The following is a 57076-nucleotide window of genomic DNA, read 5'->3' on the forward strand; positions in this document are numbered from 1 at the left end:
GACTTCTTCGAGTATGTAGAACGAGAGAATTTCGCACTCGCGCAACCGTCTCTCGACGAGAGAAGCTATTTCGGTCACCAAACGACGTTGCAAAACAGCGCGTTTGAATTTCGCGAAACAAATTTCGTGGAGGTGATGATGCCATGTTTCTCGTCGAATGCTTTGCATGCGATAAAACACAGCTTTGGGATGAACCAATCAGGCTGGGGCGTCGATTTCTTGTGGCCCAAGTGGGTCGCTTCTTTTGGAAAGGTTGGCATTATTGATCGTTTTTCCGTGTTCCATACACGCCCGGTCGGTTCGGCTGGGAGCGGCATGGGAGACGATTCAACTACGAGTCCATTGTTTGAATTGAATCAGACGCTCGCGCAATACGGGATGCTGGGCGCTCCGATAAAGGTCATTCGTGGCAAAACAAGCGATGTAGGCAAATCATATGCGAGCGGTCGACTGGGCAATCCAATGTTGTTCATTCATGCGGTAAAGGGCAGCAATCCGGTGCGACGGAAAGATATCGTCAGTTTTATGAGGCTACTGAAAGAGTATCTCCCGTGGCTTCATCATATCAAGCGCACAACGTGGCCAATACATCCGGCTCCGGAAAGGCGCTCAAGCCGTTGAGAATGATAGAGGTGGGCGCGCAAATTCGGACAGTCGGATAAGTGGAACGCTCGGGGCCTGAGCCGGCGATAATGCCGACAAAGGAACCAGGAAGATGACGAAGAGAACCCGACGGACGCACTCAGCCGCGTTCAAAGCGAAAGTGGCGATGGCGGCGGTCAAGGGCGAGCGGACGCTAGCCGAACTGGCGCAGCAGTTCGATGTGCACCCGAACCAGATCACCGAATGGAAGCGGCAGTTGCAGGAACGTGCCGCCGACGTGTTTGGCGCAGGCGGCACGGCGTCGAGCGAGCCGCAAGTCGATTTGAAGGAGCTACATGCGAAGATCGGCCAGCTCACGCTGGAGAACGATTTTTTAAGCGGCGCGCTCAACAAAGCGGGATTGCTGAGCGCAAAGCGATGATCGATCGTACGCACGCATTGCCGGTCTCGCAGCAGGCGCGACTCGTTGGTATCGCAAGATCGAGCGTGTATTACCGGGCGCAACCGGTGAGCGAGGCAGACCAGTTGCTGATGCGCCGGATCGATGAACTGCACATGGAGTTTCCGTTTGCCGGAGCGCGGATGCTGGCGCGACTGCTGCGTCGCGAGGCACACGAGATTGGCCGCAGGCGCGTGCGCACGCTGATGAAGCGCATGGGTATCGAGGCGCTGTACTGCAAGCCGAACACGAGCCGACGCAATGCTCAGCACAAGATCTGGCCGTATCTGCTGCGGGGCATGACGATCAATCGGGCAAACCAGGTCTGGGCACTGGATACGAGTTATATCCCGATGGCGCGCGGCTTCGTGTATCTGACCGCCGTGGTGGACTGGGCCAGCAGGAAGGTACTGGCCCACCGCGTAGCGATCACGATGGAGGCGATGCACGCTGTCGAGGCGTTGGAAGAAGCGTTCGCGAAGTACGGGCAACCTGAGATCGTCAATACCGACCAGGGCAGCCAGTTCACCGCGATAGCGTTCACCGAGGCCGTGCTCAGCCGGGGCATCCGCTTGTCGATGGACGGCAAAGGTGCCTGGCGAGACAACGTGTTCGTCGAGCGCGTGTGGCGAAGCGTGAAATATGAAGAGGTGTATCTGAAAGCCTATGAATCGGTCGGCCACGCCCGGCGCTCAATCGGCGATTACATCAATCTGTACAACCAGAGACGGCCTCATTCGAGTCTGGAAGACCGCACGCCGGATGAGGCATACTTCGCAACACTGCCTGCGATCAAATTGGCAGCATGACTGCCCCGGACGTTCCACTTAAAAATATCGAGAACCTGTCCGAACAAGCGAGGCCACCTCTCGCGGCGGTGGTGAGAGGTGTGGCGCGTCGTCTTCGGGTGTCGATACCGGGTCGCTGACGTCTTGCCCGTGGATGCCTTTGGCCAATGCTCGTCCTTAGTCGTTTTGATCGTGCCGCACTTGCCGCGCGCCCGGCACGATAGCCGCAGACGTCGCCGATGACGTCGCCGATGAAGCAGACGCAGCCGAAGGCGAGGAAGCCGAAGAAGGTGCCGAGGCAGCCGAAGAAGCCGCCGCCGGATGCCGCGGATCATGCAGCTCATCGGTCGACCACCCGCCGCCCAGATCGCCAAACAACGACGCCGCGTGCAGCAAGCGCGATTCCTGCACGTTCAGCGCGGTCTGCCGCGTCGTCAATTGCGTCGCTTGCGCAATCGCGACCGTCGTGTAATCGACGGTGCCCGCCTGGTATTCGTTGAACGCGATCTCCGCGCCACGGTCCGCGTCGCGCACCGCCGTTTCGAGCACGAGCGCCTGCTCGGCGAGAATGCGCAGGCCGGACAGATCGTCCTCGACGTTCTGGAACGCGCCCAGCACCGTGCCGCGATAGTTGGCAACGGCCGCGTCGTAGGCCGCCTTCGCCGCGTCGACATCCGCGCTGCGCAGGCCGCCGTCGAACAGCGTCTCGGTCGCGCTGCCGCCGAGCGACCACACGTAGTTCGCGGCCTTCAGCAGACCGGACAGCGGCGACTGCGTGAATCCGGCCACGGCCGACAGCGAGATGTCCGGGTAATACGCGGCCACCTCGACGCCGATCGCCGCATTCTGCGCGGCCATCTTGCGCTCGGCGGCGGCGATGTCGGGGCGACGTTCGAGCAGCGTCGACGGCACGCCGACCGGCGCCGACGGCAGCGCCGGCATCGCGGTGCTATGCGTGATCGACAGCTCTTCCGGGTTCTTGCCGACCAGCACCGCGATCGCATGCGCGTTCTGCGCGCGCGCGACGCCGAGCGCGATCAGATCGGACTTCGCGGTATTCAACTGGCTGCGCGCGGTGATCACGTCGCTCGGCGCAATCGTGCCCGCGCGATCCTGCTCGGTGACGACGTCGAGATAGTGCTGATACGCGACGACCGTTTGCTGCAGGAGGTCGATGTTCGCGTCGCTGGTGCGCAGCTCGATGATCGCGGTCGCGAGCGCGACCTGCTCGGAGAGCGTCGCATTCGCGAGCGTCGCTTCGCTCGACTGCGCGCTCGCGGCGTTTTCCTCGACGGTGCGGCGCACCTGGCCCCACAGATCCGGCGCCCAGCTCACGTTGCCTTCCAGCGAACCCGAATTGACGATGCGCGTCGCCGTACCGTTGACGAAGCTTCCCGAGGCACTGACCGAACCGCTGCTCGCGCGTTCGCGCGTCGCCGAACCGGTAGCGCCGATGGTCGGAAACAGGGCCGCGTGCGCGGCGCGCACTTCGGCGAGCGCTTGCTGGTAGTTCGCGTAGTCCACGCGCACGGTCTGGTTCGACACCGCGACGAGCGGTTCGAGTTCGTCGATCAACGGATCGTTGAACGCGCTCCACCATGTGCCCTTCGGGCCGGTCGCGTTCGGCTCGGCCTGGGTCCAGCCCGGCAGTTCCGAGTACGTGGCGGGCACGCTGACCTGCGGCCGGTGATAGTCCGGGCCGACCATGCAGCCGGCGTTGAACAGCGCCAGCAGCGCGACGGCGAGCGTCGCGATGCTCGGCAACCCGGCGCGAGATCCTGTCATTCGTTCAGTCGAAATCTTCATCGTCATGCCTTCGTATCCGCTTGTCCCGGCTTCGCGTCGCGGTTCCAGCGCAGCCCCGCGGACCATCTGACCAGCCGTGCACGCAGACGGTCGAGATACAGATAAATCACCGGCGTCGTATAGAGCGTAAACATCTGGCTCAGGATCAGCCCGCCCATCACCGTGATACCGAGCGGCTGACGCAGCGAGCCGCCCTGGCCCATGCCGACCGCGAGCGGCACCGCGCCGAGCACGGCCGCGAATGTCGTCATCATGATCGGCCGCAGCCGGATCAGCGCGGCCGCGTGGATTGCGTCGCGCGCGGGCATCTGTTGCTGGCGCTGCAACTGGATCGCGACGTCGACCATCATGATGCCGTTCTTCTTGACGATACCGATCAGCAGGATGATGCCGATCATCGCGATCACCGAAAACGGCGTGCCGAAGATCAGCAGCGCGAGCGTCGCGCCGATGCCCGCGGATGGCAGCGTCGACAGAATCGTCAGCGGGTGGATCGAGCTCTCGTACAGCACGCCGAGCACGATGTAGACGACGCCGAGCGCCGCGAGAATCAGCAGCGGCACCACGCCCATCGACTGCGAATAGGCCGCCGCCGCGCCCGCGAACGAGCCGTGGATGCTCGCGGGCATGCCGATCTCGCGGATCGTTTCGTTGATCGCCGCGCCCGCCTGGCTCAGCGACCCGCCGGCCGGCAGGTTGAACGAGATCGTCGCGGCGACGAGCCCGCTCTGGTGGTTCACCTGCGTCGACGTATGGCTGTTCCTATACGAGGTCAGCACCGACAGCGGCACCATCGTTTCGGCAGCCGTGCTGTCCGCGCTACCGGTCGAACTGCCGCCCTTGCTGTTGGCGATGCTGTTGTTGGTCGCGTTCGACTGCGCGTCCGAGTTGCGCGAGTTCGTGTTCGACGACGTGCCGGTCGTGGTCGCGGTAGTCGTTGCCGATACCGTGCCGTGCGGCATCTGTGTCGCGCCCGTGCCGGTCGGATTGCCGGCGGACGTGCTCAGATAGATCCGGTTCAGCGTCTCTGGATACTGCCAGTACTCAGGCGCGACCTCCATCACGACGAAGTACTGGTTCAGCGGGTTGTAGATCGTCGACACGGTGCGCTGGCCGAACGCGTCGTACAGCACGTTGTCGATCTGATTCGGCGCAAAACCGTAGCGCGCGGCGGTCGCGCGATTGATCGTCAGGTAGCTCTGCAGGCCGTTCTGCTGCAAGTCGGAGTTCACGTCGAGCAGCCGCCCGCGCTGCTTCGACAACGCGGCGACGAGCTTCGGCGTCCACGCAAACAGCGCGGCGGAATCGTCGCTCGTCAGCGTGTACTGGTACTCGGCCGCCGATTGCCGCCCGCCGATGCGCAAATCCTGCTGCGCCTGCAGAAAGAGCCGCGCGCCCGACACTTCGTCGAGCTTCGGCCGCAGCCGGTTGACGACCTGGGTGGCCGTTGCGTGCCGCTGCGACAGCGGCTTCAGCTCGATGAACACATTGGCGGTATTGAGCGCGCGCCCGCCGGTAAAGCCCGCGACGGACTGCACCGCCGGATCCCTTTGCACGATCGACTGCAACTGCGCGAGCTTCTTCTGCATCGCCGTGAACGAAATGCTCTGGTCGGCGATGATCTGCCCGATCACGATGCCGGTGTCCTGCTCGGGGAAGAAGGTGGCCGGCACCAGCTTCAGCATGAACACGTTGCCGACCAGCAGCGCGAACAGCAGCAGGATCACCAGCAGCGAATGATCGAGCACGGCCATCAGCGTGCGTGCGTAGACGTGCTTGAAGCGATCGAACTGCCGCTCGATCCACCGCGCCCAACGCGCTTTCGAATGACCTGCGTTGTCGCGGCTCAGCACGTACGCGCACATCGCGGGCGTGACCGTCAACGAGATCACCAGCGAAATCAGGATCGCGATCGACAGCGTGATCGCGAACTCATGGAACATCAGTCCGACGATGCCCGGAAACAGGATGATCGGCAGAAACACCGCGATCAGCGACAGGCTCATCGAGATCACCGTGAAGCCGACTTCGCCCGCACCCTTCAGCGCGGCCTCTTTCGGACTCAACCCCTGCTCGATGTATCGCACGACGTTTTCGAGCACGACGACCGCGTCGTCGACGACGAAGCCGGTGCCGATGGTCAGCGCCATCAGCGACAGATTGTCGATGCTATAGCCGAGCAGATACATCGGCCCAAAGGTACCGACGATCGACAGCGGCAACGCGACCGCCGGCACCAGCGTCGCGCGCGGCGACTGCAGGAAGATGAACACGACGCCGACCACCAGCAGCACCGCGATGAACAGCGTGCGCTCGGTATCGCTGACCGACGAGGTGACCGACTGCGAACGATCGATCGCGACATCGACGTGCACGTTGCTCGGCAACGTCGCTTCGATCGCGGGCAGCACGTTGCGTATCTGCTGCACGGTGCTGACCACGTTGCTGCCCGGCATCGGATAGACGATCACGAGAATCGCCGACTTGCCGTTGAAGAGCCCCGCGTTGCGGATGTTTTCGTTCGAGTCGCGCACCTGGGCGACGTCGCGCAACTGCACCGGCGCGCCGTCGCGATACGCGACCACCAGATCGCGATACGGCGCCGCGTGCGTGATCTGATCGTTCGAGGTGACCACGTAGCGCTGATCGCCGACGTCGATATGCCCCTTCGCGCTGTCGGCATTGGCCGCACTGATCGCCGCGCGCACGTCTTCCATGCCGATCCCGTAGCTATTGAGCTTGCCCGGCTGCAACTCGACGCGCACGCTCGGCAACGCGCCGCCGCCGAGCGTGATCTGGCCGACGCCCTGCACCTGCGACAACTGCTGCTGGATCACTGAATCGGCGGAGTCGTAGAGCTGCGCTTTGGTCAGCGTGTCCGAGGTCAGCGACAGCACCATGATCGGCGCCTCGGCCGGGTTGTACTGGCGGTAGCTCGGATTGCTGCGCAGCGTGGTGGGCAGATCGGCGCGCGCGGCCTGGATCGCCGCCTCGACGTCGCGAGCGGCGCCGTTGATGTCGCGCTTCAGGCCGAACTCGACGATGATCAACGACGAGCCGACATAGCTGATCGAGGTCAGCTCCGCGACGTCGGCGATGGTTGCGAGCCGCCGCTCGAGCGGCTCGGCCACCGTCGACGCCATGATATTCGGGCTCGCGCCGGCCATGTTGGCCTGCACGACGATCACCGGAAACGCGATGTTCGGCAGCGGCGCGACCGGCATGCGGAAATACGCGAGCGTGCCGGAGATCAGGATCGCGATCGCGAGCAGCGTCGTCGCGACCGGCCGCCGGATGAAGATCGCCGGGATGTTCACCGCGTGCCCTCCGCGCCGCCTTCCGGCGGACGCCCACCCGGCTCGTCGCCGCCGTTGCGCTTAGCGCGCTCGGCGCGCCAGCGGTTCACACGCGTGGCCATACGGTCGAAGAACAGATAGATCACCGGCGTCGTGAACAGCGTCAGCACCTGGCTCAGCGTCAGGCCGCCGATGATCGCGAGACCGAGCGGCCGGCGCAGTTCCGAACCGGTGCCGGTGCCGAGCAGCATCGGCAGTGCGCCGAGCATCGCGGCGAACGTCGTCATCAGGATCGGCCGGAAACGCAGCAGCGACGCCTCGAAGATCGCATCGCGCGGCGCCTTGCCATGATTGCGTTCGGCATCGAGCGCGAAGTCGACCATCATGATCGCGTTCTTCTTGACGATGCCGATCAAGAGCACGATGCCGATGATGCCGATCACGTCGAGATCCATACCCGCGAGCATCAGCGAGAGCAGCGCGCCGATACCGGCCGACGGCAGCGTCGACAGGATCGTGACCGGATGGATGAAGCTCTCGTACAGCACGCCGAGCACGATATACACGGCAACGAGCGCCGCGATCAGCAGATAGACCTCGCTGGAGAGCGAATCCTCGAACGCCGCGGTCGCGCCTTGCAGCGACGAGGTGATCGACGGCGGCAGGTCGATCGACTGCTCGGCCTGGTGAATCTCCTTGACCGCGGTGCTCAACGATGCGCCCTTCGCGAGATTGAACGACACCGTCACCGACGGAAACTGCGCGAGATGGCTGATCACGAGCGGCGCCTTCGCGATCTGGATCTTCGCGATGCCGGAAAGCGGCACCTGACCCGTGCTGCTGGTCTGGCTCGGCAGATACAGATTGCCGATCGACTGCACGGTCGGCATCGTTTCCGGCTTCGCGACCAGAATCACGCGGTACTGGGCCGACTGCTCGAAGATCGTCGACACGATGCGCTGGCCGAGCGCGTCGTACAACGCGTTGTCGATCGTCGCGGGCGTGATGCCGAAGCGCGCGGCCAGTTGCCGGTTCACTTCGACGTTCACGCTGAGGCCGTCGCTATTGAGATCGCTCTGCACGTCCGACAGCGACGGAATCTGCTTCAGGCGCGCGACGAGTTCCGGCACGTACTTCTGGAACGCCTGCTGGCTCGGTCCGCGCAACACGAAGCTGTACTGGTTCGGCGACACGGTCGTGTCGAGCGTCAGGTCCTGCGCGGGCTGCATGAACAGCTTCACGCCGGGCACGTGCGCGACTTCCTGCGCGAGCCGGCGCGCGATTTCCTGGGCGGTGTCCGAGCGCTGGTCGCGCTCGCGCAGATTGATCAGGAAGCGACCGTTGTTCAGCGTCGCATTGGTGCCGTCGATGCCCACGTACGACGTCAGGGAGACCACGTCCGGGTCTTTCAGGACCGCCTCGGCGAGCGCGCTCTGGCGCTGCACCATCGCCGCGTACGACACCGAGTTGTCGGCGACGCTGATGCCCTGGATCACGCCGACGTCCTGCACCGGAAACAGTCCCTTCGGAATCACCACATACAGGATGCCGGTCAGCACCACGGTGGCGATCGCGACCATCAGCGTCAGCGTCTGATGATCGAGCACCCAGCGCAGGCCGCGCTCGTAGGCGGCGAGCGTCTTGTCGAACAGGCCCTCGCTGATGCGCTCGAAGCGGCTCGGATGGCGCTCGGCCTGCGCGCGCAGCATCCGCGCGCACAGCATCGGCACCACCGTCAGCGACACGACCGCCGAAATCACGATCGTGACCGCGAGCGTCACCGCGAACTCGCTGAACAGCCGCCCGATCACGCCGCCCATGAACAACAGCGGAATCAGCACCGCGATCAGCGAAATAGTCAGCGACAGGATCGTGAAGCCGATCTGCCCCGCGCCTTCGAGGGCGGCTTCGAGCGGCGACATGCCCTCTTCCAGATAGCGCACGATGTTCTCGATCATCACGATCGAGTCGTCGACCACGAAGCCGGTCGCGATGATCAACGCCATCAGCGACAGGTTGTCGATCGAGTAGTTGAGCTGGTACATCACCGCGAGCGTGCCGATCAGCGAGACCGGCACCGAGATGCTCGGAATCAGCGTGGCGGGCACGTTGCGCAGGAACACGAAGATCACCGCGACGACCAGCACGATCGCGAGAATCAGTTCGAACGCGGCGTCCGCGACCGACGCGCGGATCACGCCGGTGCTGTCCGACACCACGGTCACTTTCATGCCGGCCGGCAGCGTCGATTCGAGCTGCGGCAGCTCCTTCATGATCTGGTTGACCGTCTGGATCACGTTCGCGCCCGGCTGGCGCTGCACGTTCAGCACGATCGCGGGCGAGCCGTTGTACCAGGCGCCGCGCTCGACGTCCTGGGCGGCCTGGCTTACGCGCGCGACGTCTCGCATGAATACGGGCGAGCCGTTCTGGTAGGCGATTACGGTGTCGAGGTAGTCCTTCGGATCGGTGATCTGATCATTGCCGTTGATCGTGTAGTCGAGATCGGGGCCGTCGAAATTGCCCTTCGGCTGGCTCACGTTCACATAGCTCAGCAGCGTGCGCAAATCGTCGATGTTCAGACCGTAGGCGGCGAGCTTGTGCGGGTCGGCTTCGACGCGGATCGCGGGCACGTTGCCGCCGCTCGTCGTCACGACGCCGACGCCCGCCACTTCCGAGATCTTCGTGCCGAGGCGGTTGTTCGCAACGTCCTCCAGTTGCGTCAGCGACATCGACTTCGAGGTGACCGCGAGCGTCAGAATGGGCTGGTCGGCGGGATTGACCTTTGCGTAGGTCGGCGGCGCCGGCAAGCCAGACGGCAGATAGCTGTTCGCCGCGTTGATCGCCTGCTGCACGTTCTGCTCGGCGATGTCGAGGTTCAGCGACAGATCGAACTGCAGCGTGATCACCGACGCCCCGTCCGAACTGTACGAGGTCATCTGCTGCAGGCCCGGAATCTCGCCGAGCTGCACCTCGAGCGGCGCGGTCACAGTGGTCGCCATCACCGTCGGGCTCGCGCCCGGATAAAAGGTCTGCACCTGAATCGTCGGATAGTCGACGTTCGGCAGCGACGACACCGGCAGCACGCGCATCGCGATCAGACCGACGAGCACGAGCGCGATCATCAGCAGCAGCGTCGCGACCGGGCGAAGAATGAACAGGCGGGAAATGTTCATCGGCGCGGGGGTCCGTTACGACGAGGCGGCTTCGGACGCGGCCGGCGCAGGCGATGCCGACGCGCTCGACGCCGGCGCGGCTTCGGACGCGGCGGCGGGCGCTTTCGGGCCGGCGGCGGACTTCGGATGCGCCGGCTGGATCTTCGCGCCGTCGTTCAGACGATCCATGCCGTCCGTCACGACCGGGTTGCCGGCCGCGAGTCCCGACACGATCACCGTGTTCTTGCCGTCGCTCGGTCCGAGCTTGACCTTGTGCACGGACACCGTGCTGTCCGGATTGACCAGATAGACGAAGTCGCCCGGCGCGCCGGACTGTACCGCGGCGGTCGGCACGAGCACCGCGTTCTGCATCGTGTTGACGAGCAGCTTCACGTTGACGAACTCGTTCGGGAACAGCGTTTCGTCGTCGTTCGCGAAGGTCGCGCGCAAGGTGACGGTGCCGGTCGCGGTCGCCATCTGGTTGCTGACCGCGTACAGCGTGCCGGTCGCGATCTCGCGCGAGTTATCGCTCGAATACGCGGTGACCGGCAGCTTCGCGCCGGTGGCGAGACGCTGCACGATCGACGCGAGCGAATCCTGCGGCACCGTGAACTGCACCGTGGTCGGCTTCACGGTCGTGATGACGACGATGCCGGTCGACGACGACGCGGTCACATAGTTGCCCGGATCGACGAGCCGCAAGCCGACCTTGCCCGCGATCGGCGCGGTGATGCGGCAATAGGCGAGGTCGAGATCGAATTGGGCGATGTTGGCGAGGTCGACCTTCACCGCCGCTTCGTCCTGCTGCACGAGGAATTGCTGATCCGCGAAGGTCTGCTGCGCGATCGACTTGCGTTCGTTCAACTGCGTATAGCGCTCGAGATCGGCGCGCGCCTGCGCGAGCGACGCGCGGTCTTTCGCGAGCGTCGCTTCCGCCTGCTGCTTGCTGATCTGATACTGGCGCGGATCGATCTGCGCGAGGAACTGGCCTTTTTGCACCTCCTGGCCTTCGTGATAGCCGACTTCGGTCAGATAGCCGCTCAGCTGCGGCAGCACGGTCACGGTTGCGATCGGCGTGACGGTGCCGAGCTCGCTCAGCGTGACCGGCATCGAACCGAGCGTCGCCTGCGCGACGGTGACGACGATCGCCGCGTTCTCGCGCACCGGCTTCTTGCGAGTCATCAGATGAACCACGACGAGCGCGACCAGCATGAGCACGACAACCGCGAAGATGATGAGCCCGCGTCGGGAGCGCTTTGGCGGCGGGGACACGGTTTCGCTCATGTTGATCTCCGGGAACGGATATTGGTGTCGATACTCGGTTGGAAACTCGTCCGCTGACGGGACTGCGCAAAAGTGCCATGGTTCACGCGCGTTGTCATCAGTCGAACGCCTCCGGACGTGTTGTTATGAAGACGTAAGGAAGTGGGGCGAGGGCTTGAATACGGGCATGCGTGAATGTAACCGGCTTGCGCCGGCCTTGAGTTACAGGGGCGCAACATGTTGGCCGCTGGAAGAGTCCGGGGCATCGATCGGGCGGCACGTGGGGGCGGACACCCGCATGGGCAGAGTTATGGGCCCGGCGGGACATCGCAATATGCGGTAACAGACGACAGCCAACTGACAACCGGGCCGTGCGTCCGGAATCGTCACAATCGTCCGCTATCATCGCGAGCCAGCGTCGCGCGCGCCGCGACTGTCACGACACCCCACAACCTCGCCCCGATGTCCATCACCGTCAATTTCCCAGCCGAAGTCCGCGACTGGATCGCCGCCAACCTTTCGCGCGGCGTCGCGCCCCAAGCGATCGTCAACGAACTGGTGAGCCGCGACAACGCGGCCGAGCTCGCGTCGGCGATGGTCGATGCGGTCGCATCGGCGTTCCTGTACGGTATGGCGCTGCCCGGCGACAAGCTCGAAGTCGGCAGCGCGCCGCTCAGCTACCAGCCCGAGCCGCTGCGCGTGCCCGACGCTCCGCTGATCCAACTCGGCGAGCGCAAGGTGCGCGTGCTGTCGCGGCTGCAACGACCGGCCGCCGTGCACATCGCCAACTTCCTGAGTGCCGATGAATGCGAGCAGCTGATCGCGCTCGCACAGCCGCGGCTCGACCGGTCGGCCGTCGTCGATCCAGTGACCGGCCGCGATGTGATCGCCGGTCATCGCAGCAGTCACGGGATGTTTTTCCGTTTGGGCGAGACGCCGTTGATCTCGCGCATCGAGGCGCGCATCGCGGAACTCACGGCAACCCCGGTCGAGAACGGCGAAGGCCTGCAAATGCTGCACTATCAGGAAGGCGCGGAGTCGACGCCGCACGTCGACTATCTGATGACGAGCAACGAAGCGAATCGCGAGTCGATCGCGCGCAGCGGCCAGCGCATGGGCACGCTGCTGATGTATCTGAAAGATGTCGAAGGCGGCGGTGAGACGGTGTTTCCGCAGCTTGGCTGGTCGGTCGCACCGCAGCGCGGGCACGCGCTCTACTTCGAATATGGGAACCGCTACGGGCTGTGCGATCCGAGCTCGCTGCACGCGAGCACGCCGCTGCGCACGGGCGACAAGTGGGTGGCGACCAAATGGATTCGTACGCGGCGCTTCGCGCCGCGCGTTCAGGCTTGAGAAGTCAGGCCTGACAGGCAACGCTTGCAGCGTCGCGCTGCTAGCCGCGGCGGGCTGCAGCGCGAAGCCGGTAGCAGGATGGGCGCGTCAGACGCCGCGCCCTCGAAGCAAGGTAATCAGAACTGCTCGATCCACGTGGCGAGGCGATCGGCGGCGAACTCGCTACCGCGCTGCGCCGGCCGGAACGCGATCGCATCGCCTTCACTGGCCGGCTGCAGTGCAACGTCATTGCCGTCGAGCCACAGAAGGCTCGCCAGCCATACCGCGTGCCCGCTCGACACCGCGTTGTTGCCCGGCTCCGCGAGAAACTCCGCGAGTGTGGCCGGCTGGTCGCACACGAGACCATCGCCTTCGCGGCGCACATTGATGCCTGCCTCGGAAAATACCCCGGCCAGCGTCGTCAGTGCGTCGCTCGCAGTCACGCTCGCGCTGCCGTGACGGTTACGCAGCGTGGCGAGGTGCGCGGCCACCGTATGACCGAACGCGCCGCTGCGGGCACTCTCGGCCGCGATCAGATCGGAGTAGTCCTGCAGCAGCCAGTCCGGCTCGGAGTTCGGCACGTCGGCGAGTACCGCTGCGGCGAGATACGTCTCGACCGGCTGAAAGCGCTCGGGCCCGATCAGCGTGGCCGACAGCGAACGCACCAGACCGATGCGAGTGGCGACCACCTGCTTTTGCAGCACGCCCAGCTTCTCGCGCACCAGCGTATCGCGCTCCTTGCGCAGCTCGGCAAGCTCGAGCGCCTGCTTCAGCTCCATGCGCAGCGCCGTGATGTCCCAAGGCTTCTTGATGTAGCGATGGATATGACCGAGGTTGACGGCCGCGACGGTCTGATCGATTTCCGAATACGCGGTGGTCAGGATCCGCACGACATGCGGAAAGCGCTCGCTCGCATAGCGCAGCAGCTCGTTGCCGAACTCGCCCGGCATACGCTGGTCGGAAACCAGCACCCCCACCCTGTCGCCGTGCTCGTCGAGCAGCGCCTTGCCCTCTTCCACCGAGCCGCCAGTCAGGACCGGCGCCAGGCTTCCGATGGCACGCTGGAAGTACTTTACGGCGGTAGCTTCGTCATCGACGAAAATGATCGCCGGCGCCAACTCCTCTGTGGCTTTTGCTTCGTTCATCAACAACTCCTGTGCGTTTGACCTTTGATATGGGGGAAATCCAGCACTACGGTGGTGCCTCCCCACGACGTGGACTCGATCCTGAGTCCGCCGCCACAGGACTGCATGACACGGTTGCATAGAATCAGGCCCAAGCCGTTCCCCCCGGATTTCGCGTGCGTTGTAATTGGGTCCGTCAACAGGCGGTCTTTGATCTCGGGCGGAATTCCCGGCCCGTTGTCGCAGATGCCGATGCTCGGGTGGGGTTCCGTTGTCACGGTAAAGCGCACCGACGGCGACGGCACATCCGCGAGCGCGCGCAACGCGTTGGACAACAGCGACGACAGCACGAGCGCCACGCAATTCGGTTGCGTGAGCACGGCAAAGTCGCTGTCGACGTCGACCTGTACCCACGAGCGCTGCGCGGTCGTAAACGGATACGTATCGAGCAACGCCGAGATCAGCCCATGCGCGGTACTCTCGATGCGCGCCTCGTCGCCCTCCAGTTGCCGGCGCCGCCCGTTGTGCACCGAGCGCCAGAAGGACGACACCACCGCCATGCAGTACTGCGCGCTCTCGCGCATCGATTTCGCGGCGCCGAGAATTTCGCCTTCCGCATCGCGCTCCGCGTCGATGCGATCTTCGATGCTGTGCGCGTTCAACGCGATCGCCGCGAGCGGCGTGTTCAGTTCGTGCGCGATGAACGCCAGGGTTTCGTCGATGGCGATCAGGCGCTGATTCTGCATCGCGCGTTCGTGGTAACGATCAAACGCCAGTTGCAGCGTATCGCGCACTGCCGCCGGCTTCAGCGGCTTTTCGAGGATGCGGAACACCTCGCCGGTGTTGACCGTCTGCAATAACATCTCGACGTCTGCATAAGCAGTGACCAGAATCCGCACGATGTGCGGATATTCCAGCGCCACCTGGCGCAGCAGGTCGCCACCGTCACGCCCCGGCATGCGGAAGTCCGTGACCAGCACCGCGATGCGGGCGTTGTCCTGCTCGAGGATAGCGATCGCCTCGTCGCTGCTCGTCGCGAGCAGGACCTCGTAATCGGCACCTACGGTGCGCGCGAAATATTTGCAGGCCAACTCTTCGTCATCGACGTAGAGAAGAGTGGGCTGTGTCTGTCGGATGTCATTCATGGTGTTTCTCAGGGTGCGGGCGACAGATCGAAACTGAATGACGCCCAACTTCCCTGCTCGCTCTCAGCAAACAGCAGGCCGCCATGACGCTCGATCACCGCATAGCTGATCGACAGCCCGAGGCCCAGGCCTTGTCCCACTTCGCGGGTGGTAAAAAATGGCTCGAACACGCGCGCGAGATGCTCCGGCGCGATGCCCGGCCCGTTGTCTTTTACCGTCACATGCAGGCGGTCTTCGGTCCATCTGACGTTGACATGAATCGCCGGCGCGGGCGTGCCCGCCTTGCGCATCGCCAGCACCGCATTCGACAGCAGGTTGATCAGCACGCCGATGATGGCCGCCTCGTCGCCCTGCACCAGCGTATCCGCGGGCAGCTCGCGCGTGACGGTGACGCCCCGCAATTCATGCCCGACGAGCCGGATCGCCGAATCGAGCGCCTTTTCGAACAGGAACGGCGTGCCCAGCTCCGCCTCGGCGCCGGGCTTGCGATACGCGAACGTCTTCAGGTCCGACACGATGTGCTGGATCCGCTGCATGCCCTGCCGCGCATCGACCAGACATTCCTGCAGCGTCGGCTCCTTCTTCGAGATCGGCTCTTCCAGCGCAACCTCGATTGCCATCAGACAGAAGTTCACCGGGTTGTTCACCTCGTGCAGCAGGCCGGCCGCGAGCGTACCGATCGCCGCCATTTTTTCCTGCTGCAGCAGTTGGCCCTTGATGTCGAGCAACTGCCGATTGATCACTTCGAGTTCGGCGTTCTTCGCGGAGACCTCCGCGTTTTTCTCGGACACCTCGGCCTTCAGGCGAAACAGCATGAAGCGCACACGTTCGTTGAAAAACGTGTAGACCGCACTTGCGGCAGCGGCGAACAGAAGGAGCAGAACATTGACGGTCATCGTGCCGAGCGGCACGCCGTCATGCGGAGGCAACAGGCAGGCCAGCAGATACAGAAAGCAGGACAGCACGCCGACGCACACGAGGTTTTGCCACAGACCGAATGGCAACGCAATGCCGGACGCGAAGATGGCCAGATTCAGGCCCATGTAGTAGGGCGACAGAACACCATCGGTGCGCCAGATCATCCATGAAATCATCGCCTGCGGCAGCAGCAGCCAGGACAGCGTCAGCCATGGAGTAAGCCGCCGCCCCATGCTGGTGTCGAGCAAGGCGATGATACCGCCGATCATCAACGACACGAGCAGGCGCGCGAGCGCGAACGACGTCTGATACTGCGGATACTGCGCGTAATCCAGCCCCACGCCGAGCAGCACGAGCGCAATCGCTGTGCACGCGCCGCCCCGGCTGAACGTGACGCGAAAGTCGGCCAGCTCGGTTTGATAGCCGCTCTGCAGGGGACTGGTAGTCATGAAAAGGGATGTCGACACGGTTTCAGAGGATCGTGGCTTCCGCGAACACATTCACCCCGGTCTCGTCGACGTAGAGCTTCTGGTCAGTGGAGTTGGCGGGAAGCAGCGAGCTCATGCCGCTTTCGTTCCGATAAATCAGATACCACTCGAGCAGATGCTCCATCCCGTACTTCTCCGGATTCGCCGAATGGACGTTGGTGACCAGCAACTGGCCGCCAGCTCGCGTGCGAGCGGCGAAGTAACTCAGGAGACGCGCGCAGACCTTGTCCGACAGATAGTCGAACAGACCCGCGCAGTACACCGCGTCGAATTCGCGCGCGGAGGGGTCCGTTGAAATTTTACGCTTGAGCAGATCGTGCACCGACTGATGCACCATTTGCACCGAGGCTTTATGGCCCGCGGCATTCGCCGAGCTTTCGATCGCGTCCTTCGTAAACGCCAGCGTTTCCTCGCTGAAGTCGACCAGCTCGAACGACAGCAGCTCCGGATGCGGATATTCGCGCACGAAGCGCTGGATCTCGAAAGCGGGCCCGCAACCGACGTTGAGGATGCGCAACGGCCTGCCGGCAGCGCGCGCCGCTTCGGCCTGACGCGTCAGAAAGTCGATCAGCAGCGTGATGCGGTTGCGGTGCGCAGTCGCGACCGCCGCGTGCAGGAACGCGGTATTGACGATCTGGAAGTATGTGGTCGGTCCCTGCTGCGGATCGCTAAGGATCTGGTTGACCATCTCGTAGTCGCCGGCATAGCCGAGCGGCTTGGTGAACGTGCGGTAGACGAATGGCGCGCGCAGCAGCAACGGATGCAGTGCCGCTTGCGCATACGTGCGATGCACGGGTGCGGTCTCGGCGTCGACGCGCTCGGCCTCTTCCTCCAGGCGGTCGAGGAAGAACTTGATCTTGAGCATGATCGGCGTGGCGAGCTCGTAGAACAGGTCCTCGCGCAGCCTGCCTTCTTCGGTCTTCGGCAAGCTCTCGGTCAGGTCGACCTGCTCGACCCAGCGCGACACTTCCGACAGGAATGCGCGCATCTCGTTCACGACGATCTGATAGTCGCGCCGGATATTGAAGCGCGCGTCCCAGTCGCTAATAAAGAGTTCTGCTTCCCGGCCGACCGATTTCGCTTCATTGGGCAGAACGCTAAGCTCGCGCCATTCGTCGATGAGTGCCAGCGAAACCACCGCGGTCAGACCGGTGTTCACCAGACTCACCACCACCGCCTTGCCGAGATAGGCATTCTTGGTGCCCATGCGCACGCTCAGCTCGCTTAACACCTCGCTGACCTGCACGATGGAATAGGGGTTATAGACCTCCATGACCAAAGACTTTCTCTGGAGGTTAATGATCGTCCCACGCACGTGCTCGCGCTGCGAGTTGCGGAAGCTGATCACCGGGTCGATTTGCGTTTGAGAGTACACGGTATTAGTACCTGAGGAATCCGGGAACGCAGCAGGGTGTTGGAGAAGTCCAGTGAATGGCTGCCGCACGCACGACACCGGCGACAAGTCGTGGACGCGTTTCAAACCACAGTTGAGCTGGAAACACCAAAGCCCTTTGCCAGAATGGCTCCAGCGGGTTGCAGTGTAACATCAACACGTTCAATTCTGACTGAGTTCAAATTCAGGATGAAACGTATATGCAAGGATTTCTTGCGAGCATGTCCGTGCTGTAGAAAGCCGTTTTTGCAAAGTACCATTTGAAACGAGTTGGCGAGCGCACGGGGGCAATCGCCGACAATTCGTTTCTCGACAACGACTTGCAATCGCATTGCCACGATGGCGGCACGATCCGCTATTGAGGGGGTGCGTTACTTGTGCCTTTCTGATCTATGCCCTTTGGATATGCCCCGTGCATTCTCCGAATAAGCCTTTTTTAACGCAATTCGCGTCCGGCGCGGCAAACGTTTTTCTTTTAGAGTTCGGCGCGAGTACCGTCGACAATCGAGCGGCTCGCGCACTCGTTGACTCATTCGTGCAAGGCCAAACCTTTCACGGCCTTATCGACGGCTTTCTTCGGTCCGTGCAGTGCGAGACCGACGAGATCGAGATTCGCCGCGTCCTCGGCGCGAAAGACTGCGCGATTCGCCGCGTCATGCCCCGTCGAAAACATCGCGTGCACATACGGCACAATTCCGAGCTCGCGCGACAACGCCTGCCGATGCGCGCCCTGCAGACCGAACCGGTCGGCGGCGAACACCATCATCGGCTGGCCGAGCATGCGGCCGTAGCGGTGCCCGGCGGCATCCTCGTAGGGTTCACCCAGCGCATCGGGCGCCGCGGCCGCCACACCGGTCGCGAGAAACGCGACCACATTGAGCTTCTGCCAGACCGCGAGATCGCTGCGCACGATCAGCGCCACTTTGGTATCGAACATGATGACTCCTCGTTGAGCCGCTCATGATCGACGATGCCGCGCGATCAGTCTGGAACGTTTGTGCACATCTGCCGGTACGCCGCCGGCGTCATGCGGTACGCCCGACGAAACCAGCGGCCGAGATGGCTCTGATCCGCGAAGCCGACTTCGGCGGCGACCTGCGCGGGCGTGCGGCCGGTCGCGAGCAGGCGCCGCGCGGCGCGCAGGCGCAAGCGCACCAGATACGCGTGCGGCGAGGTGCCGAACGCGCGCTGAAACAGACGCGTCAACCTGAACCGGTCGATGCCGGCAACTTCGGCGAGTTCGTCGAGCCCGAGATTGCCGTCCATGTGTTCGTGCAACAGATCGCGCACCCGCGTGATCGCAGGTGACGCGGCGGGGTCGCCGGTCAGCGGCGCATCGCGTAGCTGGGCGCCGAGTTGCAGCAGCAGACGATCGAGCGTCTGGTCGCGCGCGAGCCGGCCCTCGTTGCCGTAGATCGCGGCGAAGGCCTGGCCGATCGCATCGATGAGCGCACGGTCGTCGACCAGCGTATGGCCGAACGCCGCCTCGACGCCGGCCAGTCCCGGCAGATCGAGCCGCCGCGCCGCGCGCTCGACCCAGGCTTGCGGCAGATACAGCATCGCGTAGGTGAAGCCGGCCGCCTCTGGCGCGTGACCGTCGTGCAGCGCGCCGGGCTCGATCAGGATCGCGCGGCCCGGCACGCTCGTGTGCAACGACCGATGACACTGGAAGCGTTGCACGCCCTGCTCGGTATAGCCGATCAACATGCCGTCGTGATCGTGCGGATCGTAGGCGTGACCGCCGAAATGCGCGCGCAGGCTCTCGATGCCGGTTTCGGCATCGCGGCGGGCGATTAGCCAGTTGGCGAGACTGAGTGGAGTGGGCATGGGTTGGAGCTGGCGGGCAGCGGGCGATGCGGCCAGCGGATAGTGTACGGCAGCGGGGGAATCAATCGGGTCGGGCCAACGACCGTTCCTGTCGACGAAGGCAACCAGCGTCACGGCTTCTTCGAACGCGGTGGCCGTGCGTTGACGAACGGGTTATACCCGCGCGAACCCGCCGGCCGATCCTGTTCGGTCGCGCGGCGGCGCTTGCTGGATCGTCCGTCGCCCGACAATTGCGCAAGCAGTTCTTGCGATTCGGACTCCGACTCCGCGTCCGTTTCATCCACGGGCGGCGCGGTTTTTTTGCGTCGCGCGGTTTTTGGCTGCGCTGCTTTCTCGTCCGTATCCGGCGCGACGCCCGCGATGTGTTCGATCACGGTCATGAACGATGCCGATGCCGATCGGACAGGTTGTCCCGGCAGCATCGTCAGCGCGACGATTTCGTACAGTGAACGACCGTCGACGGAGCGGCCCTCCACCGTGTCATGCCAGTCGACATCCGCTTGCGCGAAGGCGCCGATCACACGTTCGAGCACGGCCGGCGACAGGACGCCGCCGTCGTATAACCGGATCACGACGCTTTCGAACATCTGGAGCGGGGCGATGCCCGTTGTTTTCGGCGCCACGTTTTGTCATCCGGTTGGTTTCTCTTCCAGTATCAGCCAGCAAATCATATGCCGATGTGGCGAGTAACTCATCGTGATCGCCGAATACGGCATGCACCGACGGTTACTCGGTCACGCCGGGCGGCCCGAAAGCGCTGCTGCGATAGCGGGGTTTATTCGTAGCGAAACCAACGGAACGCCGGGGAAAGACGTAATCGAGCTGGCGATATTGGTCTACGCGAGCAGCAGTAACGCGTCCGCCAGTGACAGCACCGTTGTGCGTGAATCGAATGCGGTAGAAAACAGATGCTCGTGGACCACCTGGTCCGGGTCGTAACAGCAATCCTTCACCGTATACAGGCGGAAGTCCGCGTCGCTGGCGTACGCGACCGAGGAGAGCACGACTCCGGTCGACGCGATGCCGACCATGATCAGCGAATCGATACCTTGCTCCGAAAGCTTCGCCTCCAGATCGGTGCCGAAGAACACGCTCGCACGATGCGCGATGACGAGCGGTTCGTTGGCCTGCTGGCCCAACTCTGGCGCGATCCGGTCTGCGAGGAAGAGGCCAAGACTTTTGATTCCCTGCCCATTCCTGTTCAACGGGCTGACTTCCGGATAGCCCGGACTGAACCTGAGGTTGGCGAAATAGACGCTGACGCCTTTGGCCCGGGCCGCGTCGCATAAGCTGCGCGTATTGGCGAGCAAGGCGGGCGCGACCGACGGAAAGAGTCCGAGAATGTCGGTCTGGTAGTGCATGACGACAAGCGCGGTTCGCGATGGTGCGATGGCCGGAATCCGTGCACTTGTGCGAGTGCCGCCGAGCCCGTCGTTCGCGGTGCCGTCAGAACCTGCGTTGGTTGTCATCACGCCTCCTTCATCCGGGTTTCACGTCCTGTTGTCGGAGCGGCCGCTTCGATGCCGTGGAAATCATACTTCATCGCATCGCGCGGGTGATCATCGATTCCGCCCGGACGCATACCCTACTTCAACGGCCCTGCCCGCTTGCTACACTATGTACAAAGGTCGCCGGCGCTCCCGCAAGGGTCATGAACCACCTGCGACGCAACTTCGCTAAAAAAATAGAGGATGAGCATCCAAATGACGCTTTCGACGAGAAAATTTGGTCGTACCGGCTGGAATGTGTCGGAAATCGGTTTTGGGGCATGGGCGATCGGCGGCTCGTGGGGCAGTGTTGCGGAAGATGACGCCAAGGCCGCGCTAAATGCCGCGCTCGATAACGGTGTCACGTTCATCGACACGGCCGATGTCTACGGCGATGGTCGCTCCGAACGGATCATCCGCGACGTGCTGCGGCAACGAGGCGGCGAACGTCCGATTGTCGCCACCAAGCTCGGGCGCCGACTCGACCCGCATGTGACCGGCGGCTATCTGAACAAGCGCGAGCTCGAAGCTTTCATCGACCGGAGTCGCTCGAATCTCGGCGTCGACACGCTCGACCTGGTCCAGCTGCATTGCCCGCCGACGGAGGTTTACTACCGTCCCGAGGTGTTCGACGCAATGAACGACTTCGTCGCCGCCGGCAAGATCCGCTACTACGGCGTGTCGGTCGAAAAGGTGGAAGAAGCGCTGAAGGCGATCGAATATCCGAACGTGGTTTCGGTGCAGATCATCTACAACATGTTCCGTCAGCGTCCATCCAATCTGTTCTTCAGGCAAGCGCAAAAGAAAGACGTTGCGGTCATCGCGCGAGTGCCTCTGGCCAGCGGCATGCTCACGGGCAAGATGTCTGCCGATTCGACTTTTGCATCAGACGACCATCGTGCATTCAATCGGCATGGCGAGGCGTTCGACGTCGGCGAAACGTTCTCCGGCGTGCCCTACGACGTCGCGTTGCAAGCGGTCGATGAACTGCGCGGCCTGGTACCCGTGAACGCCTCCATGGCGCAGCTGGCTCTGCGCTGGATCCTGATGGAGGATGCCGTCTCCGTCATCATCCCGGGCAGTAAAAACGCGGCCCAGGCGGCGTCGAACGTCTCGGCCGCGAGCCTCGCGCCGCTGTCCGACGAGGTAATGCAACGGGTCCGGGATGTGTATCAGCGCCATATCGCGCCGCACGTCCACCAGCGCTGGTAAAGGCAACGCGGTGGCGGCTTCGCGGTGGGCGCGTTCGACATGCAGGGAGCACCCGGAATAAATTGTGTTTGCACCTCGACTCTGGAGAACCTCATGACAGACATCGCACTTGCACGCAAAGATGCTTGCCTCGCAGTGGTTCATGCGGTAATGACGGACTTGAGCGACGACAGCAATCTGATCGGCGCGGCTCTACGTGTTGCGGACTACCTCGTAGATGATCTCGAAGGCAAGATCACCGAGACCGACGCCATACTGCTTGCTGTCACCGCACTAACCAAGGTCAATCGCGCGATTCGCGAGTGGAACGACGTGGACGGCAACGCGATGGACGCGATGAGAGTCGCGGATTTCGTCATCGATGAACAAATGAACGGGTACGACAGCGCGCCACATCAACCGACTTCGTCGGCGGCAAGAATCGAGGCGCGAGCGGCCGCGGTGATCCGGCCGACGGGGTCCCCGGTGCGGCCTGTTCACCACTGAGTTTCGTATCTCACTCCGGGCGCGCCACCGCCGGCCGTTTCAGCGGCTGGATGGTGGCCATCGCAAGCCCCGCTCCGGCGAACGCACACGCGGCGCAGACGAGCGCGACGGCCCGCAGCGCGTCGGTCATCGCATCGGCTTGCGCGCGCGCCACGGATGTCTCGCGCGGCGTATGCGAGTCGCCCGCCGCCCCTCCCGCTTGCTCGACCGGCGCCAGCAGTTGTCCGATCTGGCGCGTATCTTGCGGCACATGCAGTTCGTCGAGGCGCGCCGATAGCGCCGCGTGGTGCGACCACACGAATACGATGCCGAGCACCGCAATCGCCAGCAGGCCCGCCACGCGCGCAACGGCGTTATTGATGCCGGACGCCACGCCTGTGCGGTCGCTCGGCACCGCGCCCATCACGGTCGTGGTAAGCGGCGCGACGGTGATCGTCATGCCAAGCCCGAGCACGACGAGCGCAGGGAAGAATTCAGCCCAATAGCTGCCGCGCACGAACGGCAGCCCCAGCAACGTGAACCCGACGCCGGCGACGCCCGGGCCAATGGTCAGCAGCGCGCGCGAACCGAAGCGGCTAGTCAGACCGCCTGTGAAGCGCGATAGCAAACCGATGATAAAAGGCACCGGCAACAGCGCCGCTCCCGCTTCGGTCGCGGTGTAGCCATGCGCGCGGATCAACGTGAACGGCAGGAAAAAGAACGTGCCGCCAAGGCCGAAGTAAAGCAGCAGTGTGACGAGGTTGGCGCCGGCGAAGTCGCGCGAGCGAAACAGGTCGAGCGGCATCATCGGGTTGGGGCTGCGCGCCTCAATGGTCACGAATGCGGCGAGCATCAGCACGCCGGCGCCAATCGCACAGAATACGAGCGGATGCGCGAAGCCACGCGCCGATGCTTCGGTCAGGCCGAACGTCAGCGCGGCAAGGCCCGTGGCTGCGCTCAGTGCGCCGGGCCAGTCGAGCTGTCCAGGCGCATCGGCTCCGTGGCTGTTGGGCACCGCCGATATGGCGAGCGCGATCGTCAGCGCCGCGAGCGGGACGTTCAGGAAGAAGATCGCGCGCCACGACCACGCGTCGACGAGCCAGCCGCCCGCCACCGGCCCCACGGCCGAGGTGATCGCGCCGACGCCCGCCCAGGTGCCGATTGCCCGTCCGCGCGCTGCGTCGTCGAACACCGCGCCGATGATCGCGAGACTGCTGGGTACCAGCAGTGACGCGCCGATGCCTTGAACCGCGCGCGCGGCGACCAGCGCAAAGGTATTCGGTGCAAACCCGCAAGCGGCCGACGCCAGCGTGAAAAGCGCGACGCCCGCGATGAACACCGTGCGCCGGCCGAGCTTGTCGCCCATCGATCCGCCGACCAGCACGAGGGAGCCGAGAAACAGCAGATACGCGTTGACGACCCACTGCATCGCCGCGACGCTCGCGCCGAGTTCGCTCTGAATGGCCGGCAGCGCGACGTTGACGACGGAGCCATCGATGAACGCCATGCTCGAACCACCGATCGTCGCGGCCAGCGCGAGGCGCTTGCGCCGGCACGGGCGGCCGGTCGTGACGGGCTGCGTGCGGATGACGAGCTCGTCGCACGGGCTCGCCTGCGCGGCGATGATGTGCGCCGTCCTCGGCTTGCTACCAGGATGATCAGGGTCGGCCACGTTCGCTCCCGTGCTGGTCGATGAAGACTTAGAGCCTGTTCGTGCCACCGAGGCTAGTCAACCCCGCAGCGCGACATCGCGGAGCGGGTTTTGCCCATTCGGGGTGTCCCGCGCCGCCGGACGGGACGCCAAGGACTTCGCCGGCGAGCGGTTACAGGTGATAATCGGTTGGAAGCAATCGATCTAAAAAAGCGGAGAAGGAATGGACAAGCAAGGTTTCACCACTGGCATCGTTCACGGCGACAGAATTGCGGGCACGGAGCACGGTGCCTTGCGTCAGCCAGTTCATACGTCCGTGCAATATGGTTTCGAGCGCGTCGAGGACCTGATCGGCGTGTTCCAGGGCACGAAGAAAGGCGGCTTCAATTACGCACGGCAAGGCACGCCCACCACCGCCGCGCTCGAGCGCAAGATCACCAGCCTCGAAGAAGGCGTCGGCACGGTCTGCTTCAGCACAGGCATGGCCGGCATCACCGCGACGTTCCTGACGCTGCTGCGCGCGGGCGATCATCTCGTGTCGAGCCGTTACGTGTTCGGCAACACCAACAGTCTGTTCGGCACGTTGCGGGGGCTCGGCGTCGAAGTCACGACCGTCGACGCGTGCAACGTCGACGACGTGAAGAACGCAATCCGGCCGAATACGCGCATGGTGTTCGTCGAAACCATCGCGAATCCGGGCACGCAGATTCCCGACCTGCAAGGTATCGGTGACGTGTGCCGTGAGCGCGGCATCGTGTACTTCGTCGATAACACGATTACCTCGCCCGCATTGTTCAAGCCAAAGGCGGTCGGCGCGAGCCTCGTCATCAACTCGCTGACGAAGACTATCGCGGGTCATGGCGCGGCCCTCGGCGGCGCGGTGACGGATACCGGTCTGTTCGACTGGAGCGCGTATCCGAATATCGCCGACGACTATCGGCGTTCGGCGGCAAAGGATCAGGGGCTGCTGCAGATCCGCAAGAAAGGCCTGCGAGACATGGGCGCGGCATTGTCGTCCGAGCAGGCGCACTCGATCGCGATGGGCGCGGAAACGCTCGCCTTGCGCGTGAAGCAAAGCAGCGACAATGCGCTCGCGCTCGCGCAGTTTCTCGAAGGGCACGAAGCGATCGGCAACGTGTTCTATCCTGGCCTGAAGAGCCATCCGCAATACGAGATCGCACAGACGCTGTTCAAGGGCGCGTCGTGGCTGTTGTCGTTCGAATTACTCAACGTGGATCGCATGGTCGAAGTCGTCAACGCGCTCAAGCTGCCGGTCAAGGCGACCGGTCTCGGCGACACGCGCACGCTGATCATTCCCGTCGCGCCGACGATCTTTTTCGAAGCCGGGCCGGAAACGCGCAAGGCGATGGGCATTTCCGACGGCATGCTGCGGCTGTCCGCGGGCATCGAGGATATCGACGACCTGATTGCGGATTTCGCACAGGCGCTCAAGTTCGCGGCGTAGTTTTTCGGGCTTTCGAAATTCTGAACGAGGCTGGTACGCCGGCCTCGCTTGTTTAGTTCCTGGCAGTGCAATCGGACGCCGGGGTATCAGTTGAAGGTCTGGGCTACTTCCTGCGCCGCTGATACATGAGCTTCACGATATCGGTCGTCGGCCCGCTGGTCATGAGGCGACGGATCTCGTCCATGTGAACCCAGCGACACCTGGATATTTCGTTACTCGGGCGAGCTTTGGCCCGATTCGGGATTTCGCAGGAAAACACGTGATGGTGCTTCTGCTTGCCACGGAAGTCGAAGAGATGCTTGGCCGACTTGCCGGATAGTTGAGTTTCTTCCTTGAGTTCCCGAAGTGCGGCGTCCGTGCGATGTTCTCCACGCTTGAGGATCCCGCCCGGTAAAGCCCACTTTGCTTGACTACGTGCGACCAGAAGGATTCGCTTACCTCTGCGACAGATCACGGTGGCGCGTTTCTTCAAACCGAACTCCCACTTATGCCCCAGATGCTCTCAAGACGCGCACCACACGGCGGCGTATCGGGCGTTGCCAGACATAGTTGAGCATCCTAATACAGAACAGCAGAAGCCGGTAATGTTTCGAAACGAGGACAGCGGACGCGCGGCAGCTTAATGTATGTCATCACCGCGTCACAATCTCGGCGCTCGAGGGTCGCTATGGTAAGGTCTCGGCAAATGAATTTCTATCCGACTCGAGGCTGCAATGGATATGGATGGTGACTGGTCCTTGCCACGGCCAAACACTCTCTTCAAAGTCAACCGCCGGACGGCCGGTTCATCACTTTCAAAAACGAGTTCCATCGCCAGTACCTTCTCATCGCTGGCGGCGCCAGTGGTGGCCGAAGCCGTGCAAAGGGCAAGAGAGCTATCCACGCAGAGCGATGCAGAAGGGTTTCATCAGCTTCGCGTCGCTTTCAGAAAGCTTCGGGCTTTGTACTGGGCGTACTCTCCATACCTCGGAGAGGAATCGACTGCGCAAGCCACCGAAGAATTCAAGCGTCTTGCGGCCGTGGCAGGCCGAACCCGTGACTGGGACATAGCAGGCGATCTGCTGAGAGCAGCCAAGGAGTCCGGCGCCTCGATCGAACTGCTGGTGGCCGCGGCGCGCGAGAAGCGCGCGCAGGCGGTGGTGCATAGCCGGACGATGATCAAAAGCGACGATGTCGAGGCGTTTCTGAACGATGTCATGTTTCGCGCGCAAACCACACTGCTGTCGCGTTGCGACAATCTACCCATTCAGGCGTTCGCCGAGAAGCGTGTCCGGCTAGCGCGGCGTGCACTTCAAAAGCGAAGCAGACGCGCTGCACGCAGCGAGGACACCCACGAGCAGGATCTTCACGACGTTCGAAAGGCAGGCAAAAAACTGAGGTACCTGCTGGAGTTTTTTCAACCCGTTATCAAAGGCGGACACGGTCGCACCATCAAGGAATTGACATCCGTGCAGAACAAGCTGGGGCAGTTCAACGACATTGCCGCAAGCGAGGCGCTGATTCGCAGCGCGTCATTCAATGAGGTTCCGCCCGAGGTCGTGCGGGAATCGCTGCAATGGTTGGGAAAGCAGAAGTCCCAACGGATGCGGGAGGCATCGCGGCGGGTCCGAGGCATCTCTAACTGAGGCGGGCGCGATCTGACTGAGTGGATGCCGAAGTATCACCGGGTTGTTGCGCGGTTGGTAAACGGCTGCGCTCGGCCGCGAGGAGCCGCTCACCGGGAGCATCGCCGGGACAGTCAAACGTCAGTGGCAATCTGGAAAGCGGAGATCCATCGGCACACGACGATATGCTCAGGCGGTTTTCTCGGGTGGCGAGCCGTTGGTAGCTCGCATGACAGGACCGCAATCGAAGCCTTCCAGGTTAATTCTTGACAAATCAATCTGCCTACCTACCCTTAGCAGAACTTGGCAACAACTCAATCGCGTGCGCACAACCAGTAAGGCAACGACTGTTCGGGGAGATGCTTTCCAAAGTCAACGTCGATGGGTCGGTCTCCCGAAGTCAAGCTCGCTTGACCTGGCAAACTTCCACCGGCAGGTAACGGAGGGTCGTCGTGGCGGCAAGAGCGATTCATCGCGCATCGTTAAGCACGTTGGCCGGCGGCGCGCACGGTCGATTGACGATTCCGCTGACGACGCGGCACCAGCGACTCAACTCTTTCTGCACCCTCCATGCCATATGGCTCATGGGCCTGGCACCCGTGCCGGCATTGGCGCAGCAGACGGTGACTGAACGGCCCAATCTCTCCGGGAGCGAAACGATCGACACCCCCGCCAACAACGTCCTGTTTGTTGGCACCGATAACACGAGCACCAGCTTCTCCGGCACGATCAACAATGCTGGCGTTGCGAGCGATCCAACGTCGCAACAAGGCCAGTTTGTCAAAACGGGCGGCGGAACACTGACGATCGACGGCGCAAGAATCCGGGGGGGCTCCGCATTCGTGATTGGCGGTGGACTGGCGGCGACGAGCAGCGACGCCGCCATCGACTATCTTTCGCTGGGCCTGGGCAATGCCCCAACTCTTCCCGGATCGACGTCGTCTGGCACGTTGAACGTGAGCGGCGGCACGCTCACGTTCAACTCCGCGCTCCAGGTCGGCGACTTCGGCGGCACGGGCACGGTTACGCAGACCGCGGGCAACGTCGTCTTCGGTATGCCGGGCACGCCGGTGTCGCTGAACATCGGCAACCAGGGCGGTACGGGCACCTACAACCTGGCGGGCGGAACGGTCACATTCGGCAACAGCACCACCGACTTCATGACGCTCGGCCGCAATACGCAAGGCAACCCGAGCAGCGGCACGCTCAATCTGAGCGGCGGCACCTTCAACGTGGCTAATGGGACGCTGTTCATCGGCTCGAACGTCACGTCCACGGGTAGCCAGGGCACCGGTACGATCAACCAGACCGGCGGTACCCTTGCAATCGGCAGCGCGTCGAGACTGTTCCTCGCGGCGGCCGGCAACGGCACGTATAACCTGTCGGGCGGCACACTGCAGATTGGCGGAAGTTCGCTGTTCGGCGACTTCAACAATCTGGGTGGCACCTATGCATTCAATCTCGGTGGAGGAACGATACAGGTGGTGGGTTCGGCGCTGAGCGCAGGCGTCAACGCAACGCTGGTCGGAGGCACGACGTCGACCATCGACACCAACGGCATGGGCGCGACATGGTCCGGCGTGCTCTCCGGAAGCGGGGCACTGGCCAAGGCCGGCAACGGCGTGCTCACGTTATCCGGCCAGAACACCTTTACTGGTCCGACCAACGTTCGCGATGGCGTGCTCAATCTGACCGGCTCGTTGCAGTCGCCGGTCAATGTGGAGGCGAACGGAACCCTGGGCGGTACAGGAACGGACTTGAACACCGTCACTAATGCCGGAACGGTTGAGCCGGGCTTCGGGCTCCCGGCAGGGCAATTCGGTGCGATGACTGTCAAAAATTTCGTGGGTGCCGGCGGCACGCTCGCGCTGCGCACGTTCCTCGGTCTGGATGGCTCGCCGTCGGACAGACTCATCATCAACGGCGGCAGCGCCGACCCTTCAGCCGTACGTATCACGAACGCAGGCGGCTCCGGTGGATTGACGACGGGGAACGGCATTCTCGTCGTCGAGACAACCAACGGTGGCACCACGGCGTCGGACGCCTTTTCGCTCGTCGGCGAGGCGCGGTGGCGCCGAAGACTATCGTTTGTTTCGCGGTGGCGTCAACAGCAGCAATCCCGAGGACTGGTTTCTGCGCTCGTCGTTCGTGGTGCCGCCCCCACCGGGGGGAAGCGAAGAGGAACCGGAAACTGGACCTGGCACCGAGCCCCCACCGGATCCGCTGCCGCCAGGCGTCTACCCGATCATCGGGCCGGAACTGGCCACCTATGGCGTAGTTCAACCGGTCGCCCGGCAGATGGGTGTCGAGATGCTCGGGACGCTCCATGAGCGCATCGGCGACACGCTCACGACGGAGAGCGGCGGCGCGGGCGGCTCGGGCTGGGCAAGCTCCGCCTGGGGACGCGTGTTCGGCGGCCAGATCGACAACCGCTACGAGGCTTACACCGATCCGCGCGTGAGCGGCGGAGTCGGAGGCGTGCAGACCGGTCTCGACCTATGGCGTGGAAGCGTCTGGCCCGGTCATCGCGACGCTGCAGGCGTCTACTTTGCATACGGCTACGGCAGTGCAGATGTCGATGGCCTGGTCACCAACGCAGCGGCAACCGGATACACGCTGGAGCACACCGGCTCAATGCATCTGAATGCATATACAGGCGGAGGCTACTGGACGGACTACGGCCCCAGTGGCTGGTATGTCGATGCGGTTGTGCAGGGTACGCACTACGACGGCGCCGCGACCACTCAGTTTGCGAATCTGCCGGTCCGGGGTACGGGCTTCGCGACATCACTCGAGGGGGGCTATCCGATCCCGCTGCCGCTCGGCCCGGGTTTCGAGCTGGAGCCGCAGGCGCAGATCATCTGGCAGCACGTGTCGTTTTCCGACGCGAACGATGGTCTGGGTGAAGTCTCCCTCGGCTCCACTTCGGGCGCGAGTGGCCGCCTCGGCGTGCGCGGGAAGTGGACCATCGAAGGCAGCCAGGGAGCGGTGTGGCAGCCGTATGTGCGTGCCAACCTGTGGCGGGATTTCAATGCCGAGGCCACCACGACCTTCGCCAATGACCGGGTGCCGCTGAATGTGCAGGCCACGCGACTGGAGCTCGCCGGCGGTGTCACCGCCAGGCTCAAGGAGCGGCTGAACCTTTACGGACAGTTCGGCTACCAGTTTGCCGTGAGTGGAGACAGCAATGTCCGCCGTAGTGGCGTCGCGGGCGATCTCGGCGTGCGCTACCAATGGTAGGGCCTCTAAAGTGCAAGGTGTCCTGCATCCCGACCTTCCAGGTCGTGGATGCACAAATGTAGGCAGGCAAAGGAGACTTATAACTGCCTTGCCAGTCCTGATATCAAGAGTCGACTACGGTCGAGAAGTCGTCAGCGATCGCCCCGGAGACTGGCCGAAGTGCATCAAAAACAGCCTGAGGATGCGGAAGCCGTCGACGGGCAGCAGCGGATCGAGCCTGTATGAAAACGCGTTGATCGCCTGAACTGGATCAACTTATTCAGCATGGGTGACCGGATGAAGCTTCAGTGCAGCGTGTAGAGAGTCTGCGGCCCCTCGGCATAGAGGGTCATGGCGACCTTCAGGATCTCGTTGCGATTCCGGTCGAAGGAGGCCAGCACCTCCGCTTCGTCAGTACCGAGGGCGGAGTCGAAATGCTTCAGTACGCGGTCTTCCACAAAGAAGGTAATCTCGCGTGCTTTGTCGTATCCCCAGAACCACACGCCATGCCTGATCCCATCATAGCTGCGGCTGGGGTTGGAAAAACTGAGTGCCATGTGTCGTCCTTCGTTCTACGCCTCAGATGGACCGGGTTGCACGCTCACTACCTGCGCGGAGCGCTCCCGCTAGTGCGGATCGCCTTTCATGCTTTCGGCTTCCATCGCGGCATGCAATTCCTCATACGCCTCGATTGGTTCCATGTCCTGATCGACGAACGCGGCTGCGCGCTCAGCGGCGCTCGACGCGTCGCCCGGAATATCGCTCTCGCTGTCGTCTTCGGTACTTGGCGGCAGCAGCATGTCCTCAAGCATCCCGCGCAGCTCGGGAGTATTCCATGGCTTGCCCAGCTTGGCCTTCCTGTTCAGGTAATGACGAATTTCCGAGTCTTGCTCGGCCGTGAGCGGAAGCCCACGAAAAGTGGGGTCCGAGTGGTGATGGATCATGATGCACCTCCCGAAGCGGTTTGCGCCTTCAATGTGGAGATATCAATTTTACTGCGGTGAACGTTACAAGTTGCATGTGATCGCTGTGCCGCGTGTCCGCGGCCAACCGATTTACGTCTTCTTCTTGGCGACACCTTCGTTCGCAACCCGCGAACGAACCGTGCTGAACGGCTTTGCCGGCACTGACGGCTTCGCGGGTTGCTTGGGCTTTTTCGCTTCGCGAGTGCTGCGTAATTGACTCTTGGCCATGGTGTTGCTCCTGGTGCGTTGCGTGACAAGGTGGTATTCCCAGCATACGCGCTTAGTTTGGTCGCGGCGTCAAAATGAACTGATGTGGAGTGTCGCTACGCGGAAAACTGACAGGGTTGGCCCATTTTAGCGAAGTGCCGCCGCCACGGCCTCGTCAATCTGCAGCGCAAAGCGCGCTTCAACATCGGGCACCGCGTAGCCAATTGACAGTTCCAGATACGCGTCGCCTAGCACCAACTGAACGAATGTCGCTGCCCGCAATACAGCAGTCGATTCGTCAAATCGCTTTCGCAGAATTTTTGCCGCGAAGGCACGCACGACCTTTGCGCCATTTTCGTAAAACACCTGGCCGAGTTCCGGAAGACGCTCGGCCTCAGCGACGATGGCCCGGTAAAGCCGCAGGTAATCCGGCACGATAAGGCTTCGTGCCAGCAACCACCCCAACTCGTGCAACTCGACTTCGGGTGATCCATCGGATTGCTCGTCCTGAGCCCCGGCAAGAAGTCCACCCACCTGAGCGCACATCGAACTCACCAGACCAATGAAGAGCGCCTCCTTCGACTTGAAGTGGCGGTAGACCGTCTGTTTGCCGACGCCAGCGGCCGCGGCGACATCGTCCATTGTTGCCAGGCCGAAACCTTGGCTTAAAAAAACGGTTCTCGCGCCTTCGAGGATGGCGGACCGCTTACGGCGTTGCAGCGGGCTCAGGTCGGGGAGAGAGGGTGTGTTCATCCCAGATAAATAACAGATCGCCGAGTAGTTGACAAGACTGGTCAGTCTCGTTTAGATTTGCCAGAACGAGACCGGCAAGTCTCGTTCGTGTGACTTTATCAACTTCGCAGGCAATCATCGAGGAGAACGCTATGGAACTGTTCATGACAGGTGGTACTGGCTACATCGGGCAAGCGGTCGCGCGCAAGGCAATCAGCCGCGGCCATCAGGTGACGGCGCTGGTGCGCCAGGACAGGTCGGCTGCTGCCAGCGCGCTGGCAGATCTCGGCGTGAAACTGCATTCCGGCGACCTGCGTGAGCCACAGTCTTTCGCTGCGACTGCCGGGGCCGCCGAGGGCGTGGTGCACATGGCGTCGACCAATGATGCTTCCGCCGGTGCCGTTGATGAGGCTGCGGCTGTAGCGATGCTTTCGCATTTGCAGCCGGGCGCGGCGTTTGTCTATACGTCGGGCACCTGGGTCTACGGCAATACGGAGGGCGAGCCCGCGACTGAAGCTTCGGCGCTGAACCCGACACCACTCATCGCCTGGCGGCCCGCAGTGGAGCAACATGTGCGGGCGCTAGCGGCGAGCCGCTCGATTGCCGCAGTGATTCTCAGGCCGGCGATGGTGCACGGCTACGGCGGTGGCGTCTTCGGCATGCTTGCCGGGATGGTCCGTCAGACCGGCAGTGTGAGGGTCGTCGGCGATGGTCGCGATCACTGGCCTGCCGTTCACGTCGACGATCTCGCCACGGCTTACCTGAGCGCGGTGGAGCAGGCGGCAAGCGGGGACGGTCGGGTCGCGGGACAGATCTTCAACGTGGTCGCGGAAGATGCCGTTGCCGTTGCCGAAATGGGTGAAGCGATTCGGGCCTCGGTCGGCGCCGATCGCGTCGAACTCTGGTCGCTCGACGATGCTCGCAAATCGCTTGGACTGTTCGCTGACGCACTGGCGCTCGACCAGACAGTAAGCGGCCAGCATGCCCGCCGAGTTCTTGCGTGGGAGCCCCATGGCCCCGGCCTGATTGCGGACCTCTCTGCACAAAAACACTTTCAGCAAATCAACGGAGCATGACGATGGTGTGGAACAGTGCGTCTTTAGAATCGATCCTCGCGACGATCGTAGCGGTTCTGTTCGCGGTTGCTGGGGTGGTCAATCTCGCAAGACCCGGCGCGGTGAAGCGCGACTTCGCACGCTGGGGTTATCCGGCATGGTTTCAGTGGCTCTGTGGCGCTCTCGAGTTGTTGAGTGCGGCACTTCTTGCTGGACGACAAACCAGAGTCTTAGGCCTAACCCTGGCCGGTGCGATCATGATCGGTGCGCTCTTCACGTTGCTACGAAATCGGGAACCGTTCCGGCATCTCGCCCCGGCGCTGATCTTCTCGGCTCTCATTGTGGTTACTGCGGCGGTCCGCGGTTGAGGGTTCCTTGCCACCAGGCGAGTGAGCCCGGGACGCTAACAGCCCGTGCGGGCAATCCGTGCTGCAGGTACTTGAAATACGCGCACGGATAGCTGCACTGGAGCAAATCCAGTTTGATCGCGTGCGTCATGCTTGCGCTTTTTGTAGCGATGGCTGGGCGCTCCGGGTCGCCTGCCGCAGATCGCCGCTTTACGAGCCACGGGAAACGGTCCCTCATGCATGGGGCAGCGCGCGGCCACTACCGGCCATTCGTGGCGCATATCGCCGGCGTGGAAGATGGGATCGGAGAGTCGCCCGACGTGCCAGAACTGGGAGACGATCAGACCGCCGGCTGCGTGAACCGCAGAGGTCACCTCCTTCCAGCCCGCGACCTGCTTTTCCGTCCAGATGCCCGCGCGCAACGAGCGGGCGCTCCGGCCCCTTCAGTGCGGCGCCGGAGCGTCGAGATAGACGCCTGCCGACAACCCGGCCTTCACCTGCCGCGTGAACTCGTCGGTGGACACTTCCTCCGCCCCTGCCTCGATCGCGTCGTATGCCTGACGCACGACGTCGGCCGGCGTCTTATAAGGGAGAGATCGATGGGGGTGTCACGACAGCAGGCCGCCGAGAACCGCAGCGCGATCGTCGCGGCCGCCGAGCGGCTTTTCCGGGTACGCGGAGTCGATGCCGTGGGGCTGACGGAGTTGATGAAGGAAGCCGGTTTTAGCCAGGGCGGCTTCTACAACCACTTCAAGTCGAAGGATGCGCTGGTCACCGCGGTCATGGAAAAGGCGATGCAAGACTACGCGGATTCGCCAAGCGGCGGCAGCCTGGGGAAGCAGGCGGCACGCTACCTGTCCGCCTCGCACCGCGACAACCTCGCAGCAGGGTGCCCGCTGTCCGGCTTCGCTGGCGACGCTCTGCGGATGACCGACGCGGCGCGTGCGTCCTACGCGCGCGGCCTCGCCGCGTATCTCGACCGGCTTGCAGCCATGATCGCCACGGAAGGCGCGACGACGGAACAAACCCGTCGCGATGCGATTGCAGCGTTCAGTCAGATGGTCGGGGCGCTCGTGCTGTCGCGTGCGATCGCAGGCGCCGATCCGGCCTTCGCCGACGAAATCCTCGACGCGGGGCGGCGCACGCTCGTCGACGCGCTCGACGACCCGGTCACGCCGGACAGCGGGCGCCGCAGCAGGTCGGATCGCTGATACGCCGCCTGCGGCCCCGGGGGCCCTGCGTGAAGTTGCCTTCAACATTGACAATCCGGCGGACGTCTCCTGGATATGCGTGTGCAAACAGCATCGCGATCGATCCGCCTATCGAGTGACCAACGACATCAACACGTCTTGCTCCGAAGCGTGCGTCAGCGAACCCGCGAATATGCTCGACTTGCGCGGGTAAGGAAATCTGCTCGAACGGGACGGACCGATGCTCTCCATAGCCGAGCAAATCGGGGGAGGCGTGCTTGGGTTCGTATTGCCATACGTCCAAGGTTCCCATGAAGCCGTGAATGAAAATGACGGGCGGGCCGTTCTTCATATCGGTCGTCCTCTCTTTGGGCGTGTTTCGGTTTTCTTCAGTTCGTCATCAAGTTCTGCGAGTTCAAGCAAATGAGTCCGATCGTGGTCAAGTAACTCACGCACGAGTTCTTCGAGAGTCATGTGCCGCATACCATCGCGAAGCCCGCAACGCATAAGCTGCTCCGCTCGCAACCCAGATTGAACGGCACATGAACCGGATTCCGGACGGCGTCCACTCTTCGTCAGCCTATGACACGACGACTGTAAATTCGACCCCTGATTCAAAGTCGAGCGTCGTGGTCGAAAAGCGCGGATCGTCGTCGAGGTAGTGCTTGTATGGCCGAACGGCGTCCTCGGCGGTGTACATGTTGTCGGCGAGAACGATAGATCCCGGGCGTAGCAGGCGCTCAATCTGCTTGAACAGATTCAGATAGGTGTTGGCCCAGACGTCGATAAACACCATGTCGAAAGTGCCGTCCAGTCCGGCAACTGTCTGGAATACATCGCCCTCCCGCAGGTCAACATAAGCGTCTACGCCCGCCGTTCTGACGTGGGCCCGAAGTTGTGCGCACTTAACAGCATCGAGTTCAGTCGCTACAACCGTCCCACTGCCTAACGTGCGAAGGGCCTCGGCGAAATACAGCGTGGACACGCCGCAGGAACTGCCGAGCTCGAGGATTCGGGCCGGCTTGTGCGAAAGCACCATGTTGCGTAAGAACCGTCCCGTTTCCGCTGACACGGCTAACGATAGAGCAGTGCCTTGCGAGAATTCGAAATCTTCGCTCGATAGCCCGAGCGTTTCGAGAAACCGTCCACGGAGTCGAGGTACGAGCGTTTCGTATTCCTCCGCGAGACTCAGAAACTCCTCGCTCGATACCTGAAATTGCGCCTGTGCGCGGGCTATCACTTCTGTCTGGCTCTGTTCGTGAAGCTGTCGCAGAAGATCCGTGGTTGATGAAGCCATGTGCGCTCCTTGAGGAGATCGATAATACTGACCACGGCGCCAGGCGGCCTGCGCTTTTCTTAAAACGCGTAACGCTATGCCGTTCTGGCGAGCTTGATCGCGCGTTCAGGGCACGCCGTCACACAAAGACCGCACGACCGGCAGGCGTACGCGTTCGGTGTGTAGACGACTTTCATTCCATGCACGCGTAGCTTGAGGCGGTGCATCAAATCGAGGCTGAGATAATCGACGTCATCGATGCGCCGGATCTCAAACACATTCTCAGGGCAGACCTCCAGGCAATCGCCCTTGCCTTCGCAACGTTTCAGGTCGACGACTGGCGCAATCACGCCCGGCTTCTGTTTGCAGTCGTCCGTTGATTTCTCGCGCATGTTCAATCTCCCGCGCGCCGGTCGCGGCCCGATCGCCATGCCGTCTGGAAATGCTCCCGTTCTTCGGGCGTCATCGCTTCCCATTTGCGCCAGTGACGCCGTTCGCGCCAGCCGCCGTGTCCGCGGAATCCGCCAAACAGGATGCGGCTCAAAACCAGCAAGCCCAACGCGTGTGCGAAGTCGATCGCACGGGCGCCAACGAATAGCGCCGGAATCACCCAATTCCATAGCGTCATGACCACCCATCCGAGCACGGCTATGGCGACCACCACCAGCAGCGCTTTGCCCACATATCTGATTCGAAACTTCATCCCTCGACTCCTCTATATATCCAGTTCGTCATAAATGGCCTGCAGTCGGGCTCGCAGATGCAAGACCGCGTAGCGTTTGCGCGCGAGCAGCGTATTGAGCGTGACGCCGCTTTCCGCCACCATGTCTTTGAAGGGCCGCCCCTCCAACTCGTGCGCGATAAATACCTCACGTTGATTCGGCGGCAACTCGTCGAGCGCATCCTGCAAGGCCTTGAGCAATACAGCGCGAGCGTAAAGCGCTTCGGGGCCTGCATCGTGCGCCGGCAGGGCGAGGTCGAGGCGATACTCACCGGTGGTCTCGTCCTCGGCCTCAGACAGATCGGTCAGCGGTTGCTCCTTCTTCTTGCGAAAACGATCGATGATGCGATTGCGCGCGGCACGGAAAAGCCACGCGCTCGCCTGTTCGATCGGAGCGGGAAGCCGGTAAGCCTGCACGAATTCGTGGAACACATCCTGCAGGATGTCTTCGGCGTCGTCCGGGTCGCGTATTCGACGCCGGATAAAATTGACGAGCCTCGTGCGCTCACGCACCACGGTCGCGGTGATGTCGCTGTCTCGGTCGGTCATCGGGTGCGAGGTGGGTGGCGGTTCCATGCGCCTGAAGACGTTTCAGGAGCGCGAATATTGTGGTGAGCGCGAAAAATCTTTCCGTGAGCAACTGCCGGTTCGCTTGAGGCAGTGCGTGACAGGGTTGTGACCATTGATTGACCGGAAGACGTGGGTGCGTTTCCGTAGCGATGCCGCGCAATCCAACCAACGTCCATTGGACCGACACCCGATCCAGGCATAACCGCGTTCGTTTCAGAAAGAGCCGCCGCAACGACAACCGCGCATGTAAGTAGAATCGTCAACATTCGGCCCGGCATTTGATGGCCGTTCCCGATTGGCGAGACACAGCGATGAAGGTAACGATTGCGTACATCGAAGAACCCCCGTTCGGTTGGACGGAACCAGATAGTACCCCCACGGGCGCTGACATCGATCTGGCCGACGCGGTTCTTCGGGCGATCGGCGTAGCCCGGATCGAGCATCATCCGACGTCGTTTAGTGAACTCCTGCCCGGCGTTGAAGCAGGCAGGTGGGATATGAACGTTCCGCTGTTCGTCACACGCGAACGCCCCAATATGGTCGCATTCAGCGTCCCGGTATGGGGGATCGCAGACGGTTTTCTGGTTCGGACTGGAAACCCGAAAGCGCTCGACAGCTACGTGTCGCTTGCCAAACGCGCTGATGCGCGCCTTGGCATCATAGCCGGACAGGTGCAGCACGACTCAGCGAAAGCGTCTGGCGTAAGCGAGGACCAAATAGTCGTCTTCGAGCATCAGGCCGACGCTGTCGAAGCGGTTCTCTCTGGCGCCGTCGATGCGTATGCGAGCACGGCCTTGGGGAATCGGATCATTGCGAACCGGATCGGAGGCTCAATGCTCGAGGCTATCGAGCACGAACCGGGAACGAACGGCAAGCAGCAGAAGCCTCCGCTCGGGGCATTCTCGTTCAATAGAAGTAACAGCGATCTGATCCAGGCGGTAAACAAAGCCCTTCGTTCATATCTGGGTTCGCCAGATCATCGTGCTCGCATGGCGGAATTCGGCCTGACAAACAACGAGATCGATCCCGCTCTCGCGGGTCGAGTACAAGACGGGCGTCGGCCAGGTCTGGTGCTCAACCGCGCGTGGATGTGATGATCATCACACGCACTGCTCAGGCGCACATCGCCCCGCATAAGCAATATCGTTGAGCAACGCGTCCCACTGGCGGATGTACTCGTCGTAGTACCGCCGCTCTCGCATCAAGAGCGGCGCTTCTCAATGGCGCGCTTAGCGCTACATTCCAACGCTCATCCCGCCGCCCGCGCTTGTGCCGGTGTTCGTACCCGTGTTCGTGCCCGTGTTCGTACCTGAGCTCGACGTCGTATTCAGATCGATTCTTCCGTAGACGTCATCGGCTTTGTCATTCGGCCCCGCCGCGAAGAAGAGCGTGCTGGAAGGCTGATTGCTGAGATCGTTGCCAAACGCGATGCCCCACACGCCCTGCTCGACGATCGGACTGCCGTTCGGCCCACTGATCTGTCCCATCGACTGACCGCTCGACGCGTTGAACGCATTGGTCGGCCCTACCGCGGGTGCCCAAGCGGTGATGGTGCCGCCTTCGCCCGTGAAGATGAATGCAGCGATTCCAGACTTGCCGTTTTCCGTGACGCGGAAGCTTTGTGTTCCATTGAAAACGATGCCCGTGGGCGATGCGGAGCCGTTCTTGCCGTCGGGTATCGTGACGACCAGCGATTGCGGCACGCCATTGCCGTCATAGAGCGTCGCGACGTTGGTGCCGTTGTCCGCGACCCAGACGAAACCTTTGGGATTGAAGGCCAAGCCCCAAGGGTTTTTCAGATTAGCGTCGGTGTGTGCAGCGGGCACCGCGCCATCGGATACGAGGGCCGTCGCTGTGAATGACGACTGGACGGGTGGGCTCGCGCTGCTCGAACTCGAGCCACTGCCGCCACCGCCGCCGCATGACATCAGAGTCGCGACGGCCGCGCCGCATGCAACGACGCCGAATAGAGCGAGTAGAGACTTCATGACCGCACTCCTTGTTCTGCGCAAAGGACCTAACGGTCAATGAACGAGAACGGCACGGGATTTATTCCGGCGGAGAGCGGCTTATTTCGCGGCAGATTTCGTGCGATCCAAGGGCTGGATTCGCCCCACGACCGCCACTTCATGCGCCGCCGATCGCGTCGCTACCTACAAAAGCACGCGGCACGCTGTTTGCGACATTGCTGTAGCGCAGGCGGCAACTGTCTGCGTCTATCTTCCAGTCCAATTAAGGAGGGGCGGATCATGAGCAAGGCAACCATCACACTAGTCGCGGCCGTCGCCGCACTCTCGCTGTCGGGCGGCGCTTATGCGCAGGCGGCCGGAGGCCAGAGCGGCAGCGGTTCGACCGGCACAGCCGGCAGCACGGCTAGTCCGTCGAACCAGATGAACGGCGCAACCACGGGCGGCTACGGCATGCCAGGCACCACCAACACGGACAGCGGCATGGGCGCCAAGGCGCCAAACTCGGGCCTGCCGGGCAGCAATAGCAGCTCGACGTCTGACACCACCGCCGCTCCCAAGAGCAACAACACGCTGGCGACCCCGAGCGTGGTGTCGCCAGCCGCTACCGGCCATTGACAGCTGGTAGAAATGACCGTCAGCCGCGAATCAGCGCAAGCACAAAGGGCGGCCATCGCAGCGACATAGGTGCAATTGCGACCGGCGCGCAGTTTCCCGGATAGCAGGCGCTAGCTAATACGACCGATCTACGCGGTTCCACGTTGTCGCTATTCGACATTTCTCCACCGGGAATTACGCGCCGGGTTTCCAGGCAACGCGTGAACTCCAGGATTTACGGCTCGCATCATAAGCCGCAGCCGGTAGGCCGCGCGTTGCCGGTCACTCGATGCCGTGCAGGAGCGTATGGCCGTCACACGCGAACCCATTTTTCACAATATCGATGCCAGTTTGGGCAATCGAAGCAAAAGTCCAGCAAGCAGATAGCACAACGCGCAAGCGACGCTACCCGTGACCGCGAACTTCAGCAGAGGAGCTGCGGGTACGTTTCTCCACGCCAACGCGACGGCAACCAGAACGGGCGGAGGGATAACGTAGATCGTGCAGGCACGTCGCGACAGCGGCTGCCACGCGCCAACGAGTCTGTCGAAGCGTCGCTGGAAATTGCTTGCGAGAAGTAATATTGTTCCCCACGCGACAAATGGCTCCCAGAACGCCTAGACGATTGCCAGCGGACGACCGCGCAATTCAGGAAGGTATGCGCCAAGAAAGTACACGAGCGGCAATATAGGTAACGTGATCAGGGTGACGCGCCACTCGGTCAATGGGTTGCATGTGACGCGTAGTGGCTGGAGAGAGGCGCCTGGCATGAGCATGCGGCCCACCGCCTCCCTATTGAAGCCTCATGGAGAGGCTCAAAGCCACGTGCCCCCTTGCCGCGCGCTCGGCTCTTGCGCGAGCGCATCGAAATCGTGAATCCAGTCGAGGTGATGCAGCATGCTGTCGCGCGCCCCTAGCCGCGCGTTGCGTTCCTGCGCGGCGGGGCCGTCCGGCAGATGCAACACGTCCGCGGTGCTGATCGACGCGTACTGCACCTTGCGCGTGCGGCCCCGGCGCAGACGCTCGTAGGCTTCCTGCGCTTCCCGCCACTTACCCGGGCCCGCCTTGGCGAGTTGCGCGGCCAGCACCACGGCATCCTCGATCGACTGGTTGGCGCCCTGGCCGTGATGCGGCACGAGCGCATGCGCGGCATCGCCGATCAGCGTCACGCGGCCCTTGCTCCAGCGGCCAAGCGGCGGACGGTGAAACAGGCCCCAGCGCTGACTGATCGGCACGGCCGTGATCATCTGCACGACGGCCGGATGCCAGTCCTTGAACAGGCGCAGCTGCTCGCCTTCGGTCGACGGCATGACCCAGTCGCGCGACGGCCACGGCGACGGATGACGCTCGACCAGCAGGAAGTTCTGATCGCCCTTGTCGCCGATCGGATAATGCAGCAGATGGCCGCCGGGCCCGACCCAGAACTGGATCGTCTCCGGATCGGGCAACAGGTCCATGCGCTCGGCCGGCACGATGCCACGAAAGCCCGAGCAACCGGAATACAGCACGTCGTCGTAGCCGAGCATCCAGCGCCGCGTGATCGAGCGTGCGCCGTCGGCGCCGATCACGAGATCGGCATCGATGCGCCGACCGTTGTCGAACGCGAGACTCACGCGATCGGGATGCTGCACGAGATCGATCAAGCGATGGCTGAGCTCGATGTGCTCGAGACCAACTGCCTTCGACAGCACCGCCTGCAGATCGGCGCGATGAACGCCCCAGTACGAGCCACCGAACTGCTCGCGATAGCTGGGCATGCCGCGATGATGTCCAATGACGCTGCCGCTGCGGCCGTCACGATAAATGAGCCCGGGTACTTCGGCGCACACGTTTTCGAACGCGGAGCGTAGCCCCATGCGCTCGTAAAAGCGCGTCGCGTTGGCCGACAGTGCGACGGCCGCGCCCACTTCGCGCAACTCATCGGTCTGCTCGTAGAGTTGCGCATCGATGCCATGTTCGCGTAGTGCGAGCGCCAGCGTAAGGCCGCCGATGCCGGCGCCGACGATCGCGATGCTCAGATCCATCCGGTTCATGATTGTGTCTCCGATTTGCGGGTTTATCGATTCGGGCCACTTTGGAACGCGCGCCCGGCGCGTCGCATGCGGATACCGTGTTGGTATTTTCAGCACTAGACGATCATTGCTCAATAAGATGAAATGAATCTACTTCATCACTGAAATGAATGACCTTAGGTCATGCCGAGACCATGGAACTGAGCGATCTCGATCTCAACCTGCTGCTGCTGTTCCAGCGGCTGATGCAGGAGCGGCGCGTGGCGAGCGTCGCCGAGCAAATGAACATGAGCCAGCCGGGCGTCAGCAATGCGCTCGCGAAGCTGCGCCGCCTGCTCGGTGATCCGCTGTTCGTGCGGGCGCCGGGCGGCGTGGTGCCTACCCCGTTCGCGCTGCGTCTCGCGGAACCGGTCTCGCAGGCGCTCGCCACCTTGCACGCCGCGCTCAATCCGGTGACGGGCTTCGATCCGCTGCGCGAGATCCGTACGATGACGATCGGTATGACCGACATCGGCGAAGTCGTGTTTTTACCCGCATTGCTGGAACGATTGTCGCGCGTCGCGCCAGGCATCGCGATGAATACGGTGCGCAATACGAGCGTCAATCTGAGCAACGAAATGGCCGACGGCCGGGTCGACCTGGCGATCGGTCTGTTGCCGCAGTTGAAGGGGGGTTTCTATCAGCGGCGTCTGTTCGATCAGCACTACGTCTGTCTGTTCAGGCGCGCTCACCCACTCGAGGACGCGCCGCTCACGCTTTCCGCGTGGCGCGAAGCCGAGCATCTGGTGGTGGTGTCGGCCGGCACCGGCCACGGTCAAGTGGACGAGTGGCTGAAACGGCGCGGCGTGCGGCGTCAGGTGCGACTGACGGTGCCGCACTTCATGAGCGTCGGCTACATCCTGCAACGTACCGACCTGATCGCCACGGTGCCCGAGCGCCTCGCTCTGGAGTTGGCCACGCCGTTCTCGCTCAGCCTGCGCGCGCTGCCGATGACGCTGCCCGCCGCGCCGATCCATTTGTTGTGGCACGAGCGCGTCCATCAGGATGAAGGCAATCGCTGGCTGCGCGAGGTCGTGATCGACCTGTTCGCCGATACCGTGGCGGGTGGCAGGCGAGCGCGGGACGTGAGGAAGAAATAGGCCTCCGTTTGTAAGCGTCGATCGGAAGCTTCGCGCTTACTCGAACGTTCCGGTTCGGACTTCGCCGTTGCGGGTGTAGCGCGTGATCAGCACGCCGCCGGGGGTGCTCGTCGCGTGTGCCAGCCTGAAGGCGGACGCTTGCGCGTCGTTGCCGAACAGGCGTTTGCCGTGCCCGAGCATGACGGGATAAATCAGGAGTTGGAGTTCATCCACGAGGCCCGCCGCCAGCAGTTGGCGCACGATGTCGCCGCTGCCGAACGTCAATAGATCGGCACCGTCGTGAAGTTTCAGCGCGCGTATCGCGTCGGCAAGGTCTCCGTTCAGCGCATGACTGTTGTGCCAACCGAGCGCATCGGATCGATGCGTGGCCACGTGCTTGCGGACCTGATTGAACTGGTCGGCCATGTCGCGGTTGCGTGAATCGGCCGGTACATATGGCCAATAAGACGCGAATATGTCGTACGTGCAACGCCCTAGCAGCAACTCGAACGGCTGTGCGAGCAGATGATGCACACTTGCGCCGACCGTTTCGTCGGCGTAAGGGACGATCCACCCACCCAAACGAAAATCACCACTGGCATCCTCCTCGGGCGCGCCGGGGGATTGAGCGACGCCATCCAGACTGAGGAACATGGAAACGATGTGCTTGCGCATGATGTGCTCCTGGGCGATGAACCTGATCGGTTCCATCTATACGACGAACGAGTCGCGTGCGGATCGACAATCGACGTCCGCACCGGGTGAAGCCGCGCGAGCGAGCATCGCGCGGTCGGCGCACAATGACTGGACCCACGGGTGCCTGCGCCGCAGGTGTGAAGGTGCGCACCACTCGCCAGCGCATGGTCGGAAGATCGCCCGACACAGTGATGCGGACATAGCAGCCGGCGTAACGTCCGGTCGCCCGTGGCATTTCGTTCGATGGCCGATGGGTCTCAGCGGCCGTATTTGGCGTGCCCGTGCTACGCGTGGCAAGACGCGAAGCAGCCGCATCCGCCTGCGTTTCATTAACCCCGTTGCGCTTCAACCTTGAAACCGCCCGGAAAGCACATTTCGCAGAGCATGGACGTCATGGTCATGACGGGTTATCAACTCGGGTTTGGCGGCGCCGTTCTGCTTGCGGCGGGCTACGCGACCGGTGGTTCGTTGCACGCGTTCACGCTGGGATCGATGGCATTGCTGGCCTATCTCGCTTTGCTGTCCGCAGTGGCCTTCACCTTGTGGAGTCTTCTGCTGAAATATAACCAGGTTGGCAAAGTTACCGTTTTCAATTTCCTGGTGCTCGTATGCGGGGGGATCTGGCTGGTCACGCGGCCGGCGCAACGGAGCGCTGGCTATTCGAAGGCTGGCGCGGCTTTGGGGCAAGGCCAAGGCTGAGCTTGTGGGGGTTCCGAAGCGCCGATTCCCCCTCAAACACTATCCGACGCAACCGGCAACCCCTCCGTCCTCCACCGCAGCATCCCACCGGCAAGATTCGCCACCTTGCCGAACCCCGCCTTCGTCAGCAACACGCTTGCCTGCGCCGAGCGCACGCCGGACCGGCACACCGCGACCACCGGCCGCTCGCGCTCCAGTTCATCGAGCCGCCCTGTCAATTGCGACAGCGGCACCAGCTTCGCGCCCGGCAGATGACCCAAACGATCGATGAACTCGGGCGCCTCGCGCACATCGACGATCTGAAACGCGGCGCCATGCTCGAGCAGCGCCATCGGCTCGATTTCCCACACGCCGCTAAAGCGCAGCGTCAACGGTGCCCAATCCGGCGTTTCGGTCGCAACTTCGGTGCCGCCTTCCGGCTGCCCGCAACGCATGTTTGCGGGCACCGCGACCGCCATCTGCTTCGGATGCGGCAAATTCAGGTTGTTCATGTACCCGGCGAAATCGCCGACGTCGACGTCGCCGCCCAGACGCGGATTGAAGCGCCGCTCCTCGGTCACGCTCGTCACCGTGATGCCGCGATAATCGTGCGCGGGATAGAGGAGGCAGTCGTCCGGCAGTGACAGGATCTGCTCGCGCACGGACGCGAACAACTGCTGCGGACTGCCCTGCTGGAAATCGGTGCGGCCACAGCCGCGAATCAGCAGGCTGTCGCCGGTAAAGGCCATGCTCAGATCGTCGAGCACGTAGGTCAGGCAGCCGTTCGTATGGCCAGGCGTCGCGCGCACGCTCAGATGACGCGTGCCGAAGTCGATCCGATCGCCATGCGCGAGCGCTCGCGTGACGCCTTTCGCCTCGACGACCCCGGCAAGCCCGATCTCGCTGCCGCAACGCAAACGCATGCGCCATGCGCCGGTTACGTGATCAGCGTGCACGTGGGTATCGAGCGTCGTGAGCAGCCATAGGCCCAGCTCGCGCAGCAGCGCCTGATCGCGCGGCACCTGCTCGTAGACGGGGTCGATGAGCACCGCCTCGCCGCTGTCGCCGAGTAAGTACGTGTAGGTCGACGAAGCAGGATCGAACAGCTGACGAAAAATCATCTGTATCCCTTAGGAAGGTCGGCGAGGCGGCCGCAAGCGGCCGCCGTGCCACATCTGTCAGCCCGGTTGTTTGGTGGTGCGCAGATACGGTTTGATGGTCTTGAAACCAGGGAAAATCTGCTGCGCCTCGTCGTTGCTGACCGCGGACGTGATGATCACGTCTTCGCCCTGCTTCCAGTTGACCGGCGTCGCGACCTTGTGTTTGGCGGTCAGTTGGATCGAATCGAGCACGCGCAGGATTTCGTCGAAGTTGCGGCCGGTGCTCATCGGGTAGGTCAGTGTCAGCTTGATCTTCTTGTCGGGACCGATGATGAAAACCGAGCGCACGGTCGCGTTGGTCGCGGCGGTGCGGCCCTCGCTGGTATCGCCCGCGTCGGCCGGCAGCATGTTGTACAGCTTGGCGATCGCGAGGTCGGTGTCGCCGATCATCGGGTATTTGACGGCGGCGCCCTGCGTTTCCTCGATGTCCGCGGCCCATTTTTCGTGGTCTTCGACCGGATCGACCGACAACCCGATCAGCTTCGCGTTGCGCTTGGTGAACTCCGGCTCGATCTTCGCCATGTAGCCCAGTTCAGTCGTGCAAACCGGCGTGAAGTCTTTCGGATGAGAGAACAGGACCGCCCATTGGTCGCCGATCCAGTCGTGGAAATCGATGGTGCCCTGCGTGGTCCGCGCGGTGAAGTTGGGCGCGGTGTCATTGATACGAAGTGACATATTGCCGTCCTGTGAAGTCGTGGTTAAGCGGAAGACCCGAGCCAGGCCTGTCTGCAACGGTCCAACACGAGCCCGGTTAATCTCGGGGACTGAAAATCACCAACGCTCACAACGATAGACGAAGCTTTCGCGGCGCATACACGCGCGGCAAGTAGGGCGTCGCCGTGCAGAAGAAGCTCGAGATCGCCGCCTGTCGGGCGAATACGAGCGTTGCCGCATCGCGCAGTGAGATTTCAAATATAGCGCGTTACGCACAAGCCATGCTGACACCCATCGAAGTCAGTCCGGCTGGCCACTTCGAAACGGCTTAGGGAACGACCTTTACCGGTAAATCATGGACATTCGACTCGCCGGCGTGTGTTCGATAGCGCACAGATTTACCGACCCTGATTTGATCAGACCGTTCGGTCGTCGACGCCATGCGAGCAAGCGCGAGGCGCGTCGGAGCGTGCGGTACTGAAGCGCTTGCAACAAACGTCGGTTCGTCAAAGACGACTGCCAGATCGCCTTTTCACTGATAAACGGTCGGAACATGGCTGGCGGACGCCGCGCATCTTTCGGAGACGGGATAAGCGGCTTTTAAGGTTGCAGGGCGTACCTTCATATCCACGCACTGAATACCGGTCACCCCGTCGATCGCTATCTGTTCGCGGTCCACCTCAGCGTGAAGATCGACTCGCTTTCAATGCAGTTAGCGTGGTCCATTCGATCCATCGAAATTTGCCTATTCACCAAGGAGCCAACTTATGAAAGTACTTATCGCTCATGCGATCCTTGCAACCACAATCGCCATTCCAGCGCTCTCGTCGGCGCAGCCCCTCACTCGCTCCGAGGTGGAAGCGAACGTCATACAGGCCGAACAGAACGGCACGCTCCATCAGTCGAAACTGCACTATCCGGACGAGAGCAGCCCGCGGCAGGCACACGCGAATAACGACTACGGTTCAGGGCCGGTAGTGAATTCGCAATCCGGACATCGCCTTTCCTTCGCAACGCCCTCAGATAACGCGCTTTTCTCGCATCACTGAAGTGCTGGTGAGCGTTCGACATTCCATACGAGCGCGTTTCGATACTTCCACACGCCTAACTTCCGGTTCTCATGCGGACGTCGCGCGTCCGATCCAACGTCGATATGAAAAAGCTAGTGCGCTCGATTGACTTCATTCTGTTGACCGCCGCGTCGGTGGGCCTCGTCATGTTTGTCGTCTGGCGAGTGGCGACGGTAAAGGGGTGGTTTTAGGCTCACGCGAAACGGTGTCCGTTAAAGGATCGCCCTGTGGTTGGCGTTCCGAATCGACATTGCACCAATACCTCGCGGAATGAAACCTTTCGCATGCTTCGCGAATGTGGATGAGCCGCAATCAAATACTAAGGAGTTCTGCGTTCACACGTCTGCGAAGCATGTGCAGCTTCCACCATCAGGTCTTCCGGGATACCTGCGAATCGCGCCACGATATCCGATACCGCGTAATCAGTCGAAACAATGCCGTCATAATTCATCCGCACAATCCGACGCCACCAACAACCACAAGAAAGTCTCGTGATGCCTCATTTTCGCGTCCCTCTCCCGCTGCGCCTCACGGTGCTCGCAAGCGTGGCGGTACTAGCCGCGTGCGGTGGTAGCAATGATTTTTCTACGCCGAGCGCCTCGAACACTTCGACGACGACGGCGACGGCCACGATCCCGGCGCCCCCTGCCGACCCCGGTTTTGTCGACAACGCCGCAATCCCCGACGTGCCCGCGTTCGTCGACACGATTGCGACTAACCAGCGCGGCGATGCGCGATATGCGACGCTCGCCACGAATGCGGGCGTGCGTGTCGTCTCGCGATTCCTCGACATCTGGCAACCGTTGACCGAGATCGTCGATGCGGGCGTCTCCGCGCCCGCCAATGGTTCCTTTCCGGCTGTCGTGCAGTCCACGTGGACAGGACTACCCAATGACGGTACGCCGGGTGGGGCTGTCGTGAACAGTGCCGTCCATGCCGCAAACATTCAATTCGTGGTCACCGAGACGACCAACCGGACTCAGGCACAGGCCGACGCAGCCTACTACGACGACCGGCGCGGCAAAGGTTATAGCGTGACCGATGGCATGGGACCGCTCACCAATGCGTGGCGCGCGGCGGCGCAGCAGGTAACGACCATCACGTCGATTCCGGCGGATGCGACGATCGTTCTGTACAACGACAACGGCAACAACATCGGCGTCGGCAGCAGTGGCGGCAACACCAGTTTCGGCCAGGTTGTCGACCTGCTCAACATCATGGGCAACAACGCGTCCACCGAGCCGGCCAAGCGCTTCTACAAATACGCCCGGCCATACCGCTGGAGCACGAGTGTCGTGGTAGATCCGACTCTGGTGCCTGCCGAGAGCACCACGCCTTCGACCGATGGCGGATTTATCAGCGGTCACGAGGCGGAGGCCATGCGCGACGCGATGACGATGGCCTACGTGCTGCCGGAGCGGTTCCAGGAGATGGCGAGCCGCGGCCTCGAACTTGGCGAAAACCGCATTTTCGCCGGTATGCACTCGCCGCTCGACGTCATTGCTGGTCGAATGTTTGCACTTGCGGCGACTGCTGCGAATCTTTCCGATCCGAGCAACGCCACCTTGAAGAGCGCCGCATTTAGCCAGGCGCACGCGGCCCTGATGCAGTCGACGAATACCAATTCGACGAGCTTCGCCGTTTTCGCCCACTCCGGCACGGCAGCGACGGACCGCTTCGCCGACTACGCGACGAACAAAGCGGACTTCACTCGCCGTATGACGTTCGGCTTTGCTCCGATCGAATCGACCAATGCGCCTCCCGTTGTGCCGAAGGGTGCGGAGGTGTTACTGGAGACGCGCTTTCCGTATCTGAGCGCTGAGCAGCGCCGCGTGGTGCTCAAAACGACCGAGCTTCCTTCCGGCTATCCGGTCATGGACGATGCGGAAGGGTGGGGCCGCCTCAACATGTTTGCAGCCGGGGACGGATATGGTGCGTTCCATGGCAGCGTCATCGTTTCGATGGATGCGTCCCAGGGCGGATTCAACGCGTCGGATTTGTGGCGCAACGACATTGCCGGCGCAGGGAAGTTGACGCTGCAGGGTAGCGGAACCTTGAAGCTCGGCGGCAACAACACCTGGTCGGGCGGCTCCCAGGTAAGTGGCGGCGTGCTCGAGGCCGATTCTCCGAATGCGTTCGGCACGGGCGACGTGTATGTGGGTGCGGGTGGCATCACCATCGCGGCGGCGTCGCCCGTGTCCATCGTCGGCAAGTACACGCAGCTCGCCGGCACGACACTCGAACTCGACGTTGACGGTAAAGGCGCCGGCCAACTGCACGTTGGTAATCAGCTAACCATCGACGGCGGCACGCTACACGTGAAGTTCGTGAGCGGCTATGCGCCCAAGGTCGGCGACACCATCGATCTGATCGATGGCAACGGGGCGACGAAGCGGTTCACGACGATCACGGTCGACGGCCACAAGGCGACGCCGGTCTACTCGTCGACCGGCGTGTCGGTGCACATCGATTCGTAATCGGGCCATATTGGCGTGGCTATGCGACGCCCGGATAACCCGCTGTCTGTAATGCGGAGCGTCCGGCTATGCCCGTCTGTCGTTGATCGTCTAAAGCGGCGATTCCTTCGTCAAAAACCGCCTGATGGCAATGGAGACGATTTCTGGAAACTCTTCGTGAATCGCGAGCTTGCCCTTCATGACCCATTCAACCTGAACATTTGGCAATTGTCCTAACGCCTCCATTTCGACACGCGATTTCGGCGGCGTCTGATCGCCGTAGATCACGAGGATCGGAATGTTGGCTCGGCGCGCAAGATCAAGGAACGCCGCACGGTTGGCGACCCGGTCTAGCGCACCGGTCACAAAGCGTACCGAACTGTGCCGGGCTCCGGGTGCACGGGTGACGGCGAGTTTGGCCGCGAGACGATCGCCGCCAAGCCAGTCAGGATCGCTGTAAACGTGTTCTCTCGCCATCATGGTGATGACGTGGCGGCTGACGTTGAGCCGGTAGAGAAGCGGGCCAGCGAGGGGGTGATCAATGGCAGAGCGCACACGGGAGAACCAGGCCCGGTGGCCACCCATCATCGTCGGCAACGGGCCGCGCCACGTCGGTGCGATGAGGACCAGGCGATCAACCGTATCTGAGCGCAAGACGGCCTGGTAAAGCGCATAGGTGGCTGCATGTCCGGCCGCCACAATGGCGTGCGGTGGTGCCACGATGTCGCTTAGAAACCAGTTAAGAAACTCCGAGAGAAGCTCCGGCGACCATTCTTCCTTTGGCCGCGCCTGATCGCCGAACCCCGGCCAATCAACCGTCGTCACATGAAACTGAGGCGCGAGCAAGTCGAGCAGCGGGCGCATCTCCAGGCGCGTGGAAATCGTACTCAGGGCCGGCAGGAGGACGACCGAAGCGCCGCTACCGGCCTCATCCACGTCCAGCGCGAACTCTCCACTGTCCCACCGGCAGCGTATCGTCTTCGTCATTGCCTTTCCAATTTGACCTTCATACGAATCACGCGGTAGAGATTGATGACCAGTTTAATTAGAGGACGGTCTCCGGCCATGTATGGATGCGTTTTTCGTGCTGTAGAGTTCTACGGCTGCCTTGTGCCTCCGGCGATCGCGCCTGAACACCAGGGAAAGGAAGTCGAAGCGTCGGGCTGCCAGCCGCGAGGGCGCTGCTCTGTAGCTCCAGACGCCCGACGTTTGCATCGCGGCACTGCCTGGAAATCAAATGCGCCACGCCTGTCTTTGACGTTTAGCCATCGGAGACGCGTCGTAGCAGATACACGACAATCACTGCGGAACCGCTGACAAAGATTGCCAGCCCGATCGCTTTACGCGCGAGCGTGCGAACGCGCGCGCGGAGCGTGTAACGCACAAACCAGGAACTGGTTCTGCGCAACATCATTCACTCCATGGGCGCCTTGACGGGCGCGTCGCGTCGGGGAGAGACAGCCCCCTATGTTGCCGGAGCGCAGGCCGTATCGCGACGTGTATGTGCCCTGATCTTTGCTTGACGGTCTTTACCACTTCGATCTCTTTGAACTGAGGATAGCGGGATAGAGCGGGTAGATGCCGGTATGCGGGCATTCTGAAACCGGCAACTGCAATTATCGCACCTCAGGTTCAAAGGCACAGAGCAGATGTTTTACGGTCTGCTGACAGGTTCTTTGCACCAGCCGGTCCAGACCAAATCCAGGCGCACATGAACCGGCCCGTTTGGGCATTGGCGCAATGCAGGGATGTTCTCAGGAGGGACTGCGGCGAGCCTTTGCCGGTTGCCGCCACTGTTCAAGGAAAAACTGCAAGCCGCCCAGTTGCTGTGCGATGTAGCCGCCCGTGGCCATCGATTCCGGTGCGCGCCGGTCGCCTGTAGGCGGGTACTCGGCGGAGAAGTCCGCTGTACCAAACAGGACGTCCCAGATCGGGAACACGGCGCCGTAGTTACAGGAATTGCGGCCGGCCGCGCGCAGGCCATGATGCAACCGGTGAAAGCGTGGCGAGACGATCAACCGGTCCCCGAGCCAGCCGAACGAAAGCTTGATATTGGCGTGGCTCAGGCTTTCGATGAAGCGCATGAACAGGAACAGCAGCGGAAACTGCAGCGGCGGAATACCGATCGCGAGGCCGACGATGCCGAACCAGATTGCGGCGACCAGGTCGTCAAGCAGATGGTTGCGGTCGTCCGACCAGAAACTCATCTGCCGCTGCGCATGATGCAACGCATGCAGTGCGTACCAGCTACGGTATGAGTGCGACAGGCGGTGACGCCAGTAATCGGCACAGTCCAGAATCAGCGCGTACGCGATGAAGGTAATGACCGGATGTCCGAGAAGCGGCGGTATCAACGTCTCAAGCGTTGGCGGTATGTAGCCGTGATCGACCACGAAGCCGTTCACCCACACCTGCACCTGGTAGAACAGCAGGAAACTGACGACAGGCAACACCCCCACGCGGTTGAGGATCGTATAGAACGCGTCGGTTACGACGGCTTTGCGGTCATCCCAGCGTTCGATCGGAAAGAGTGCTTCGAGCGGCCAGCAAACCGCATACGTGACGATAACCGCGAAGAGGCCATAGACGCAGATCAGCGCCCAGTCGAAGGAAAGCTCTTCCCATTGCATCCAGCCGAAGTGATACAGCAACGGCAGAACGAGATACTGGTCGATTTCACCGGCCAGCATATTGAAGAATCTGTCGAGAAATATCAGCATGATGGACGTTAGAGCGTTTCGGCGGTGACGAGACCTGGGCGGCTCATTTCGGTGGTGAGGAAGATGCCGTGCGGCGAGCGTCCGACATTAATGGTCTCATAGTTACCGCTGGCTGGATCGAGTACGGCGACCTGCTCCCGGAAACGCAGCGTCACCCATAGCTTGCCGTCGGGGCCAACAGCAATATCATCTGGCCCCGCAGCGTGGAACGGATAGGTACGACGAAGCTCGAGGGTGGTTGGATCGAGCGCCACCAGCGAGCCGCCGATCCGGTTGCTCACGTAGAGCGTCGCACCGTCGGGCGTAAGAAAGACATTGTGCGGGCCGACGCCGGTTTTCACCCGCCGCAGCACGTTACCCGTCACTGGATCGACTTCCGCCACATGGTCGCTGCCCATCACGCAGACCAGTACCTTGCCGTTGTGCCAGAGCACGCCGGCGGGGGTCGATCCGACGTTCGACTTCCAGCGGATCGTCAGGTTCGTCAGGTCGAATGAAACGAGCGTGCCGGACTGCTGCATCGAGTTGAAGCTCCAGCGCGAGTCCGGCGAGAAGTCGAGGTGGCTCGGCATGCCGCCGGGCGAGAAGCGCTTGACGAGCGTCAGGTCGTCGGGGCGGTAGATGTCGACATAGTTGAGCCGCAGTGCATTGACGACGAGGTAGCGGAAATCCGGCGTGAAGCCAAGCTGGTACGGATCGGCGATCACCTTATGGCCAAGCGCCAAACCGGTGTGCGGGTCGACAATGAACAGTGCATTGCCGCTGGCGTCGGCAATATAGAGCTTGCTTCTGTCGCGCGAAAGCGCCCAGTGACTGGGTTCGCGCAACGTCGGCAATGTCCGGACGATCTTGTGCGACGCCATGTCGATGACCGAAACGCTGGCTTCGCCGGAATTCATTACGATAGCGAGATTGGGGGGCGCCGCGCTGGCGATACCTGAACGAAGGGCGAGGAAAGGCGACAGGCCGAGACTCAGGGGAATGGCCAGACTACGGCCAAGTACTTCGCGACGTGAAAGCTTCATGGAGGGCATGCATGAGAGAATTAACCACTCATTCTGCTGGATGGATTCACCGTCACGCAAGGACGAATTGCGAATGGCGCTGATATGGAGCGATGCTCAAGCGCTTCCTGTCAGTTGCCTAACAAATTTCGGGCGAAGCTGACGATGCGCATGCGATTTCGCCGTATTTGACCGAGCTTCCCGCGGCCCCGGGCGCGCTTTGCGCAGCACCCGCCCCGATCATCCGCGGAGTTTGGCCGTTGTATATTGCCATCACGCGCTAAAGAACCTGGAGTAATAGCAGTGCCACGTACGTCCAGAGAAGTCGGGAAGTGTCCATGAACAGCACTGCCGGCAAAAATACGCTCACAGATCGCACGACTGTTGCGATTCGCGATGTGCTGGCCGGCAAACGACGCGGCTTGCGCTCTGCGCTGCTGTTCGCCGGACCCGCAGTGATTGCCTCGATCGCCTACATGGACCCAGGCAATTTCGCGACCAACATCCAGGCCGGTTCCCAGTTTGGGTACACGCTGCTGTGGGTGGTACTGATGGCCAACGTGATAGCCATGCTGTTCCAGGCGCTCTCTGCCAAACTCGGCATCGTGACGGGCCGTAATCTGGCGGAAATGTGTCGCGAGCAACTGCCGCGCAAGGCCGTCTTCGTCATGTGGTGTGTCAGCGAAGTGGCTGCGATGGCAACCGACCTGGCCGAATTCCTCGGTGGCGCAATCGGCCTCGCGTTGCTGTTCAAAATGCCGTTGATGGCCGGCATGGCGGTGACCGCGGTGGTGACATACGGCATCCTCGTGTTTGAAAAAGGTGGCTACCGGCCAATGGAGATCATCATCGGCGGGCTCGTTGCTGTGATCGGTCTGTGTTACCTGGTCGAATTGTTCATTGCGCCCGTCGCATGGGGACAGGCCGGATTGCACTCGATCTTGCCCTCAATGCCGAACCGGGAAGCGCTGACCGTTTCGGTCGGTATCGTGGGCGCCACCGTGATGCCACATGCGATCTATCTCCATTCCGGGCTGACTCAGGGCCGGACTCCGGCGAGCGACGCGAGCGAGCACCGCGCGCTGCTGCGTTTCTCGAACCGGGAAGTCATCGTTGCGCTTTTCTTCGCAGGTCTCGTCAACATGGCTATGGTAATCATGGCCAGCGCGGCATTCCATGCCGGCCACCGCGACGTCGCGGAAATCGAAACTGCTTACCATACGCTCACGCCGTTGCTCGGTGCGGGCGCGGCGGCGGTTTTCCTGATTTCGCTCATCAGCTCGGGTATCTCCAGCTCCGTTGTCGGCACCATGGCTGGCCAGATGATCATGCAGGGCTTCGTCGGTTTCCGGATTCCCGTCTGGGTGCGACGTCTGGTGACCATGGTGCCGGCGTTCGTGGTGGTCGGCCTCGGCGTGAATGCCACCCAGGCGCTGGTGATCAGTCAGGTCGTTCTTTCGTTTGCGTTGCCGATCCCGATGGTGGCGCTGGTGCTCTTCACCCGCCGCAAAGACATCATGGGCGAGTTCGTCAATAGACGGCTAACGGACGTTGCAGCGATTGCCGCGACGGTCGTCATCCTCGCGCTGAATGCGGTGCTATTGCTTCAGTCGTTCGGCGTCAGCATTCCGGGCATGCCTGCAAGCTGATGCAGCCCACCCGGACTCTTTCGGGATGGGCCGCGCTCCCGGTGCGATGGACGGCGAAGTTTGTTCGCTAGCCATCGACTGACCGCTGGGGGACCAGAGCTCCTGCTCCAAAAACGGCTTGTCGATTCGTTCGCTTTCGTCTGTGATGCCGGTGCATGCATAGGGACGACCGCTGCTTCCATGTTCGCCTTGAGTTGTGAAACATACGGTAAGAACGGCGTTGACCCATGGGCACCTGGCTGGCTATGCGGATGAGGTCCGAGGCGGCATCTCCTGGTGCAAGCGTACGTCGACCTGGCGGGCTTCTCCGTTGTCTGGGCTGATCGTCCCAAAGAAAGCCTCGCCGGTGCGAGGCCCGGGGGTGGCTATTTGTACGGTCAGGCAAGCGCCGGGTAATCCGTGTACCCTTCTGCCCTTGGGTGATAGAACATCTCGGGCCGCGGCTCATTGAGCGATGCGTCCAATCTAAGTCGGCGCGGCAGGTCCGGGTTGGCGATGAACATCTGCCCGAAAGCAACCGCGTCGGCCTCGCCGACCGCAAGCAAACGTTCGGCGGTGTGCTTGGTCATCTTTTCGTTGGCGATATAGATGCCACCGAATGCTGCCTTCAGTGCGGGTCCGAGCCGGTCGTCTCCCAGCGCTTCACGCGCGCAGATGAAGGCAATGCGGCGTTTGCCGAGCTCGCCTGCGACATAGCCGAAGGTTGCCGCAGGTCCGAATCGCCCATCGACTTCACGTCACCGCGCGCAGACAGATGCACGCCGACCCGGTTGGCGCCCCATATGGCGACGCACGCGTCCGTGACTTCGAGCAGCAGTCTCGCACGGTTCTCGATCGACCCACCCTATGCGTCAGTGCGCTGATTGGTGGAGTCCTGCAGGAACTGGTCAAGCAGATAACCGTTGGCGCAGTGGACTTCCACGCCGTCGAACCCTGCCTTTCTGGCGTTTTCAGCGCCGTGCCGGTAGGCCGCAACCACGCCGGCGATCTCGTCGGTTTCCAGGGCGCGCGGGACCTCCCTATGTGTCCGGGCGATCTTTCACGATAACCGGGACCGCGCATGACCAAACCCACCAGGAAGCAGCAATCTCCCTCCCGTCCCTCCGTAGACGCTCTCCAGTATGAACGGCTCGCGCTGGCCGCCTTCCATCTTTGCGACCGGCAGGGGCGGCAACTCCGACATCTGATTACACTTGCGACCTCGATGTTCAGGAGTCCTGCTGTGACTGCCGAGGAAAGGCACGAACACCGGAACCTGCTGGAGGTGATGATCCAGCTCGGCGAGGACTACCACGCCGCCAACCGCTGCGATCAGGAACTGTTCACGGTGCTTGCACTCGACGCCAAGGGGCTTCCTAACCGCCAACTGACACCGCAGGACGCCGCAGCGATTCTCGCTGACGCTGCGCAGGGCGCGAACGGGAAACTGGCGGCTATGGACGCTTCGTGGACAAAGCACTAACCGGCGTCGATCACTTACGGAAAAAGCGGCTCAATGCCGCTTTTTTTGTTGGACGGTGAGATTGGAAAACTACACCTGAAAATGAGATAGACA

47 protein-coding genes and 7 pseudogenes (1 of these 54 only partly in view) are annotated in these 57076 nt (G+C 62.2%); 20 read left to right on the forward strand and 34 right to left on the reverse strand.

Annotation, left to right across the window (positions count from 1 at the left end; genetic code table 11):
• A protein-coding gene (locus tag OKW38_RS30230) for a DUF707 domain-containing protein (protein ID WP_429364548.1) crosses the window boundary here: on the forward strand, positions 1-621 show its 3' portion. It extends 276 nt beyond the left edge of the window; only the last 621 of its 897 coding nucleotides appear in the window; its start codon lies beyond the left edge, outside the window; it ends in the stop codon at positions 619-621.
• Between the two features lie 94 nt (positions 622-715).
• Positions 716-1851 (forward strand): IS3 family transposase gene (locus OKW38_RS30235; protein WP_429364550.1). Its coding sequence is split into 2 segments (ribosomal slippage): positions 716-980 and positions 980-1851, totalling 1137 coding nucleotides; the frame shifts between segments, so codons are not numbered across the junction.
• Between the two features lie 156 nt (positions 1852-2007).
• Here the strand turns inward: OKW38_RS30235 and OKW38_RS30240 are convergent.
• From OKW38_RS30240 to OKW38_RS30255, 4 genes are read right to left on the reverse strand one after another with little or no spacing between them, the layout of a single operon-like run.
• Positions 2008-3642: an efflux transporter outer membrane subunit gene (locus OKW38_RS30240; RefSeq protein ID WP_429333305.1), complete on the reverse strand. Its 1635-nt coding sequence runs from the start codon at positions 3640-3642 to the stop codon at positions 2008-2010.
• Entirely contained in the window at positions 3639-6953 is a 3315-nt protein-coding gene (locus OKW38_RS30245) for an efflux RND transporter permease subunit (RefSeq protein WP_429364552.1), read from the reverse strand. Before OKW38_RS30245 ends, OKW38_RS30240 begins: the two co-directional genes overlap by 4 nt.
• Positions 6950-10105 (reverse strand): efflux RND transporter permease subunit, encoded by a 3156-nt coding sequence (locus tag OKW38_RS30250; protein ID WP_090807722.1) that lies wholly within the window; start codon positions 10103-10105, stop codon positions 6950-6952. Before OKW38_RS30250 ends, OKW38_RS30245 begins: the two co-directional genes overlap by 4 nt.
• 15 nt (positions 10106-10120) lie before the next feature.
• Complete coding sequence (locus OKW38_RS30255; RefSeq protein ID WP_429364554.1) at positions 10121-11368, reverse strand: efflux RND transporter periplasmic adaptor subunit; 1248 nt, start codon at positions 11366-11368, stop codon at positions 10121-10123.
• A gap of 441 nt (positions 11369-11809) precedes the next feature.
• Here OKW38_RS30255 and OKW38_RS30260 point away from each other — a divergent pair, with 441 nt between their 5' ends.
• Positions 11810-12700 (forward strand): 2OG-Fe(II) oxygenase, encoded by an 891-nt coding sequence (locus OKW38_RS30260; protein ID WP_429364556.1) that lies wholly within the window; start codon positions 11810-11812, stop codon positions 12698-12700.
• Positions 12701-12816: 116 nt separating this feature from the next.
• Here the strand turns inward: OKW38_RS30260 and OKW38_RS30265 are convergent, their stop codons facing one another.
• The 8 genes from OKW38_RS30265 to OKW38_RS30300 all read right to left on the reverse strand — a co-directional run bounded on the left by OKW38_RS30265 (position 12817) and on the right by OKW38_RS30300 (position 21043).
• Positions 12817-13824: a response regulator gene (locus OKW38_RS30265; protein ID WP_429333301.1), complete on the reverse strand. Its 1008-nt coding sequence runs from the start codon at positions 13822-13824 to the stop codon at positions 12817-12819.
• Positions 13824-14948, reverse strand: coding sequence for an ATP-binding protein (locus tag OKW38_RS30270; RefSeq protein ID WP_429333300.1), 1125 nt, complete (start codon positions 14946-14948; stop codon positions 13824-13826). The genes OKW38_RS30265 and OKW38_RS30270 overlap by 1 nt, the downstream gene beginning before the upstream one ends.
• Positions 14949-14956: 8 nt before the next feature.
• Positions 14957-16315, reverse strand: coding sequence for a sensor histidine kinase (locus OKW38_RS30275; RefSeq protein WP_429364558.1), 1359 nt, complete (start codon positions 16313-16315; stop codon positions 14957-14959).
• Positions 16316-16337: 22 nt separating this feature from the next.
• The gene (locus OKW38_RS30280) at positions 16338-17729 is read right to left on the reverse strand and encodes a class I SAM-dependent methyltransferase (protein WP_090807735.1); all 1392 of its coding nucleotides are present in this window, start codon (positions 17727-17729) and stop codon (positions 16338-16340) included.
• Positions 17730-18276: 547 nt separating this feature from the next.
• Positions 18277-18684 (reverse strand): DUF2000 domain-containing protein, encoded by a 408-nt coding sequence (locus OKW38_RS30285; RefSeq protein WP_090807737.1) that lies wholly within the window; start codon positions 18682-18684, stop codon positions 18277-18279.
• A gap of 44 nt (positions 18685-18728) precedes the next feature.
• Positions 18729-19574, reverse strand: a complete 846-nt coding sequence (locus OKW38_RS30290) for a helix-turn-helix domain-containing protein (RefSeq protein WP_429364560.1) — start codon at positions 19572-19574, stop codon at positions 18729-18731.
• 110 nt (positions 19575-19684) lie between these two features.
• Positions 19685-20197 (reverse strand): hypothetical protein, encoded by a 513-nt coding sequence (locus OKW38_RS30295; protein WP_429364562.1) that lies wholly within the window; start codon positions 20195-20197, stop codon positions 19685-19687.
• 213 nt (positions 20198-20410) lie between these two features.
• Positions 20411-21043, reverse strand: a complete 633-nt coding sequence (locus OKW38_RS30300) for an isochorismatase family cysteine hydrolase (RefSeq protein ID WP_429364564.1) — start codon at positions 21041-21043, stop codon at positions 20411-20413.
• 234 nt (positions 21044-21277) lie between these two features.
• On the opposite strand from OKW38_RS30300, the gene OKW38_RS30305 reads away from it, so the two are divergent.
• Both OKW38_RS30305 and OKW38_RS30310 read left to right on the forward strand, forming a co-directional pair.
• Complete coding sequence (locus OKW38_RS30305) at positions 21278-22273, forward strand: aldo/keto reductase (protein WP_429364566.1); 996 nt, start codon at positions 21278-21280, stop codon at positions 22271-22273.
• Between the two features lie 93 nt (positions 22274-22366).
• Complete coding sequence (locus tag OKW38_RS30310; RefSeq protein WP_429364567.1) at positions 22367-22759, forward strand: hypothetical protein; 393 nt, start codon at positions 22367-22369, stop codon at positions 22757-22759.
• Between the two features lie 10 nt (positions 22760-22769).
• Here the strand turns inward: OKW38_RS30310 and OKW38_RS30315 are convergent, their stop codons facing one another.
• Complete coding sequence (locus tag OKW38_RS30315; RefSeq protein ID WP_429364569.1) at positions 22770-24410, reverse strand: MFS transporter; 1641 nt, start codon at positions 24408-24410, stop codon at positions 22770-22772.
• A gap of 202 nt (positions 24411-24612) precedes the next feature.
• Here OKW38_RS30315 and OKW38_RS30320 point away from each other — a divergent pair, with 202 nt between their 5' ends.
• On the forward strand, positions 24613-25854 hold the full coding sequence (locus OKW38_RS30320) for a cystathionine gamma-synthase family protein (protein WP_429352880.1): 1242 nt from the start codon (positions 24613-24615) through the stop codon (positions 25852-25854).
• A gap of 103 nt (positions 25855-25957) precedes the next feature.
• Here OKW38_RS30320 and OKW38_RS30325 read toward each other — a convergent pair whose 3' ends face one another.
• Positions 25958-26326 (reverse strand): NUDIX hydrolase, encoded by a 369-nt coding sequence (locus tag OKW38_RS30325; protein WP_090807757.1) that lies wholly within the window; start codon positions 26324-26326, stop codon positions 25958-25960.
• Between the two features lie 241 nt (positions 26327-26567).
• Between OKW38_RS30325 and OKW38_RS30330 the strand changes: the two genes are divergently transcribed.
• From OKW38_RS30330 to OKW38_RS30340, 3 genes and pseudogenes are all read left to right on the forward strand, one after another.
• Positions 26568-27479, forward strand: a complete 912-nt coding sequence (locus OKW38_RS30330) for a CHAD domain-containing protein (RefSeq protein ID WP_429364571.1) — start codon at positions 26568-26570, stop codon at positions 27477-27479.
• A gap of 1538 nt (positions 27480-29017) precedes the next feature.
• Positions 29018-29461: pseudogene (locus OKW38_RS30335) on the forward strand (autotransporter-associated beta strand repeat-containing protein); the annotation flags it as partial.
• 19 nt (positions 29462-29480) lie between these two features.
• The gene (locus OKW38_RS30340) at positions 29481-30698 is read left to right on the forward strand and encodes an autotransporter outer membrane beta-barrel domain-containing protein (protein ID WP_429364573.1); all 1218 of its coding nucleotides are present in this window, start codon (positions 29481-29483) and stop codon (positions 30696-30698) included.
• Between the two features lie 284 nt (positions 30699-30982).
• Here the strand turns inward: OKW38_RS30340 and OKW38_RS30345 are convergent, their stop codons facing one another.
• The 3 genes from OKW38_RS30345 to OKW38_RS30355 form a co-directional block, all read right to left on the reverse strand.
• The gene (locus OKW38_RS30345) at positions 30983-31234 is read right to left on the reverse strand and encodes a DUF1488 domain-containing protein (RefSeq protein WP_018425166.1); all 252 of its coding nucleotides are present in this window, start codon (positions 31232-31234) and stop codon (positions 30983-30985) included.
• Positions 31235-31303: 69 nt separating this feature from the next.
• A complete protein-coding gene (locus OKW38_RS30350) occupies positions 31304-31621 on the reverse strand; it encodes a hypothetical protein (protein ID WP_090807765.1) in 318 nt (105 codons plus the stop codon).
• Between the two features lie 375 nt (positions 31622-31996).
• On the reverse strand, positions 31997-32602 hold the full coding sequence (locus tag OKW38_RS30355) for a TetR/AcrR family transcriptional regulator (RefSeq protein ID WP_429364575.1): 606 nt from the start codon (positions 32600-32602) through the stop codon (positions 31997-31999).
• 131 nt (positions 32603-32733) lie between these two features.
• Here OKW38_RS30355 and OKW38_RS30360 point away from each other — a divergent pair, with 131 nt between their 5' ends.
• Positions 32734-33657, forward strand: coding sequence for an NAD-dependent epimerase/dehydratase family protein (locus OKW38_RS30360; RefSeq protein WP_429333290.1), 924 nt, complete (start codon positions 32734-32736; stop codon positions 33655-33657).
• Positions 33658-33659: 2 nt separating this feature from the next.
• A complete protein-coding gene (locus OKW38_RS30365) occupies positions 33660-34004 on the forward strand; it encodes a DoxX family protein (RefSeq protein ID WP_429364576.1) in 345 nt (114 codons plus the stop codon).
• Positions 34005-34263: 259 nt separating this feature from the next.
• On the opposite strand, the pseudogene OKW38_RS30370 reads toward OKW38_RS30365, so the two are convergent.
• Both OKW38_RS30370 and OKW38_RS30375 read right to left on the reverse strand, forming a co-directional pair.
• Positions 34264-34396, reverse strand: a pseudogene (locus OKW38_RS30370) (alkene reductase); the annotation flags it as partial.
• Positions 34397-34426: 30 nt separating this feature from the next.
• Positions 34427-34576 (reverse strand): annotated as a pseudogene (locus OKW38_RS30375) (short-chain dehydrogenase); the annotation flags it as partial.
• A 6-nt stretch (positions 34577-34582) separates the two neighbouring features.
• Here OKW38_RS30375 and OKW38_RS30380 point away from each other — a divergent pair.
• Positions 34583-35194, forward strand: coding sequence for a TetR/AcrR family transcriptional regulator (locus OKW38_RS30380; RefSeq protein ID WP_429364577.1), 612 nt, complete (start codon positions 34583-34585; stop codon positions 35192-35194).
• 28 nt (positions 35195-35222) lie between these two features.
• Here the strand turns inward: OKW38_RS30380 and OKW38_RS30385 are convergent.
• The 6 genes and pseudogenes from OKW38_RS30385 to OKW38_RS30410 all read right to left on the reverse strand — a co-directional run.
• Positions 35223-35525 (reverse strand): annotated as a pseudogene (locus OKW38_RS30385) (alpha/beta fold hydrolase); the annotation flags it as partial.
• Positions 35522-35716 (reverse strand): annotated as a pseudogene (locus OKW38_RS30390) (DinB family protein); the annotation flags it as partial. The pseudogenes OKW38_RS30385 and OKW38_RS30390, both read right to left, overlap by 4 nt.
• A gap of 37 nt (positions 35717-35753) precedes the next feature.
• Positions 35754-36470: an O-methyltransferase gene (locus OKW38_RS30395; RefSeq protein ID WP_429364578.1), complete on the reverse strand. Its 717-nt coding sequence runs from the start codon at positions 36468-36470 to the stop codon at positions 35754-35756.
• 74 nt (positions 36471-36544) lie between these two features.
• Complete coding sequence (locus OKW38_RS30400) at positions 36545-36841, reverse strand: 4Fe-4S dicluster domain-containing protein (protein ID WP_429364580.1); 297 nt, start codon at positions 36839-36841, stop codon at positions 36545-36547.
• Between the two features lie 2 nt (positions 36842-36843).
• Complete coding sequence (locus OKW38_RS30405) at positions 36844-37152, reverse strand: hypothetical protein (RefSeq protein ID WP_429333286.1); 309 nt, start codon at positions 37150-37152, stop codon at positions 36844-36846.
• 12 nt (positions 37153-37164) lie between these two features.
• The gene (locus OKW38_RS30410; protein ID WP_176078998.1) at positions 37165-37746 is read right to left on the reverse strand and encodes an RNA polymerase sigma factor; all 582 of its coding nucleotides are present in this window, start codon (positions 37744-37746) and stop codon (positions 37165-37167) included.
• Positions 37747-38051: 305 nt separating this feature from the next.
• Here OKW38_RS30410 and OKW38_RS30415 point away from each other — a divergent pair, with 305 nt between their 5' ends.
• Positions 38052-38834: a transporter substrate-binding domain-containing protein gene (locus tag OKW38_RS30415; RefSeq protein ID WP_429364581.1), complete on the forward strand. Its 783-nt coding sequence runs from the start codon at positions 38052-38054 to the stop codon at positions 38832-38834.
• 141 nt (positions 38835-38975) lie between these two features.
• Here OKW38_RS30415 and OKW38_RS30420 read toward each other — a convergent pair whose 3' ends face one another.
• Positions 38976-39728 carry a TIGR03118 family protein gene (locus tag OKW38_RS30420; RefSeq protein WP_429364583.1) on the reverse strand — a complete coding sequence of 251 codons (753 nt, stop codon included), beginning with the start codon at positions 39726-39728 and terminating at the stop codon, positions 38976-38978.
• Positions 39729-39989: 261 nt separating this feature from the next.
• Between OKW38_RS30420 and OKW38_RS30425 the strand changes: the two genes are divergently transcribed.
• A complete protein-coding gene (locus tag OKW38_RS30425; protein ID WP_429364585.1) occupies positions 39990-40325 on the forward strand; it encodes a hypothetical protein in 336 nt (111 codons plus the stop codon).
• A gap of 794 nt (positions 40326-41119) precedes the next feature.
• On the opposite strand, the gene OKW38_RS30430 is transcribed toward OKW38_RS30425, so the two are convergent.
• Positions 41120-42337, reverse strand: a complete 1218-nt coding sequence (locus tag OKW38_RS30430) for an FAD-dependent monooxygenase (protein ID WP_090807791.1) — start codon at positions 42335-42337, stop codon at positions 41120-41122.
• 173 nt (positions 42338-42510) lie between these two features.
• Between OKW38_RS30430 and OKW38_RS30435 the strand changes: the two genes are divergently transcribed.
• Positions 42511-43455 carry a LysR family transcriptional regulator gene (locus tag OKW38_RS30435; RefSeq protein ID WP_429333283.1) on the forward strand — a complete coding sequence of 315 codons (945 nt, stop codon included), beginning with the start codon at positions 42511-42513 and terminating at the stop codon, positions 43453-43455.
• A gap of 36 nt (positions 43456-43491) precedes the next feature.
• Here OKW38_RS30435 and OKW38_RS30440 read toward each other — a convergent pair whose 3' ends face one another.
• A complete protein-coding gene (locus tag OKW38_RS30440; protein WP_429364587.1) occupies positions 43492-44109 on the reverse strand; it encodes a dihydrofolate reductase family protein in 618 nt (205 codons plus the stop codon).
• Between the two features lie 384 nt (positions 44110-44493).
• Here OKW38_RS30440 and OKW38_RS30445 point away from each other — a divergent pair.
• Positions 44494-44829 (forward strand): annotated as a pseudogene (locus OKW38_RS30445) (EamA family transporter); the annotation flags it as partial.
• 32 nt (positions 44830-44861) lie between these two features.
• Here the strand turns inward: OKW38_RS30445 and OKW38_RS30450 are convergent.
• Both OKW38_RS30450 and OKW38_RS30455 read right to left on the reverse strand, forming a co-directional pair.
• Entirely contained in the window at positions 44862-45929 is a 1068-nt protein-coding gene (locus tag OKW38_RS30450; RefSeq protein WP_429364589.1) for a rhodanese-like domain-containing protein, read from the reverse strand.
• Between the two features lie 57 nt (positions 45930-45986).
• Complete coding sequence (locus OKW38_RS30455) at positions 45987-46643, reverse strand: peroxiredoxin (protein ID WP_184055094.1); 657 nt, start codon at positions 46641-46643, stop codon at positions 45987-45989.
• A 746-nt stretch (positions 46644-47389) separates the two neighbouring features.
• On the opposite strand from OKW38_RS30455, the gene OKW38_RS30460 reads away from it, so the two are divergent.
• Together OKW38_RS30460 and OKW38_RS30465 are read left to right on the forward strand one after the other, a co-directional pair.
• Positions 47390-47671 (forward strand): DUF4148 domain-containing protein, encoded by a 282-nt coding sequence (locus OKW38_RS30460; protein WP_429364591.1) that lies wholly within the window; start codon positions 47390-47392, stop codon positions 47669-47671.
• 515 nt (positions 47672-48186) lie between these two features.
• Positions 48187-50169, forward strand: coding sequence for a phosphatase PAP2 family protein (locus OKW38_RS30465; RefSeq protein ID WP_429364593.1), 1983 nt, complete (start codon positions 48187-48189; stop codon positions 50167-50169).
• 90 nt (positions 50170-50259) lie between these two features.
• Here OKW38_RS30465 and OKW38_RS30470 read toward each other — a convergent pair whose 3' ends face one another.
• From OKW38_RS30470 to OKW38_RS30480, 3 genes are all read right to left on the reverse strand, one after another.
• Positions 50260-51135: an alpha/beta fold hydrolase gene (locus OKW38_RS30470; RefSeq protein ID WP_429333277.1), complete on the reverse strand. Its 876-nt coding sequence runs from the start codon at positions 51133-51135 to the stop codon at positions 50260-50262.
• 767 nt (positions 51136-51902) lie between these two features.
• Entirely contained in the window at positions 51903-52868 is a 966-nt protein-coding gene (locus OKW38_RS30475) for a sterol desaturase family protein (RefSeq protein WP_429364595.1), read from the reverse strand.
• A gap of 8 nt (positions 52869-52876) precedes the next feature.
• Entirely contained in the window at positions 52877-53893 is a 1017-nt protein-coding gene (locus OKW38_RS30480) for a YncE family protein (RefSeq protein ID WP_262419888.1), read from the reverse strand.
• A gap of 317 nt (positions 53894-54210) precedes the next feature.
• Between OKW38_RS30480 and OKW38_RS30485 the strand changes: the two genes are divergently transcribed.
• Positions 54211-55521 carry an Nramp family divalent metal transporter gene (locus OKW38_RS30485; RefSeq protein ID WP_090807811.1) on the forward strand — a complete coding sequence of 437 codons (1311 nt, stop codon included), beginning with the start codon at positions 54211-54213 and terminating at the stop codon, positions 55519-55521.
• A gap of 377 nt (positions 55522-55898) precedes the next feature.
• On the opposite strand, the pseudogene OKW38_RS30490 reads toward OKW38_RS30485, so the two are convergent.
• A pseudogene (locus tag OKW38_RS30490) lies at positions 55899-56533 on the reverse strand (alkene reductase); the annotation flags it as partial.
• A gap of 48 nt (positions 56534-56581) precedes the next feature.
• Here OKW38_RS30490 and OKW38_RS30495 point away from each other — a divergent pair.
• The gene (locus tag OKW38_RS30495) at positions 56582-56983 is read left to right on the forward strand and encodes a hypothetical protein (RefSeq protein WP_429333273.1); all 402 of its coding nucleotides are present in this window, start codon (positions 56582-56584) and stop codon (positions 56981-56983) included.
• Positions 56984-57076 lie beyond the last annotated feature (93 nt).

The organism is Paraburkholderia sp. MM5496-R1 (assembly GCF_050436205.1).
GTDB classification, from domain to species: Bacteria; Pseudomonadota; Gammaproteobacteria; order Burkholderiales; family Burkholderiaceae; genus Paraburkholderia; species Paraburkholderia tuberum.

Excerpts from the sequence above, each read along its gene's own strand:
- OKW38_RS30240 (WP_429333305.1), bottom strand. The coding sequence starts at position 3,642 with ATGACGATGAAGATTTCGACTGAACGAATGACAGGATCTCGCGCCGGG.
- OKW38_RS30250 (WP_090807722.1), bottom strand. The coding sequence starts at position 10,105 with ATGAACATTTCCCGCCTGTTCATTCTTCGCCCGGTCGCGACGCTGCTG.
- OKW38_RS30255 (WP_429364554.1), bottom strand. The coding sequence starts at position 11,368 with ATGAGCGAAACCGTGTCCCCGCCGCCAAAGCGCTCCCGACGCGGGCTC.
- OKW38_RS30260 (WP_429364556.1), top strand. The coding sequence starts at position 11,810 with ATGTCCATCACCGTCAATTTCCCAGCCGAAGTCCGCGACTGGATCGCC.
- OKW38_RS30265 (WP_429333301.1), bottom strand. The coding sequence starts at position 13,824 with ATGAACGAAGCAAAAGCCACAGAGGAGTTGGCGCCGGCGATCATTTTC.
- OKW38_RS30270 (WP_429333300.1), bottom strand. The coding sequence starts at position 14,948 with ATGAATGACATCCGACAGACACAGCCCACTCTTCTCTACGTCGATGAC.
- OKW38_RS30275 (WP_429364558.1), bottom strand. The coding sequence starts at position 16,315 with ATGACTACCAGTCCCCTGCAGAGCGGCTATCAAACCGAGCTGGCCGAC.
- OKW38_RS30285 (WP_090807737.1), bottom strand. The coding sequence starts at position 18,684 with ATGTTCGATACCAAAGTGGCGCTGATCGTGCGCAGCGATCTCGCGGTC.
- OKW38_RS30290 (WP_429364560.1), bottom strand. The coding sequence starts at position 19,574 with ATGCCCACTCCACTCAGTCTCGCCAACTGGCTAATCGCCCGCCGCGAT.
- OKW38_RS30300 (WP_429364564.1), bottom strand. The coding sequence starts at position 21,043 with ATGACAACCAACGCAGGTTCTGACGGCACCGCGAACGACGGGCTCGGC.
- OKW38_RS30305 (WP_429364566.1), top strand. The coding sequence starts at position 21,278 with ATGACGCTTTCGACGAGAAAATTTGGTCGTACCGGCTGGAATGTGTCG.
- OKW38_RS30310 (WP_429364567.1), top strand. The coding sequence starts at position 22,367 with ATGACAGACATCGCACTTGCACGCAAAGATGCTTGCCTCGCAGTGGTT.
- OKW38_RS30320 (WP_429352880.1), top strand. The coding sequence starts at position 24,613 with ATGGACAAGCAAGGTTTCACCACTGGCATCGTTCACGGCGACAGAATT.
- OKW38_RS30330 (WP_429364571.1), top strand. The coding sequence starts at position 26,568 with ATGGATATGGATGGTGACTGGTCCTTGCCACGGCCAAACACTCTCTTC.
- OKW38_RS30345 (WP_018425166.1), bottom strand. The coding sequence starts at position 31,234 with ATGGCACTCAGTTTTTCCAACCCCAGCCGCAGCTATGATGGGATCAGG.
- OKW38_RS30350 (WP_090807765.1), bottom strand. The coding sequence starts at position 31,621 with ATGATCCATCACCACTCGGACCCCACTTTTCGTGGGCTTCCGCTCACG.
- OKW38_RS30355 (WP_429364575.1), bottom strand. The coding sequence starts at position 32,602 with ATGAACACACCCTCTCTCCCCGACCTGAGCCCGCTGCAACGCCGTAAG.
- OKW38_RS30360 (WP_429333290.1), top strand. The coding sequence starts at position 32,734 with ATGGAACTGTTCATGACAGGTGGTACTGGCTACATCGGGCAAGCGGTC.
- OKW38_RS30365 (WP_429364576.1), top strand. The coding sequence starts at position 33,660 with ATGGTGTGGAACAGTGCGTCTTTAGAATCGATCCTCGCGACGATCGTA.
- OKW38_RS30380 (WP_429364577.1), top strand. The coding sequence starts at position 34,583 with ATGGGGGTGTCACGACAGCAGGCCGCCGAGAACCGCAGCGCGATCGTC.
- OKW38_RS30395 (WP_429364578.1), bottom strand. The coding sequence starts at position 36,470 with ATGGCTTCATCAACCACGGATCTTCTGCGACAGCTTCACGAACAGAGC.
- OKW38_RS30400 (WP_429364580.1), bottom strand. The coding sequence starts at position 36,841 with ATGCGCGAGAAATCAACGGACGACTGCAAACAGAAGCCGGGCGTGATT.
- OKW38_RS30405 (WP_429333286.1), bottom strand. The coding sequence starts at position 37,152 with ATGAAGTTTCGAATCAGATATGTGGGCAAAGCGCTGCTGGTGGTGGTC.
- OKW38_RS30410 (WP_176078998.1), bottom strand. The coding sequence starts at position 37,746 with ATGGAACCGCCACCCACCTCGCACCCGATGACCGACCGAGACAGCGAC.
- OKW38_RS30415 (WP_429364581.1), top strand. The coding sequence starts at position 38,052 with ATGAAGGTAACGATTGCGTACATCGAAGAACCCCCGTTCGGTTGGACG.
- OKW38_RS30420 (WP_429364583.1), bottom strand. The coding sequence starts at position 39,728 with ATGAAGTCTCTACTCGCTCTATTCGGCGTCGTTGCATGCGGCGCGGCC.
- OKW38_RS30425 (WP_429364585.1), top strand. The coding sequence starts at position 39,990 with ATGAGCAAGGCAACCATCACACTAGTCGCGGCCGTCGCCGCACTCTCG.
- OKW38_RS30430 (WP_090807791.1), bottom strand. The coding sequence starts at position 42,337 with ATGAACCGGATGGATCTGAGCATCGCGATCGTCGGCGCCGGCATCGGC.
- OKW38_RS30435 (WP_429333283.1), top strand. The coding sequence starts at position 42,511 with ATGGAACTGAGCGATCTCGATCTCAACCTGCTGCTGCTGTTCCAGCGG.
- OKW38_RS30440 (WP_429364587.1), bottom strand. The coding sequence starts at position 44,109 with ATGCGCAAGCACATCGTTTCCATGTTCCTCAGTCTGGATGGCGTCGCT.
- OKW38_RS30450 (WP_429364589.1), bottom strand. The coding sequence starts at position 45,929 with ATGATTTTTCGTCAGCTGTTCGATCCTGCTTCGTCGACCTACACGTAC.
- OKW38_RS30455 (WP_184055094.1), bottom strand. The coding sequence starts at position 46,643 with ATGTCACTTCGTATCAATGACACCGCGCCCAACTTCACCGCGCGGACC.
- OKW38_RS30460 (WP_429364591.1), top strand. The coding sequence starts at position 47,390 with ATGAAAGTACTTATCGCTCATGCGATCCTTGCAACCACAATCGCCATT.
- OKW38_RS30465 (WP_429364593.1), top strand. The coding sequence starts at position 48,187 with ATGCCTCATTTTCGCGTCCCTCTCCCGCTGCGCCTCACGGTGCTCGCA.
- OKW38_RS30470 (WP_429333277.1), bottom strand. The coding sequence starts at position 51,135 with ATGACGAAGACGATACGCTGCCGGTGGGACAGTGGAGAGTTCGCGCTG.
- OKW38_RS30475 (WP_429364595.1), bottom strand. The coding sequence starts at position 52,868 with ATGCTGATATTTCTCGACAGATTCTTCAATATGCTGGCCGGTGAAATC.
- OKW38_RS30480 (WP_262419888.1), bottom strand. The coding sequence starts at position 53,893 with ATGAAGCTTTCACGTCGCGAAGTACTTGGCCGTAGTCTGGCCATTCCC.
- OKW38_RS30485 (WP_090807811.1), top strand. The coding sequence starts at position 54,211 with ATGAACAGCACTGCCGGCAAAAATACGCTCACAGATCGCACGACTGTT.
- OKW38_RS30495 (WP_429333273.1), top strand. The coding sequence starts at position 56,582 with ATGACCAAACCCACCAGGAAGCAGCAATCTCCCTCCCGTCCCTCCGTA.